This window comes from Microbispora sp. H11081 (assembly GCF_012999535.1).
Taxonomy (GTDB): Bacteria; Actinomycetota; Actinomycetes; order Streptosporangiales; family Streptosporangiaceae; genus Microbispora.
Genome location: NZ_JABBWV010000005.1, coordinates 57672 through 115342, shown reverse-complemented (window position 1 = coordinate 115342; position 57671 = coordinate 57672). Strand labels below are relative to the sequence as shown.

Sequence of the window (57671 nt, the reverse complement as noted above, 5' to 3'; positions counted from 1 at the left end):
TGACTCGTGCCCGTACGGGTAGAGGGCCCGTTCCCGGTAGTCGGGCGAACGGGAGGATCGGCATGGCGGACGATATGACCGCGGCCAGGAACGCCGCGCGGGCGCTGTCGGGCAGGGTGCCCGGCTGGATGGTCTGGTACGGCGAGCGCACCGGACGCTTCTGGGCCGTTCCCCGGGTGTCGGAGGCCATCGTGCCGCGTCTGATCGAGGCGCCGTCCGCGGAGGACCTGGAGAAGGAGATCCGGCAGGTCGAGGGCCGGCCCGCGCGGGAGCAGCGGGACGAGCGGGAGCAGGCGCCCGGCGTGCCGCGCCCCGGGCAGCCGGGGGACACACGGCAGGAGACGCGACAGGACACACGGCAGGGGACGGCGGAGGCCGGCCGGGTTCCGGTGACCCGCTGAGGGCCCGTTCCAGCGCGCGCTCCGCACCACGACGCACCGGCCTGCCGGCAGGGCGCCGGTGACAGGCCCGCCGGGGGGTGGCTCATACGTGCGCTCCTTCCGAATCCAGCTCGTCAGTCGGCCGAACAGATCAACCGGTTAACGGGGCGGCGACCAGGTTCCGCCAGACGTTCAGTCGTGCCCTCTCCCCGGCGGCCGCAGGGATCGCCCGCGCCGCCGGTCACGACTCCCGGGCTGGTGGTAACCCCGCTTTCCGGACGGACCGAAAAGCGGGCGCCTATATTGACGTGAGTCCGCAAACAATATTGACGGTGACCGCAACATGGGGAAAATAGTCCAATATTAAGCTACTTGCGAGTACAATTTCGCCACCACGCACTGCCTCTGACCAGCGAATATGTCCCGAATGGTGATATTTATCGCGCAATATTTGCCATTGCGGAAGCAATTCCGGATCTAGTGCCATAATGTCGTGGGAGCGCTCCCGCGCGTTGGCTGCTATCTCCGCAGCGCCATCCGGCACGCCTGCCCATGGGGCACGTCAGAAGGAAGGTGCCGCGTCTTCATGACGGCATTCGGCAAGAGTCCTCCGTCCGGCCCGCATATCGACGGACACGTTCCCGTGGACGTGGTCCGCGCCGGCTCCCGCTCCTGGGCGACCCACCTGTGGTGGATCGCTCTGGTGGTGGGGGCCGCGGGCTTCGCCTTCGTGTGGCTGGCCACGCCACACACCAGGGAGATCGGATCCCCCTGGGAACTGGTGGCCAAGCTGTTCGCGTTCGCCTGCCTGTGCGTGGCGATCTCGGTGTTCCCGTGGGTGTCGCCCCGGCTGAACTGGCTGCTCTACATCCCGTTCGTCTTCTTCACCGGCTATCTCGTCCCGCGCATCAGCTGGTTCTACTACGGAGACGGCGCGCGGGCCCAGGGCGACAGCTTCTACACGCACCTCTACCTGCTGCTCTACCCGGGCATCGTGCTCACGGTGGCCGCCGCCTACCGCATCGGCGGGGGCTCCCCCGGCCGATGCCTGAAGATCATGGCGAGCGGGATCATCATCGTCTTCTCGGGCTTCCTCGACCTGATGTGGTTCGTCGTCAACCCCGTCGGCATCCCCGAGGTCATCGACGCGCCGCACATCAACCTGTTCACGGGAGGACCGATCTCGTTCGGCGCGACGATCGTGTTCGCGCTCGTCCACGTCCCGCTCGTTGTGGGGGTCAACCTGCTCCCCCTGGACCGCTGGATCGGCCGCCTGCTGGGCGCCGGCGACGGCTCCGGTGACCGCTGATGAGCCCGGTCGTGAACGTCTCCGTCGCCGCGCCCGCGTACAACGAGGCGGAAACCATCGCGGCGGTGGTGCGCGAGTGGCAGGACTACCTGGACGGCAACCCGGCCGTGGGCGAGTGGGAGATCGTCGTCTGCGACGACGGGAGCAGTGACGGGACCGGCGAGATCCTGGCGGCGCTGCGGGCCCGGTGCCCGAGGCTCGTCGTGGTGACGTTCGAACGCAACCGCGGCGCGGGCGCGGCCATCGCCGCCGCGATCGCCCACACCCGGCTCGACTGGGTGGTGCTGCTGGACTCCGACGGCCAGTTCCCGATCGCCAACCTCGACCGCGTCCTGCCGGGTCTGCGGGCGGGGGAGGGGCTGGCGTTCTCCGGAGCCCGGATCAGGAAGGCCGACGGCCTGGCGTACCGGTGGGGATCGGCGGCCAGCGGCGCCGTCGGCAACCTGCTCCTCGGGACGCGCTACCGCGACTTCAACTCGATCTTCAAGGTGGTGTGGGGCCCGCTCTTCCGCGCGCTGCCGCTGGAGTCGGGCGGGATGAACTGCTCGACCGAGATCACCGCGCGGGTCGCCGAACTCGGGCACGAGTGGGTGGAGGTGCCCATCGAGCACCGGGAGCGCGGCGGCGGCAGCCGGGGCTGGCGCTTCTGGCGCGGCGCCCGCGACCGGGCCCTGTTCGTCGCCTATCTCGGCCTGCGCCACTGGCTGCTGCGCCGGGGCGTCCTGCGCAGGACCACGCCGGAGCCGTACGAGACCGCCGCGACCGCCGAGGCGGTCGCCGAGGAGGTCCGATGAACGTCGCGGTGACGATGTTCTGCGGCGGACGGGGGGCGGCCAGCATCACCAGGGGCATGCTGGTCACCCCCGGCGTCGGTCTGTCGCTGGTCATCAACGGGTACGACAACGGCCTGTCCACCGGCGCGCTGCGCCGTTATCTGCCGGAGATGCTCGGGCCGTCGGACTTCCGCAAGAACCTCCTGCTGCACCTCGACCCCGCCGACCCGGCGCAGGCCGCGCTGGCGGGCCTCATCGAACACCGCCTGCCCGGCGGGACCACGCCCGCGGGGCTCACCGCCGTCGTCGAGGAGATCGCCCTGCGGCGCGGGCCGTTCGCCGCGCTGCCGGAGGCGGCCCGCGAGGCCGTCACGGCGGACCTTCGGGTGTTCGCCCGGCATCTCGCCAACCACCCGCACGGGCTCGACCTCGCCGAATGCGCGCTCGGCAACCTCGTGTTCGCCGGGGCCTACCTGCGGCTCGGGCGGGACTTCAACGCGGCCGTCGACGCCTGCGTCCGCACGTTCGGCTCGCCCGTACGGCTGCTCAACGTGACCAACGGGGAGAACGCCTACCTGACCGCGCTTCGGGGAGACGGCCGCCTGCTGGCCGACGAGGCCGACATCGTCGCCCCACAGGACCCGGGCGTGATCACCGACCTGTTCCTGCTGCGCGAGCCGCTCGGCGCGCGGCGGCGGGCCGAGCTCGAATCGCTGCCGCCCGGGTGGACCAGGCGCGTCCTGGGCCGCGAGCGCGCCGAGGTGACGCCGAACCCGCGGGCGCTCCAGGCGATCCGCGACGCCGACCTCGTCGTCTACGGCCCGGGCACCCCGCACTCCTCGCTGCTGCCGAGCTATCTCACGCCGGGCGTCGCGGACGCCGTCGCGGGGAGCAGGGCGGCGGCCAAGGTGTTCGTCGTCAACACCCGTGAGGACCACGACATCCGGGGGCTGAGCGCGCCGGAACTCGTGGACCGCACGCTGGCCTACCTCGACGACCCCCGCAACGAGCGGCGGACGGTGACCCACGTGCTCAGCCATCGCACGCCGGGCCCGGACGCCCCCGCGGTGCCGGAGGAGATCCTCGCCAGAGGGGAGTGGGCGGGAGCCCGCTGGGTCACCGCCGACCTGGCACACCACGACCGCGTGCACGACGCGGAGCGTACGGCCGGGGCCCTGCTCGCCATCCGCGACGAGGCGGCCCTGGCGCGGGTCCGATGACGGCTGCCCTCGCGGACGCGTGTGCCAGGCGCGTCTGGCTGTTCGACCTCGACGGCACCCTCGTGGACTCCTGTCCCGCCCACGAGACCGCCTTCCGGCAGGCCATCGCCGAGGTCGCGCCCGGCCTGCTGGCCTCCTTCCGGTACGCCGACCACGCGGGCGCGAGCACCCGCGAGGTGGCGGTGCGCCTGCTGGGCGACACCGGGGAGGCGGCCCGGCTGGCCCGGCTGAAGCAGCGGCTCTACCGCGAGCGGGCCGGCGCGGTGGCCGTGTTCCCCGGGGCGCGGCGGCTGCTCGGCCGGCTGGCGGAGGGCGGCCGCGACGCCTACCTCGTCACCAGCGGCAGCCGGGCGTCGGTCGAGCGGGTGCTCGCGGGGAGCGCGCTGGACGCCTACTTCCGTGGCGTCCTCACCAGCGACGACGTCCCGGCGAGCAAGCCCGATCCGGCGTTCTACGCGTACGCGTGCGACCACTGGGGCCTCGACCCCGGCGCGGTGGTGGTGCTGGAGGACTCCGCGCACGGAGTGGCGTCGGCGGTCGGCGCGGGCCTGCGGACCCTGCACGTCCACGTCGCGGAGCCCGCGCCCGGGGCGGTCGCGGTCCGCGACCTGGAAAAGCTCGTTTCTCTCCTCGACCCGGAGGTGTGCGGTGCCGGCTGAACGCGTGTGCGCGGTGATCCCGGCGGCCGGGCGGGGAACCCGCCTCGGCCTCGGCATCCCCAAGATCATGGTGGAGATCGCGGAAAACGTCACCGTGTGGGACGTGCTCTACCAGCGGCTGCGGCCGCTCGCCGAGCACATCCACGTCGTCATGTCGCCCGAGGGCGAGGGGCCGTTCCGCGCGCTCGCGGCCGGGCGGATCGCGAGCGGCGAGGTCTCGGTGAGCGTCCAGGACAGGCCCACCGGCATGGGCGGCGCGATCTTCGGAGCCGCCCCGCACTGGGACGCCTACGACGCGATCCTCGTCGTCTGGGGCGACCAGGCGGGCCTGTCCCCGGAGACGGCCGGCCGTGTCGTCGAGGCGCACGAAAAGGGGCTCACGATCCCGCTGGTGCCGATGCCCGATCCGTACGTGGAGTACGAACTGGACGACGACGGGACGCTGCTGCGCGTGCGCCAGTCGCGGGAGGGCGACGAGTGCCGCCCGGGCGGGCTCAGCGACGTGGGCGTGTTCTGCCTGAGCACCGATGGGCTCCACGAGGCGTGGACGCGCTACCTGGACGAGGCGGCCGTCGGCGCGCGTACGGGAGAGGTCAACTTCCTGCCGTTCCTGCCCTACCTGTCGCGGGAGCGCGCCTGGCCGCTGACGGTGGTGCCGGTGACCGACCCCGACGAGGCGCGTGGCGTCAACACGGCCGGCGACCTCGCGTTCGCGCGGCGGGCATACCTGCGGTGGGCGCGCTGACCGACCGGGCGGCCGGGCTCCTGGCCGCCCACCGCTGGGCGGCCGGGCCCACGCTGGTGAGCACCGTGGCCAGCGGCACGGCCGCCGCCACCACGCTCGTCATCGCGAGGGGCATCGGCGCCGCGGCGTTCGGCCACTTCACCGTCGTCCTCACGATCGCGCTGATCGTCACGGTCGTCATGCTGACCAGCCTCAACTCCGTCATGTTCCAGGAACTGCCGCGGGCCGAGTCGGCGCCGCGTCCGGACCGGCTGAGAACGGAACTGGTGACGACGGCGCTGCTGTGCACGCTCGCGCTGGGCGCGGCGGTGTTCGCCGCGGGGATGCTGGCCGCTCCGCTGCTGACCGGCGCGCTCGGCGTGGACACCCGCACGCTGGCCTTCGCGCTCGCGCTGGCGCTGTCGATGACGCTCAACCAGCTCACCGAGAGCTTCCTGCGCGGGCTGAAGAGGTTCCGCCTCGTCGCCGGGCTCAAGCTCGCCGTCGCCGTCGCCTATCTGGGCGGGGCCGCGTTCTTCCTGCTGGTCCTCGGCGTGCGGGACGCCGAGCCCTACCTGGTCGCGCTGATCGCCACCAACGTGGTCTTCGCCCTGGTCTCCTTCGCCGGGTTCGAGGTCGTGCCACGGGCCTGGTCGCGGGCGCTGGCCCGCTCGATCTACCGGCACGGCGCGTACGTCACCGTCATCGGCGCGCTCACGGCGGTGGTGTTCGGGATCGACGTCATCTTCCTCAACCACTGGGCGTCCAGGGCCGACGTCGGCGTCTACTCGCTCTACAACGGCTTCCCCAAACGGCTGCTCGGCGTGGTGTTCACCGACGGCGTCGGCCTGGTGCTGCTGCCCATGCTGGCGACGTCCGACAAGCCCGCCGTGATGCGGCGCATCGCCAGGCTCGCTCCGGCCGTGTTCGCGGCGACCGCCGTGTTCGCGTTCGCGGCGAGCACGGTGTTCTTCCTGGTCATGGGGGACGAGTATCCGTACTCGCTGGGCCTGATGGCGCTGTCGGCGCTCGGGATCGGCGCGCACACGGTCTTCAACCTCCAGCAGGTCGCGCTGACCATGGACGGCGTGCGGGGCGCCAGGGTGCTCATCGGCTGCCTGCTGGCCGGCACCCCGCTCGCGCTCGCCTGCCAGGCGGCGCTCATCGCCTGGCAGGGACTGGTCGGCGGCCTGGTGGCCTTCGCTCTCAGCAATCTCGTCCTCGTGGCCGTCGTGACGGCCGTCTCCACCCGGCTCTACCGGCCGGCCGGCGCATCGGAGGTATCCGGGTGAGGATCGCCCACGTCATCAACCAGTTCCCGCCCAACATCACGGCGGGGCTCGGCCGGTACGCCGAGCTGATCGCCCCACACCTGGCCCGGCGCCAGGAGATGGCGGTATTCACGGTGAACGACGGCCGCCTGCCGGTGTGGGAGAGGACCGGCGGCATCACGGTGTGCCGCCCGCGCGGGCGGCTGCTCGGGTGGCTGCTCGGCGCGATCGCCCGCCGCAGGCGGCTCAACCGCACCCGGGGGGTGGAGTTCCTCCTGCTCGCGCTGACCGTCGTGGTGAGCAACTGGCGCTACTTCCTGCTCCTGCGGCGGCTGCGCCCCGACCGGCGGCCCGACCTCGTCGCCGTCCACGACTCGACGAACTTCCTGTGCGGCCTGCTGTGCCACTATTTGCTGCGCCTTCCTGTCGTGTTCCACGTCCACACCACCGAGTACGGCGTCGCACCGCAGCGCAGCATCGCCGACCCGCTCAACCTGTTCGCCGCGCTGGAGCGGTGGCTGGCGCGGATCTCCCGGCGGGTCGTGGTCGCCACCCCCGAGGTGCGTGAGCAACTGCTGACGGCGGGCTGGGACCGTTCGCCGATCGACGTCGTCCGCCTGGGCGGCACGTACGAGCAGGTGGTCGCCGACCCCGCGTTCGACCTCGGGAAGCTGCGCCTCGGCGCGGCGGACCTGCGGGCCAGGCTCGGCCTGGCCGAGAGCGACAGGGTGCTGCTGTTCGTCGGGCGGATCGAGCGGCAGAAGGGGATCTACCCGCTGCTCGAGGCCATGCCCCGCGTCAGCGCGGCGGTGCCCGGCGTACGCCTGGTGATCGTGGGGGAGGGCGACGAGGCCGGTGTGGCGCGGATCGCCGCCGAGTCGGGCCTCGGTGACCGGATCCTCACCTCCGGCGGTTTCGTGTCGGGGCAGGCGCTGCTGGAGTACTACGCGATGGCCGACGCCTGCGTCTTCCCCTCGCTCTTCGAGCCGTTCGGGCTGGTGGCGACCGAGGCGATGGCCCTGGCCAGGCCGGTGATCCTGGGCGACGGCTTCTCCCGGATCTTCCTCGGCGACCCGGAGGAGCCCGCCGTGCGGTTCGTGCGGGCGGCCGACCCCGGCGACATCGCCGACGGGGTGATCGAGGTCATGACGGACGCGGACCTGCGCGGGGCGCTCGCCGAGCGGGGCGAGCGGCTGGTGCGGGAGACGCTGAGCTGGAGCCGGGCCGCGGAGGAGACGCACGCCGTCTACGCGGAGGTGCTCGCGGCAAAGGCGACAGCGACAGCGACAGCTGCGGGGACGGAGACGACGTGATGATCTCGCTGGTGGTGCCGTGCTACAACGCCGCCAAGACGCTGCGGTTGTGCCTGGAGTCGGTGCTGGCGCAGACACGCCTGCCCGACGAGATCGTCGTGGTCGACGACGCGAGCACCGACGGCTCGGTGGAGATCGCCGAGGAGCTGGGATGCCGGGTCGTCCGCCTGCCGGAGAACCGGGGCGTGTCGGCCGCCAGGAACGCGGGGATCGACGCCACCAAGGGTGACCTGATCTTCTTCCTCGACTCCGACGTGGCACTGCGGCCCGACGCCGTCGCGAAGGCGGCGGAGATCCTGGAGCACGACCCCGAGGTCGGCTGCGTCCACGGCGTCTACGACACCGTGCCGCTCATCGACGACGGTCCTGTCGAGTGGTATCGCATCCTGCACGCCGTGCACTGGCGCCGCCGCCACCTCGGCGAGGTCAACAGCGTCGTGTTCGCCCTCGCGGCCATCCGCCGCGACGTGATGCTCGCCGCGGGCAGGTTCGACGAGCGGCTGCGCGACTGCGAGGACGTGGAATACAGCAGCAGGCTCGCCGTACGCAGCCGGATCGTGCTGACCGACACGGTCGTAGGCCGCCACGACGACGGCAGCCGCCTGCTGCCGATCCTGACCGAGCAGTGGCGGCGGGCCCTGCCGCTGATCCCGCTCGCGCTGACCACCACCCGGCGCGGCGCGGCCAAGCCCGAGCACGCCAACAGCCCGGCCGGCATCCTCTCCTGCGCCCTCGCCCTGGCGAGCCTGGGCCTGGTGCTGCTGAGCGTGCCGTTCGGGCTGTTCCACCCCCTCCTGCCGGCCGTTCCCGCCGTGTTCGTCGCCGGGTTCGTCCTCGCCGATCCGGAGTTGGTCGGCTTCGTCCGGCGGCAGCGGGGGCTGCTCTTCGCGGCGTACTTCATGACCGTCCACCTGGCCGTTCACGTGGTGCTCGTCACCGGCCTCGCGGCCGGTTCGCTACGCCTGCTGACCGGCCAGAGGGAGAGCCGCGCCGAGACCGCGTGAGACGCTCAGGCGCAGCCGACGCGGCCGGTGCTCAGGGCGATGTCGTCCAGCCACAGGTCGTACGCCGCGGGTGAGGGGTTCCCCTGGTAGAGCTGCCAGCCGATCTTGACGGTGTCGAACTTGGGGAAGACGAAGTCGACGTCGTTGCCGCCGTGGTCGCGGGTGGAGACGGTGAGGTCGGGCTGGGCCACGCCGTCGAACCAGACAGAGATCTTGTTGTCGGCGGGGTCCATCCGCCACTCGACGCACTGCCACACCCCGGCCCGGGAGGGGGCCGACTCGCGCCAGTTGGTCCAGTCGCCGGTGGGGCCGCCGTCCGCGCCGACTCCCCACAGGGCCTTGCCCAGCGTGGGGACGTACTGCCCGCCGAGCGGCCGGACGATCTCCGGGCCCGCGCCGGTGGCCTCGACCAGCGTGTAGTGGGCCCAGTCGGGCGCGGTGGGGAACGCCTTCACGCGCAGCCGCATGCGGCCGTAGAAGCCGTTGCCTGGCGGGGCGAAGTCGTCCACCTTGAGGAACGCCCGCCCGTTGCCCTCGGTGTGCACGCGCAGCACCTTCTGCCCGCGCTCCGCGTGCTCCACGGTGACCGTGCCGTGCTTGGTGTCGACGCCCCACCGGAGGCTGGCCGCGCCGCCGACCGGCAGCGACTGGAAGTCCTCGCAGAACAGCGTGCCGCCCTTCGCGCAGGTTCCCGGCCCGTGTCCTGGCCCCTGACCCGGCCCCTGACCCGGGCCGGGGTTCGCGGAGGCGGCCGGGGCCGCCGTCAGCGGCAGCAGCAGGGCCAGGCAGGCAGCGGATAACAGTCGTCGCACGACGTGCTCCTTTTCCCAGTGACAGGGCACTTGTAAGGTACGGCAGATGGGAGCGCTCCCATAGGGTTGTGCCGAAGATCGATGAAAGGGGCCGATCGCGCGGATAATCTACGCGTGAGGCGACCTTCCCGGCGATTATTTCTCCAGTTCAGCGGGCTCGCCGCGCTGACCGCCGCGTGCGCTCCCCGTGATGGGAAGGCCCACGGCGACGCCTTCGCCACGCTGCGCCGCCGGTGGGTGGAGATCACGCTCGGCCATCCGGGGACGTTCGACCCCGGGCGGGAGCCGTACCGGACCCGGCTGGCTCGGCTGGGCGCGCAGGCGCGCCGGCACCGCGACACCATGGTGCCCACCGCGACCTCTCTCTGGCCCGACCTGCCCTTCCCCTCCCTCGACGCCACCCCGGCGCGGCTGCGCGCCATGGCCCGCGCGTACGCGCTGCCGGGCACCGGGCTCACCGCCGAGCCAGGACTCGGCACGGCGGTCGCGACGGGGATCGGGCACTACACGCGGCACGTGTACGCGGAGGACGCCGAGCAGACCGGCAACTGGTGGGATTGGCAGATCGGGACGCCGAGGGCGCTGCTCGACGCCGCCGTGCTCGCCGCGCCGTACCTCACCGACGCGCAGGGCGAGGCGCTCCGCGCGGCCGTGGACACGTTCGTCCCGGAGAGCCGCCTGGACGACTACGAGGGCAACAGCACCGGGGCGAACCGGGTCGACCTCTGCACGGTGACGCTGCTGCGGGCGATCGCCGGCGCGGATCCCGGCCGTGCCGCGCTCGCCGCGTCCGCGCTCTCCCCGGTCTTCCGCTACGTCACCGAGGGCGACGGCTTCCATCGGGACGGCTCGTTCATCCAGCACGGCTCTGTCCCCTACCAGGGCGGGTACGGCGCGGTGCTGCTGACAGGCCTCGCCACGTTGCTCGCGGTGCTGCGCGGCACGCCGTGGGAGATCACCGACCCGGCCGCGCGGACCGTCCTCGACGCCGTGGACCTGTCGTTCGCCCCCTTCGTCCACGACGGCGCGTGCATGGACCTCGTACGCGGACGCGGCATAGACAGGCGGTCGTTCGGCGACCACAGGAGAGGCAGGGAGATCGCCGCCGCTGTCCTGCTGCTGGCCGAGACCGCCCCATCGGCGGAACGGGCCCGATGGCGGGCCATGGTCAAGGGCTGGGCCGTGCGCGGCACCGCCATGCCCATGCTCGGGGCGGCGGCACAGGGCGGTGACCTCGCGTTCCACGCGCGCCTGTCGGCCGTGCTCGACGACGCGACCGTCCCGGCCGCCGCCGAGCCCGCCGGGCACCGCCTGTTCCCCGCGAGCGCGCGCGCCGTTCACCGCGGGCGCGGCTGGTGCGCGGCGCTCAGCATGGCCTCCGCACGGGTCGCGCACTACGAGCACGGCAACGGCGAGAACCGGCGCGGCTGGCACACCGGCTCGGGAATGCTCTACTGGTGGGCGGGCGGACACGGCGACCACTACTCCGACGCCTTCTGGCCCACCGTGGACCCGTACCGCCTGCCGGGCACGACGGTCTCCACGCTGCGCCTCCGCGACGGCGCGGGCGGCGAGTGGGGAGACACCCGCCCGCCGGCGGAGTGGGTGGGCGGCGCGACCGACGGCGCGTACGCCGCCGTGGGCCAGCATCTGTACGGCCTGGGGAGCACGCTTGAGGCGTTCAAGTCGTGGTTCTTCCTCGACGACGCCGTGGTCTGCCTGGGCGCGGGCATCACGTGCCGCGACGGCGTGCCGGTCGAGACAGTCGTGGACAACCGCAGGACCGGCGCCGGGCTCACCTCCGGCGACGGATGGGCGCACCTGGACGGCCACGGCGGTTATGTCGTGCCCGCCGGGCAGTCTCCGCGCACGCTGCGCGAGGAGCGCACCGGCGCGGGGGTCACCCGGGCCTACGTGACGCTGTGGCTGGACCACGGCATCGACCCGGAGGAGGCCGGTTACGTCTACCACCTCCTGCCGGGGGCGGGCCCGGCCGAGACCGCCGCGCGCGCCGCCGATCCCGGCCGGGTCAGGGTGATCGCCAACACCTCGGCCGTGCAGGGGGTCGAGGTCGCGTCGACGGGCCTCACCGCGGCCAACTTCTGGACGGGCGGACGGGCCGGGGGCCTGACGGCCTCCGAGCCGTGCTCGGTCCTCGTACGCGACCTCGGCGACGGCACGGCCACGGTGACGGTGGCCGATCCCCGGTGGGCGCTCGACGGGCTGACCGTGACGTGGGACCGCCCGGTGGCCGGGGTCACGCGCGGCCACCCGCTCCTGGAGCGCGCGGAGACCGGCGCGGGGCTCGCGCTCACCTTCGGAGGGCTGGCCGATCACGAGGGCGCCTCCTGCACGGTGACCGTGCGGCTGGGCGCTTCGACAGCGTGAGCGGCGCCGTGCATGATGAACGCCGTGTCCATCCTTCCCGACGACCTGGAAGACGCGCTGGAGGAGTCGCTCGCACGCTTCCCCGCGGCCGAGCTGACGCGGAGCGTCAGGACGCTCATCCGGCAGTACCGGGAGGGCTTCGACCGAAGCGTGCCCGCGTTGGGCTCGGAGGCCGCGGTCGCCGCGTACGCCGGGTATCGCATGCCCGCGACCTACAGCGCCATGAGCGCCGCGCTGCGTCAGGTGGCCCTGCTCGCGCCCGGGTTCGCGCCGGAGACCCAGGTGGACGTGGGCGGCGGCACGGGCAGCGCGCTGTGGGCCGCGAGCGCGGTATGGCCCGCGCTGCGCGGGGCCACCGTCATCGAGCAGTCCTCCTCCGCCATCGCCTTCGGGCGGCGCCTGGCCGCCCGCGCGCCCGCCGCCGCCGTGCGCGAGGCGCGCTGGCAGCAGGCGGTCGTCGACCGGAGCGTGCCCGCGCCCACGGCCGACCTGGTCACGATGTCCTACGTGCTCGGCGAGCTGTCGCCCGCCGTCCAGGAGGACGTGGTCGAGTCGCTGGCATCGGCGACGGAGCGGAACGCCGGCATGCTCGTGATCGTCGAGCCTGGCACGCCCGCGGGGTACGCCAGGATCGCGGCGGCACGGCGGCTGCTGACCGGGCTGGGCCTGCACCTGGTGGCGCCCTGCCCGCACGTCGGCGAGTGCCCGATCAGCGCGGAGCAGCGGGACTGGTGCCACTTCGCGGTCCGCCTCAACCGCACCGCGCTGCACCGGCGGATCAAGGACGGCACGCTGAGCTTCGAGGACGAGAAGTTCTCCTTCGTGGCGGCCTCGGCCCGGCCGTGGCCGCGGGCGGAGAGCCGCGTCCTGCGTCATCCGCTCAAGCGCAAGGGGCTCGTCACGCTGCGCCTGTGCACGGCGGAGGACGGGCTGGCCGACCGCGCGGTCTCCAAGCGGCAGGGTGAGACGTACCGCGAGGCGCGCGACGCCGTCTGGGGCGACGCGTGGCCGCCGGTCGCCCGTTAGCCGGGCGGGCGAGCAACGGCTCGGCGGTTTCGTAGGATAGGGCGAATCACCGAACGGCCACGGTCTCCGGGCGGCGACCGTGAGACGGAAGGAGCCAGAGGTCAGCACCGTCGACGAAGCGCCCGGCAGGCCGATGCCCCTCGCCTCCGCCGTGGAGGCCGTGGAGGCGGGCCGCCTCGCGGCCGTGCGCCGCTACGCGGCCCTCGACACCACATCGGGCGCAGCGTTCGACCGGGTGGCCACCCTGGCCGCGCGGATCTTCCACGCCCCCTTCGCCAGCGTGACGATCGCCGGCGACGACACGGTCCGGGTCGTCGCCGCGCACGGGCCGCCGCCGCGGAGCGCGCTGCTCGACGGCCTGTGCGCCGCGGCCGTGCGGCACGGCGGGCCGCACGTCGTCGACGACCTGCTGCGGGACCCCCGGGCGGCCGGCGACCCCGTGGTGCGCGGCGAGCCCGGCATCCGCTTCTACGCCGCCGCGGTGATCACGACGGCCGACGGCGAGGCGCTGGGCAGCGTCAACGTCATGGACGTCCGCCCCCGTGAGGCCGGAGACGAGGAACTCGCCTGCCTGCGGGACCTGGCCGCGCTGGTCATGGACGAACTGGAGATACGGCTGGCGGCCCATCGCACGGTCGAGGTCGAAAGGGAGTTACGCGCGGGCGCGGAACGGCTGGCTCGCACCCTGCAGCGCACCCTGCTGCCGCCGGCGCTGCCCCGGGTGCCCGGACTGCGCGCGGCCGCCGCCTATCACCCCGTGTCCGCCGACGAGGTCGGCGGCGACTTCTACGACCTGTTCCCGCTCGACGGCGACCGGTGGGGATTCTTCCTCGGCGACGTCTGCGGCAAGGGCGCCGGCGCCGCCGCGCTGACGTCACTGGTCCGTTACACCCTGCGGGCCGCGGCCGTCTACGACGCCGACCCGCACGCGGTGCTGGCCAACCTCGACGCGGTCCTGCAACAGGAGCACGCGGGCGGCGACGCCCCCGCGCCGTACTGCACGGCCGTCTTCGGCGTCCTGCAGCCGGACGGCGACGGGTTCGGCGTGACGCTCGCCACCGGAGGGCATCCCCCGGCGCTTGCGGTGCGGGCCGACGGCACCGTTGAGCCCATCCACCCGGCCGGGGGACAGCTGATCGGCATCCTGCGCGATCCGCACTTCGCCCAGGTGAGCGCGCGGCTGAACGCCGGTGACGCGCTGCTGCTGTACACCGACGGACTCACCGAGGCCCGGACGCCGACCGGTTCGATGCTCGACGAGGACGGGCTGACCGCGCACCTCGCCGCCGCGGGGCCCACGAGCGCCGACGCCCTCCTGACCACCGTGCACGACCTGATCACGGCTCTGGGCAGGGGGGTGTCGGACGACACCGCGGTCCTCGCCCTTTCCGTCCCGCCAATCACCAGAACACCGTCCTCAGGGAGTCTCGGTGCCGCATGAAAACAACCTGACCGTCGCCCTTCAGCCGCACGTCTCCGGTCCGCGCCTGCTGGTCGTGGCCGGTGACCTGGACCATCACACCACTCCACACCTGCGGAGGGCACTGGAGGAGATCGAGTTCGGCCCCGGCGCCGACCTGGTGATCGACCTGTCCGGGCTGACCTTCTGCGACTCCACCGGCATCGCCACGCTGGTCGCCGCCCACCAGCGCGCCAACGACGCGAGGGGCGCCCTGCTGCTGGCCGGCCTCGACCAGGACATCGCCAGGGTCTTCCAGATCATGGGCCTGGACCGGCTGCTCGCCTTCTACGACAGTCCGGAAGAGGCCGTACGCGCTCTGAGCGGGTGAGCGGGACCGGCGGGCGCGGCTACAGCGGCGCGACGGCGACCATGATGTTCTGCCTGATGTCGCAGTCCTTGACCCGGCGGCAGAAACCGTCCGCCACGCTGGTCGCGCCGCCGGCGGTGCTGACCGCGGTGTGCTGCTGACCCCGGTTCCGCAGGGGACTGCCCAGGTGGAGGATGTTGCGGTTGCGGGTGCCGTTCCCGAGCGAGATCGGGCCGTCCCCGGGGTCACGCCCGGTCCGCGCGCTCACGGGGGCGGCGAGGAGGGCCTGCGCGGCGGCCGCCGCGGCGAGCGCGGCGGCGGACATCGAGACAAGCCGGGACGCGCCGCGTGGAATGAGCACCGCCATCGCCTTTCGCCATGCGCCGCCCGCTCGGCGCGCGTGGTCACACCGTAACCTCCGCGGCGGCGCCCGGGTGGTCACCGGCGCGCGTGTCCCGTCACGTTCTCCCTCGTCACCCGCCTGTCAGCGTCCGGTGATCACGGTGCCGCGCGTCCTCGGGGAGCTCTGGTTGCGGCCGGAGAGGTTCTGGGAGCCCCTGCAGCCGGGCCGGTTCATGCAGTTGGACGCCTGGGTGTTCACCGACGCGTCCACCCCGGTGATGACCTGCTGGGTGCCCGACAGGTTCCGCTGGCTGCCCAGGAACAGCGAGTTCAGGTTGTTGAGGCCGTTGTTGATCAGATAGCGCGAGTTGGCGCCGTTGCCGTCGCCGCCACCGCCGCCGTGCCTGCGGCCGGTCGCCGCGTCCGCGCCCGTCGGGGAGAGCGCCGGGGAGAGCGCGAGGCAGACGCCCGCGCAGGTCAGCGCGGTCAGCGCCAGCAGTCGCGCCGCCGGTCCGATGGACGCGCGCCGCCCCGTGTGACGAGCCATGGTCTTCTACGCCTTCCCCGCCGTCCCCGATGGAGGTCCGCCCGTACGGACCTGCCGGGCATCTACCCCGGAAGGGCGCGTTCGTCACGCTACGTTATCGAGGGTTAACCCCTGTATGGGGATATGGCGGCCCTTCTGGCGGCACGCCTGGTTCGCTCCTCGGCGGGGCCGGTCATCTCGATCTCCCGGTCCGACGCCCGTATGCGCTGCCTCATGTGGCAGGAGCGGGACTCGCGCCCGCAGATCGTGCTCTGCGCGTTCGCGACCCCGCTGACGCCGACCGTCCTCTGCTGGATGCCGGAGCGGCTGCGGGAGCTGCCCACCGTCATCTCGCTGACGTTGCGCATTCCGTTGCCCAGGCGGACGGTGGTGCTGTTGCCGTTGCGGTCGCCCGCCGTGCCGGTGACCGCCGCGAGCCCGGCGGCGGCAGGATGCGACGCGACGAGGGCCACTGCGGCCATTGTGACCGCGACCAGGGTGAGACCCGCGCGCATCAGCGGTCCGCCGCCCGGCGGCCCTCCGGGCCGGTGCCGCGGGCACGGATGTGCTGCGACAGTGAGCAGGCTCGGCCGCCCGGCCTGCACAGGCCGCCCTGCACGCTGCTCACCCCGCCCACTCCGTTGGAGAGCTGGTGGAGGACGCCGCGCAGCCGGGTGCTGCCGATCGTCACCATCGTCCGGTTGGCCGAACCGTTGCCCACGCGTACGGCCGAGCCGTTCCCGTTGCCGTCTCCGGCCCCCGCCGCGTACGCGGTCGCCGGCACGAGGGCCAGCACGGCGGCCGGCGCGAGGGCCAGCACGGCGGCGAGCGTGACCACGACAGGCATGGGCCGGCGCGGCGGGAGTCCAGGGGATCGCGGCAGGGCGCGGATGATGGGCATCGACGGTGCCACTACCCCGCTCGCGGGCCCGCGTCCCGGCCCCGGCGGAAAGCGGGCCGGATCATTACGCGGCCCTTGACCGGCCGGCCTGGTCGTACGAACGGCCCGGCGCCGGACTCGCCGGCCCGGGCCGTTCGTACGGCGGAGCGTGGGACCTGCGGCTACTTGCTGAAACCGGCGGTCAGGCCGCTGAGCAGCTGACGGCGGCCGACGGTGTAGAGGATCAGAATCGGCAGGATGGTCAGCACGACGGAGGCGAGCACGGCGGGCACGTTGACGCCGTACGGTCCTCCCTGGAACGCCGCGAGAGCCAGCGGGAGCGTGCGCTTGTCGGGGCTCTGGGTGAGGATCAGCGGCAGCAGGAACCCGTTCCAGACCTGCAACGCGTTGTAGATCGACACCGTCACCACGGCGGGCCGCGTGAGCGGGAAGGCCAGGCCCCACAGGGTCTTCCACTCGGACGCGCCGTCCAGCCGCATCGACTCGAACAGCTCCTTCGGCACGTCCCTGATGAAGTTGGACAGCACCAGCACCGACAGGGGGATCGCGAAGGCGATCGACGGCAGGATCAGCGCCGTCAGCGAGTCGTAGAGCTGCATCTTGATGATCAGCAGGTAGACGGGGATGACCGTCGCCTGCAGAGGGATGGCCAGGCCCATGAGGAACAGCGAGTTGATCCCGCGCAGGAAGCGGTTGGCGCCGCTGCTCCGGACGATCGCGTACGCCGCCATGAACGAGAACAGCACCGAAGGGATCACCGTGCCGATGGCGACGATGAGGCTGTTCAAGAAGTACAGCGGGAAGTCCATCTCGATCACGAGCCGGTAGTTGTCCAGCGTCGGATCAGCGGGCGGCGCGAACGGGTTGGTCAAGTAGTAGTTGGACTGCGTCTTCAGACTGGTGATCACGATCCAGTAGATCGGGATGAGCACCACGGCCAGCCAGAGCCAGCTCACCAGCCCACCCAGCCAGTTCGGACGCTGTCGGCTCTTCGCCGGATGGCGTCCGTGCGCCCCGGACGTGGCGGGGCGCTTGGCCGCCCTCGATGTGTGGGTCGCGGTCACGGTCAGACCCCTTCCAACTGACTGGCGTAGGGGTCGCGGCCGCCGATACGGCGTAGCAGCAGCGCCAGAGCGAGGCCCACGAGGACGAGGATGACGCCGATCACGCAGGCCGCACCCATGAGGTTGGCCTGGAAGCCGCGCTTGTACATGTCCAGGGCGAGCGCGCGGGTGGCGTCGCCGGGACCGCCCTCGGTCAGCACGAAGATCAGGTCGAAGAAGGTCAGGGAGCCGACGAGCATCAGTGTCGAGGACGTGATGATCGTGTACTTCAGCTGCGGCAGCGTGATGCTGAAGAACATGCGCACCCGTCCCGCGCCGTCCAGTTCCGCGGCCTCGTAGAGCGAACGCGGGATCTGCCGTACGCCGCCCTGGTAGAGGAGCGAGTGGAACGGGATGAACTGCCACGACACCACGAAGATCACGACGCCGAAGGCGAGGCCCGGCTCGCCGAGCCAGTCCTGGGTGAGGAAGTCGATGCCCAGCCCGGCGCCGAGCCCGAAGTTCGGGTCGAGCAGCGCCTTGAAGGTGATCGCGATGGCCGCGGAGCTGAGTAGCAGCGGGATGAAGTACAGCACCGCGAGCAGTTCGCGGTAGCGCTGGTGGCCCGCCAGGAACACCCCGATCAGGATGCTGGCCGGGGTCTGGAAGCCCCAGGAGAGCAGCATGATCAGGAACGTCACCCACAGCGCGTGGGGCAGGCCGGGGTCGGTGAGCACCTGCCGCCAGCTCTCGAGCCCGGTCAGCTGGATCTCGCCCAGGGTGTCCCAGGACGTGAAGCTGAGCAGCAGGACCCCGATCAGCGGAATCAGCGCGAAGACGGCGAAGGCCACCAGGGCCGGCAGCGCCAGCCAGGGCAGGACGCCGCCGCCGCGCGACGCGGCGGCGGACGACGTCCTTCGAGCGGTGATGGCGGACATGCTTACTTACCGATAACCGCGTTCATGTTCGTGGCGAACTGCTGGGGCGAGATCGACAGCTGGAACAGCTTGGCGATGTTGTCCAGCAGCACCTCGGCCGCGGTCGGGCTGAGCGCCTGGTCCCACGACTGGGCGAACACCTTGGCGTTGCTGGAGACGCCGTAGATGAAGTTCAGGAACTCGGCGTCCTTGGAGCCGGCGAACAGGCTGTCGGAGCCCTTGACGATCGGCACGCCACCCGTGCTGACCCATTCCTTCTGCTCTTCGTCGTCGAGCACGCCGGTCGCGAAGAACTTCTTGGCGATCTCCTTCTCCTCGGGCGTCGCCTTGGAGGAGATCGACAGGTACTGGCCGGGGTTGCCGACGGTGTTGGACGGGTCGCCCTTGCCGCCGTCGACCCCGGGGAAGTTCATCCAGCCGAGGCCGCCGCTGGAGACGATGTCGCCGCCCTGCTCCTGCTGGATGCCGTACGACCAGCTGCCGTGCAGCATCATCGCGGCCTTGCCGGTGTACAGCAGCGCCTGGTCGGCGTTGGAGTCGGCGGTGACGGAGGAGAAGCCCTTGATGAAGCCGTTGGCCTTGATGAGCTCCTGCATCTTGGTCAGGGCCTCGATGGACGCGGGGTTGCTCCAGGCGTCCTTCTCGCCGTCGAAGACGGCCTGGAACACCTCGGGGCCGCCGATGCGGTCGAAGAGGAACTCCAGCCACATCATGTTCGTCCAGCGCGACTGGCCGGCCAGCGAGAAGGGCGCGACGCCGGCGTCGTTGAACTTCTTCACCAGGTCCAGGATGTCGCCGTACGACTGCGGCGGCTGCACGCCGACCTTCTCGAAGACCTTCTTGTTGTAGAACAGGACGATCGGCTGGACGGTCTCGCACGGCATCGCGTAGATCTTGCCGTCGATCGTTGCGGCGCCGAAGGCGCCGGGGAACAGCCGGTCCTTCACGGCGGCGTTCTCGCCGAACCACGACGTGAGGTCCTCGACCTGGCCGGCCTGCACGTAGCTGCGCAGACCGCCGCCGCCCCAGCCCCAGATGATGGTGGGCGCCTGGTTCGCGCCGATCGCCGTCTTGATCTTGGTCTTGTAGGCGTCGTTCTGGATCGTGGTGATCGCGATCTGGCCGTTGGGGTTGGCCTTGTTGAACCGCTCGACGGCCGCGGTGCGGGGGGCCTCGCCGGGCGGGCCCTGGAGGAACCAGTAGGTGGCCTTGCCTCCGCCGCCGCCGTCGCCGCCCGCGGCTCCGCCGGAGGCGCCCCCGCCGGAGGGGGCCGGGCCGGACGTGCCGCAGGCCGCCAACGCGGCACCGAGGGGGAGGCCCATGGAAAGGCTGAGGAAACTGCGGCGGGATGGTGTCCTGGACTCCACGCTGATCTCCGTACGTCGAACGCCGAGGCTGGCCGCGGCTCAGTGAAAACGACTCGGACGCGGCAAGGGGGCGACGTGGATCGGCACCCCGGTGCCACTGTCCACTCCTTCTTGAATTCAGCTCGTTCGAAACATTTCGACACAAGCCGCGTGGCACGCCAATCTAGATATGCCGTACCTCACTGTCAAGAGCGCTCTCACGACCCCTCCAGCTCGGCGTGAGGCGTGTGTAAAGTACCGGCGAACAGGCGTATACCGGCTGATCTTGGTCGGCCGAAACCTGCGGAAGATATCGGCCCCGAGGCCGAAATGTTTCGAAACTTCTTTGAGGAGAGCAGATGACGGCCCCTGATCGCACGCACACGGCGGACGGGACGCTCCAGGCGTGGCAGGACCCGGAGCTCCCCGTGGCCGACCGGGTCGAGGCGCTCCTCGCCGAGATGACTCTTGAGGAGAAGATAGGCCAGCTCGGCAGCCGGTGGATCGGTAACGACATGGAACCCGACGAAGAGGTCGAACCCGACGGAGCGCACAACGTCGCCCCGATGCAGGACGTGTTCGCCGCCTCGGGGAGAGTGCCGATCGAGGAGGCGGCCAGGCACGGGCTCGGCCATCTGACGCGGGTCTTCGGCAGCGGCCCCCTGACCGCGGCGGAGGGCGCCGCGGAGGTGGTGCGGTTGCAGGAGGAGGTGGTGAAGCACTCCCGCCTCGGCATCCCGGCGCTGGTCCACGAGGAGTGCCTGACCGGTTTCACCACCTACGGAGCGACCGTCTACCCGGCCGCCATCGCCTGGGGCGCGACGTTCGACCCCGAACTGGTGGAGCGGATGGCCGCCGCGATCGGGCGGGACATGCGCGCCGTGGGCGTCCACCAGGGCCTGTCGCCCGTGCTCGACGTGGTCCGCGACTACCGCTGGGGCCGGGTCGAGGAGACGATAGGCGAGGACCCGTATCTCGTCGCGATGCTCGGCGCCGCCTACGTGCGCGGCCTGGAAAGCGCCGGCGTCATCGCCACGCTCAAGCACTTCGCCGGTTACTCCGCCTCCCGCGCGGCCCGCAACCACGGCCCGGTGCCCATGGGCAGGCGCGAGCTGATGGACATGATCCTGCCGACGTTCGAGACCGCCATCGCCGAGGGCGGCGCCCGTTCCGTCATGAACTCCTACTCCGACGTGGACGGTGTCCCGGCCGCCGCCGACCCGTGGCTGCTGACCGAGGTGCTGCGCGACGAGTGGGGGTTCACCGGGACGGTCGTGTCCGACTACTGGGCGATCGCGTTCCTCGCGAAGATGCACCAGGTCGCCGCGGACCACGAGGAGGCCGGGGTGCTCGCGCTGACCGCGGGCCTCGACGTCGAGCTGCCCGACACGCTCGGCTTCGGCCAGCACCTGGCCGAGCGGGTGAGGCGGGGTGAGCTGCCGGAGTCGCTGATCGACCGGGCCGCGCGCCGCCTGCTCACCCAGAAGGCGGAGCTCGGGCTGCTCGACCCGGACTGGACGCCGGAGAAGTCGGTGGCCGGGGCGGAGGCCGTGGACCTCGACTCGCCGGACAACCGGGCGCTCGCCCGCGAGCTGGCCGAACGGTCGATCGTGCTGCTCGACGCCGGAACCGCGCTGCCGCTGCTGGACGGTGAGAGGACAGGACCGCGACGGCTGGCGGTGGTCGGGCCCTGCGCCGACGACCCCCGCTCGTTCATGGGCTGCTACGCGTTCCCCAACCACGTGCTGCCCCGCCACCCGGGGCTCGGGCTGGGCCTGGAGGCGCCCAGCCTGCTCGACGCGCTGCGGGCCGAGCTGCCGGACACCGAGATCGTCCACGAGCGTGGCTGCGACTGGCGTGACGAGGACCGCTCCGGCTTCGACGCCGCGCTCCGGGCGGCCAGGGAGTCCGACCTGTGCGTGGCCGTCGTCGGCGACCTGGCCGGGCTGTTCGGCAACGGCACGTCAGGCGAGGGCTGCGACGTGGAGGACCTGCGGCTGCCGGGCGTGCAGGAGGACCTGCTGACCGAGCTGGCCGCCACCGGCACGCCGGTCGTGGTGGTCGTCGTTTCGGGCCGGCCGTACGCGCTGGGGCGGGTGCGCGAGCGGGCCGCCGCGCTCGTCCAGGCGTTCATGCCGGGCGAGGAGGGCGGCGCGGCCATCGCCGGCGTCCTGTCCGGCCGGGTGCAGCCCAGCGGGAAGCTGCCGGTGCAGATCCCGCGGACCCCGGGCGGGCAGCCGGGCACCTACCTGCAGCCGCCGCTCGGCTCCCACAGCCACGGCATCAGCAACCTCGACCCGACGCCGCTGTTCCCGTTCGGTCACGGCACGTCCTACACGACGTTCGAGGTCGACGACCTGGAGATCAGCCACGACGAGGTGCCCACCGACGGGGAGTTCACCGTGTCGGTGCGCGTGCGCAACACGGGCGGCCGGGCGGGGGAGGAGGTCGTCCAGCTCTACCTGCACGACGTGCTCGCCCAGGTGACAAGGCCGATGCGGCAGCTCGCCGGGTTCGCCCGGGTGCGGCTGGAGCCCGGCGAGAGCGCGCGGGCGACCTTCGCCGTGCACGCGGACAGGACCGCCTTCACCGGACGTGACCTGCGCAGGATCGTCGAGCCCGGTGACGTCGAGGTGTTCGTGGGCACCTCCGCGTCGGACCTGCCGTGCCAGGGCCGCGTACGGCTGACCGGCGAGGTGCGGCACGTCGGCCGCGGCAGGCGGCTGGTCACCCCCGTGGAGGTGCGATCGGCGGCGGGTTCCGAGCAGGGACGAACAGATGCCGAGTCGTAGGCGGGCCACTCTCGCCATGGTCGCCGCCTCGGCCGGGGTGTCGGTCGCGACCGTCTCGAAGGTGCTCAACGGCCGCAGCGACGTCGCGCCGGAGACCCGGTCCCTGGTGCTGTCGCTGCTGGAGCAGCACGACTACGTCGCGCCGCCGCAGCGCAGGGCCGAGCCCGCGCCCGGCACGATCGAGGTGGAGTTCGACGCGGACCTCAACGCGTACTCCACCGAGATCGTCCAGGGCGCGGTGCGGGCCGGGGCCGATCTCGACGTGGCGGTCGTGGTGAGCATCCGGCGCACCGCCGACCGCACCGCCGGGTGGGCGCGCGATCTGGTGGCCGCCGGACGGCGGGCGCTGGTCGCCGTCACGGGTGAGCTGACCACGGGGCAGCTCGCCGCCCTCGCCAAGGCGCGGCTGCCCCTGGTCGTGATCGACCCGCTGAACCTGCCGCGGGCCCGGGTGACCAGCGTCGGCTCAACGAACTTCGCCGGCGGCCTGGCAGCGACGCAGCACCTGCTCGCGCTCGGGCACCGGCGTGTCGCCTATCTGGGCGGACCGGCCACCGCGGCCTGCAACCAGGCCAGGCTGCACGGCTACCGTGCGGCCATGGAGGCCGCGGAGGCGCCGCTCCTGCCGGGGTACGTGCAGACGGGCAACTTCCACTACCACGACGGCCTGGCGGGCGGTTCGACGCTGCTCGCCCTGTCGGAGGCGCCCACCGCGATCTTCGCGGGCTGTGACGACATCGCGCTCGGCGTGCTGGAGGCGGCCAGGGCGCGGGGGCTGCGGGTGCCGGACGACCTGAGCATCGTCGGTTTCGACGACACCCAGATCGCCCGGATGGCCTCGCCGCCCCTGACGACCGTGCGGCAGCCGCTGCGCGAGATGGGCGCCGTCGCGGTGCGTACGGCGCTGCGCCTGGCGGCGGGGGAACGCATCGAGTCGCACCACGTCGAGCTCGCCACGGAGCTCGTCGTGCGGGGCTCCACCGCCCCTGCCGCGCCCGCGGTCCGGTAGGGGCCTCAGGGGGCGGACCGGTGGCCGGTCACCTGTCGTCCAGGAGCCCGAGCCGCCGCGCCTCCCGCACGGCGTCGTGCCGCGTCCGGGCGTGGAGCTTGCCGAGGACGGCGGCGACGTGAGCGTCCACGGTGCGAACCGACAGCACGAGCCGGGCGGCGATCTCGGCGTTCGTCAGGCCCTCGGCCAGAAGACCGACCACCTCCAGCTGACGGCCGGTGAGCTGGGCGGCGTTCTGTCTCGTCGACGACATGGGACCGCGCGGGACGCGGCTGACGCCCAGCGCCCTGAGCCGCTCGCGCACGCGTCGTCCGAGCGGTTCCGCACCGAGGCCGTCGAGTGTTCTCAGCGCGATGAGCAGGTCGGCGGGGTCGTCGCTCTCGGTGAGCGCGAGCGCGTGCTCGTACGGGTAGCCCGCGCGCTGCCACACTTCGGCCGCCTCGCGCCACTGTCCGTGCGCGAGCAGCGCGTAGGGGTGTCCGGAGAACTCGGCCCCGACGGGGGTGCCCACGCGGCGCAACCAGTGTCCGAGCTCGGCCCGGTCGCCCTTGAGGCCGTGGCGCCGGACTTCCTCGTACCACGGAAGCACGGCGGTGACCGCGGCCGCCGCGTCACCGTCGAGCCAGGCCGCTTCGAGGAGAGCCGAGGCGGCGGGGGCGAGGCGCTGTGCCTCGCCGAGTCGCCGGGCGATCTGCCATGCCTCGTCGAGTATCTCGCGCCCGCCGGGCAGGCCGCGGCGTACGCGTGCGCGTCCCTGCACGACCAGCGCCTCTCCGCGTGTGATCGTCTGGGCGTCGAGCGCCAGCTCCGCCTGACGCTCGGCCTGGTGCAAGTGGCCCCTGGCAAGACTGATCACACTTTCGCAGACGCGGAAATGGCGCAGATAACCGAGGAACTCCCCTTCGTCGGCGAACTCCAGAGCGTCGCGGAGAACGGTCTCGGCCTCTGCGATCTGGCCGCTGTCGATGAGCAACCACACCAGGGCCGTCCACACCCGGCAGGCATGCTCGCCCTCGCCTGCCGCAAGCGCGACCTCCAGCGCTTCGGCCAGCACCGTCCGGGCATCGGACTGGTAGACGTACCACAGCGACCCGCCGATGTTCGTCAGCGCGTGCGACAGGATGGCGGCGTCGTCCAGCTCCCGCGCCATCCGGGCCGCACGACGGCCGATCGTGATGCTCTCCTCCAGCCGCCCGGACAGCATGTGCAGATGCGACTCGTTGCTGAGCGCAAGGGCCAGCGCACGCGCGTCGCCCGCGTCGGTGAGGATCACCGTGGCCTCGGCCGCGGCCGCCTCGGCCGCCGGCCGGTCGACCGCCCACCAGTGCATGCGGGACAGCCAGCGCAGGGCGAGTCCCAGCGCCACCGGATCCCTCAGCTCGCGGCGTAGCCGCACCGCGTCCTGCTGCGCGGCCACGGCGAGATCGGCCAGTCCGACCGTGTAGCACTCCACGGCGTAGCCTTCGAGCAGTTCGGCCTGATCCGCCGGGGTGAACGCCGCCCGGCGTTCGACGAGGCGCCGGTAGTGCGCGACGGCCTCGGTGTGGGAGCCCGCCGAGGCCGCCTCGTGTGCGGCCGCCCAGCCGTACTTCACGATGATGTCGTCGTCGCCCGCCTCCGCCGCGTGATGCACGACGCGCGAGACGTCGACGGAACGGCCCGCGTCGAGCATCGCCCGCAACACGGTCCGGTGGCAGGCCACACGACGTGTCACAGGCATGGAATCGACAATGGACCGGCGCGTGAGCTCGTGCCGGAAGGCCACGCGGTCCGCTTCGAGCACCAGCACACCGGACCGCTCCGCCGAGGCCAGCGCCGGCAGGCCGCCGGGAACGATCGTCTCCGCCAGCCACCGTTCCACGCTGGACGGGATGACGGACAGCAGCTCCAGCGCGTCGCGCGCCGACACGTCGAGGCTGTGCAGCCTGGCCTGTACGGCCTCGCTGACCGTCGCGGGGACTTTCTCGTGGTCGTGCGCGGCCAGCACCTCCACGACGAAGAACGGGTTGCCCGCCGTCAGCGCGTACAACCGGTCCACGTCGATGTCGTGACCGTCGCCGAGCCGGCGCACCGCGTCGGGCGACAGCGGGGGCAGCGCCAGCCGGCGGACGCGCTCCGTCCTCGCGACCACTCCGAGCAGGTGCCGCAGCGGGTGATCCCGGGTCAGCTCGTCGTCGCGATACGTCAGCACCAGCACGGCCGGCATCGTGGACACCCGGCGGGCCAGGAAGCGCAGCACGTCGAGTGTCGCCTCGTCCACCCAGTGCAGGTCCTCGACCACGAGGACGGTCGGGCCCGCGCCGGCCAGTTCCGCCTGGAGCAGCTCGATCACCCGGGTGCGGTCAGCGGATTCCAGAGCCTCGGCGAGGGCGGCCCCCACCTCGCCGGCGAGATCGCGTAGCGGGCCGAACACCCGCCGGGTGGCGAGGTCGTCGCAGTAGCCGACCAGCAGACGGCCGTCCGGCGGAAGCATGGAGGACAGCGAGCCCGCCAGGTTCGTCTTCCCTATCCCCGCCTCGCCGTTGATCAACACGATCGAGCCCATGCCGCCCGCCGCTTCGCGTACGGCCGCGCTCAGCTCCGCCAACTCCTGCTCGCGCTCGAGCATCGGCCCGCCCATGCCCGGATTGTGGCACGGAGCGGATCTTCCAGATATAGGTAGCGCGCGACCCCGGAATAGGTAGGCGTTCCGGATTCCGAGCGAATCGCGCCCTGCCTAGCGTGTTGTCACATCGAACCCGCCGGGTACCGCCGCAGGATCACGGGTCTGGACCATGACAGGAAATCAGGGCAGCCGCACCGACCGCTGGACCATCGACGTTCTGGGGCCGCTCGACGTCCGTAGCGCGGGGCGTGCCGTCGCACTGCCGCCGCGGCGCAGGAGCCTGCTGGCGGTGCTGGCGCTCAGAGCGGGCGGCGTGGTGACGGCCGACCAGCTGACGGACGGGCTGTGGGGCGAGCTGCCCCCGCCCACGGCGATCCGTACCCTGCATGCCCACATCGCCAAGCTGAACGCCGTTCTCGCGGACTGCGGGGACGAGCGGGTGATCCGGCGGCGGGACCCCGGATACGTGCTGAACACGGACACGGTGCGGATCGACCGGGACCGGTTCGAGGAGCTGACGAGGAACGGGCAGCGGCTCTCCGCCGATGGGCGCTTCGCCGAAGCCGCGCGCAGCTTCGAGAGCGGGCTCGCGCTGTGGCGAGGGGACGCCCTGTCGGACTGCCGCCTGTACGGCTGGGCGGTCACGGAGCAGGTGTACCTGGAAGAGCTCAGGATCCAGGCCTACGAGGGCCTGTTCGCCGCCGGACTGGCCGCGGGCCTGACCCCGGAGCCCGAGAGGACCGAGCGCCTGATCGCCGCCAACCCCCTGCGTGAGCGGCTGTGGGAGCTGCTGATCGTCGCGCTCCAGGTGAGCGGGCGGTCAGGTGACGCGCTCGCCGCCTACCGGCGCGCGCGCCGCACCCTCGTCGATGAACTGGGCATGGAGCCCGGTGAGGGCCTCCGGCAGGTCGAGGCCGGTGTGCTCCGCGGCGTCACAGAGCCGAGGGCGCTGCTCGGTCTGGCGCCGTCCCCGGAGACGAGGACGGGAGCCGCCGGGCCCGCGGCTCCGCACACCCTGCCCCAGGAGGTGAGCAGCCTCGTCGGGCGTACGGCGGACATCGCGGAGACACGGGCCGCGCTGCGGCGAGCGCGGCTGGTGACACTGACCGGGGCGGGCGGGAGCGGGAAGACCAGGCTGGCTGTCGCGGTGGCCCGGGCCGCGGCGGACGACTTCACCGAGGCCGCTTTCGTGGACCTCGCCGCGACGCACGACGGGGACGGTGTCGCGGACGCGATCGCCGCCGCCATGGAGGTGCGGCCGTCGGCCGGCTCCCGCATGCCGGACGAGCTGGCCGGGCGCATCCGCCACGACCGCGTCCTCGTCGTCCTGGACAACTGCGAACAGGTCGCGGCCGAGTGCGCGGAGCTCGCCGGGCGTCTGCTCTCGCGCTGCCCGGGGCTGCGGATCCTCGCCACCAGCCAGACGACGTTGCGCCTCCCGGGGGAGGAGGTCCGCGTCGTGCCCGCGCTCGGCCTGCCGGATCCGGCCCGCGTCCACACCGCCGCGGATCTCGCCGGGTACGACGCCGTCACCCTGTTCGCGGAACGCGCGGGAATCCGGCGGATCGAGGTGCTGTCCGCGGCGGACGCCCGCGCTCTCGCCGCCATCTGCGCCCGATGCGACGGCTTGCCGCTCGCCATCGAACTGGCGGCGGCGCGGGCACGGCTGCTGACCCTCCCCGAGATCGCCCACCGGATGCGGGAGCCGTACGAGGTGCTGGTGGACGGCCCGCGCGGGACCCGGCCGCAGCACCGCGCGCTGCGCGCGACGGTCGAATGGAGCTACGGCCTGCTGAACGAGGAGGAACGCGGCGCGCTCAGACGGCTCAGCGTCCTCAGCGGCGGCTTCACCCTGGAGGCCGCGGCCGCCGTGCTCCCGGGGATCCCGGTGCTCGGGACGATGAGCAGGCTCGTGGACAAGTCGCTGCTCAAGGCCGTTCCCACGCCGTCCGGGATGCGCTACCGGCTGCTGGAGACGATCCGAGGCCACGCTCACGAGCGGCTGGAGGCCCATCCGCTCGAGCACACCCGAGCGCGCCGCGATCACGCCGCTTACTGCCTGAGCAGAGCCGAAGCGGCGGAACGAGGACTTCAAGGGCCGGACCTCGGCGCCCTGAAGGCGGAGATCGCCGAACACCACGAGGACATGCGGGCGGCGACGGCCTGGCTGACCGCGCACGACCCCGAGTCGGCGCTCCGCCTGGCCGCGTCCCTGTGGCGGTACCACTACCTGCGAGGACGGTACGGCGAGGGCCGCGCGTGGCTCGGATCCGCGCTCGCGGCGGCGACGCCCGCCGTGCCTCGCCGGGTGCTCGCCAAGGCGTACTGGGCGGCGGCGCGGCTCGCGGCGCTGGAGTGCGACTACCAGGAGGCCGCCGGGCTGGCGGAAAGCGCGATCGAGGCGTACGGCGGCGAGCGCGACGCCGAGGGCGTGGCGCGGTCGGAGGAACTGCTCGGCTCGATCTTCAGGGAGCTGGGCGACTACGGCAGGGCGATCGAGCTCGGCCGGCGGTCGCTCGCCGCGGCGGAGCGGGGCGGCGACCCGTGGGCCACCGGTCACGCCTCGCAGCTTCTCGGCTTCGCGTCCTGGCTGTCCGGCGACTTCGACTCGGCCGCGCGGCTGTCCGGCGCGGCCATCCGGGTGCTGACCCGCGTCGGCGACCGGGAGCGGCTGGCCTGGTGCAGGCTCGACCTGGGCGCGGTGGCGCTCTACACCGGAGACCTCGGCGCCGCCGCGCACCACCTCGGCCAGGCGCTTCCTGCGTTCTCCGAGCTGTGCTTCAAGGAAGGCATCGCCTGGGCGGAGAACCTGTTCGCGCTCGTGGACCTGAAGCTCGGGCGGGTGGACCACGCGCTCCGCCGCCTCGCCCTCAGCCTGAGCCTGCACCACGAACTCGGCGACCGCTGGCGACAGGCGAGCGTCGTCGACGCGCTCGCGCGGGCGGTCGCGCTGTCCGGCGACGGCGCGTTCGCGGCCGAGTTGCTCGGCGCCGCCGAGCACATCAGGAAGGAGATCGGCACCCCGGTGCCCTTCTGCGAGCGGGCCGCGCACGAGAAGACCCACGCCCTGGTCCGCGCCATGGTGACGCCCTCCGCGTACGAGAACGCCCGTCTGCACGGCACCGGCCTCGACGTCGGACGGCTGCGGCGGCAGATCGCCCGCCTGCTCGGACGGGCCACGGCGCCGGGGGCCGCCGAGCCGTCGCTCGCGGTCGCCCGTTAGGCGCGCATCACCGCCTTATTCATTCGACCGGGTCGCGCTCATAGGAGCGAAAAGGCTCGGCCTTTCCCGCATGCGCGGAAAAGGAAAGAGAAACCGAATCCCTGCGCGGTAGCGTTTCCGCACTTCAGCGCCGTGGCAACCGTCCGGCAACAACGCCCGGTTATCAATGAATCGCACGGGAACGGCGAGCGCCAGTTTCCCGCGGAATGGTCCTGATGAATGAGTGGAACACGTCGCCGGATCTCCTCTGTCCCGGCCGGCGTGAGACGGACGACGGGTGAACCCATGAGTGTGGAGAACGCGCACGGCGCGCGGGAAGCGGCGGCGGTGGACGATTCACGCCTGCTGCAGGACATCGCCCTCGCTGTCCTGGCGCGGGAGAGCAGTGGCGGCTGGAAGTTCGAGCCGGGCAGATTCTGGTGCCTGCTGACGCCCCCGGAGGGCCGGACACCCGGCCAGGGGTGGAAGCTGCACCTGTCGGCCACGCAGTTGTCCGCGCCGGTCGTGCTGGCCCGCGCCGCCGAGGTTCTCGTCCGGGCCGGATGCGCGTTCAAGTTCGCGCGAGGGCTGAACGAGCTGGCCGACCTGCTGTCCAACACCGTCGACCGTGGCAGCGGAGGGAAGTTCGTCACCGCGTATCCCAGCGACGACGAGCAGTTCCGCCACCTCGCCGCCGAGCTGGACCGGGCGACCGACGGACTCCCCGGCCCGGCGATCCTGTCCGACCGGCGGCTGCGTCCCGGCAGCCTGGTGCACTACCGCTTCGGCGTTTTCGGCGCCAAGCCGGTGCTGACCAACGACGGAAGCTTCGAGTCGAGGCTGACCGGTCCTGACGGGAAGACGTACAAGGACCAGCGCCTGGCCTGGTTCAGCCCGCCGCCGTGGGCGGAGCCGCCGCTGCCCGCGCCGGAGCCGGTGGCCGCGAGCCCCGCCGCCGCGCCCGGCCCGGTGCTGATCGGCGAACGCTTCGTGGTGGCGGAGGCCGTCAGGCACTCCTACCGTGGCGGTGTCTACCGCGGCACGGACCAGCGGACCGGCGATGAGGTCATCCTCAAGCAGGCGCGGCCACACGTGATGGGTCAGCTGAGCGGCACCGACGCGCGTGACACGTTGCGGCACGAGGCGGAGATCCTCGATCTGCTCGCCCCCGAGGGGCTGGCGCCCCGCAAGGTGGCCCTGCTGACCCAGCAGGAGAACCTGTTTCTGGTGCAGGAACTGGTGCCGGGCCTCACGCTGCGCGCCTGGGCGGCCGAGCGCGCCGGGCGGACGCCGGGCGCGGGGCTGCCGCCGGCCGAGGTCCTGGACAAGGCCGGCCAGCTGGTCGAGACCGTGGCGGCGGTCCATGAGCGAGGCCTGGTGCTTCGGGACCTCAACCCCAACAACCTCATGGTCACTCCGGACGGCCGGCTGCGCCTGATCGACCTGGAGTTGGCGGTCGCCGCGGGCTCACCCGTACACAAAGCCTTCACTCCCGCCTACGGCGCGCCGGAGCAGACATCGGCGGCCAAGTACGGCAGGGCGCCCTCCCAACGGGCGGATCTGTACAGCCTCGGTGCGACGATCTTCTATCTGACGTCCGCGGTGGATCCGCTTCTCGTCGCGGACAGACCGGCCACCCGCCGCACCGAGGAGCGGACAGCCGAGTTCGTACGGCTTCTCGGGGCAGGCACGCCGGCGTTGCGGCGCCTGTCTCCGCTGGTGCTGGGCCTGATGAGGGACGACCCCGAGCAGCGCTGGACGTTGACCAGGGCGCGGGAGTTCCTGGCCGCGGCGACGTCCGGCGACCCAGTCGAGCCCGGCGATCCCACGGAGCCCGGCGGCGACGGCCGCCTGCCGGAGACGCTGGCGGATCGGCTGGTCCGCGACGGGCTGAGCCACATCCTCGCCACGATGGACCCGCAGGCCCCACGGCTGTGGACGGCGGGCGAGTTCGGCGAGACCACCGACCCGTGCAACGTGCAGCACGGGGCGGGTGGGGTCCTGGGCGTGCTCACCCGTGGCGCCCGGCTGCTCGGCGAGGACCGGCTGCGCGACGCGACCGCGACGGTGGCCGGCTGGGTTCTGCGGCGCCTGCACGACATCCCCCGCGTCCTTCCCGGACTGTACTTCGGCCGGTCGGGCACGGCCTGGGCGCTGTACGACGCCGCCCGCCTGCTGGACGACGACGAGATGGCCGCGCAGGCGATCGAGCTGGCCAAGAAGGTCCCGGTGGACTGGCCCAGCCACGACGTCTGCCACGGTGCGGCCGGCGCCGGAATGACCCAGATGCACCTGTGGCTGTCGACCGGCGACCCCGAACTGCACGACCGCATCGTGATCGCCGCGGACAGCGTGCTCAAGGCGGCCCGCGAACGCGAGGACGGGCTGACGGTCTGGCCGATCCCCGAGACGTTCGAGTCGGAACTGGCCGGGCTGGTCCACTACGGCTTCGCGCACGGCGTGGCCGGAGCAGGCGCCTTCCTGCTGTACTCCTGGCTCGCCACGGGCCGCGCCGAATACCTGGACGCCGCCCAGCGCGCGGCGGACACCCTGGCGGCGGTCGCCGACGTGGAGGGCGACGCGGCCTGGTGGCCCAGCGGGGAGAAGGAGGACGCCGCCCGCTCCCGGATGCGGCACTGGTGCAGCGGCTCCTCGGGCGTCGGCACGTTCCTGATCCGGCTGTGGGCCGCCACCGGGCAGCGGCGCCACCGGGATCTGGCGGAGAAGGCGGGGGCCGCGATCCGCCAGGGCATGTGGCACTCGGGCATCAGCTCCTGCCACGGGCTGTCCGGCGACGCCGACTTCCTGCTCGACCTGGCCGAATTCACCGGTGAGGAGCGCTATCGCGGCTGGGCCGCCGAGTTGGCCACCGCGATGTACGCCAGGAACACCCTCCGCGACAACCTCATGGTCCTGCCCGACGAATCCGGCACCGAGATCCACCCCGCCTACAACACCGGTTTCGGGGGTGCGGTGGCCTTCCTCCTGCGGCTGCGCCACGGCGGCCCCCGGCTGTGGATGCCCGACGAGCTGCTCACCCGCCCGCACCCCGGCATCCGGCCCCACCACAGCCGGCAGCAGCAGGGGCGGTGCGACTCGTGACCACGACCACAGCGGCCGTACCGGCCGCCGCCCGGGCGCGGACCCGGATCAGCTTCTCCTTCGCCCACGACGGCAGCCACGCCGCCTGCCTGACCGGCGGGGGCGGCTCCCCGCTGGCCCTGGAGCTGTGGTCGTTCACGGCGTCGGCGGCGGACCGCCGGATCCTGGCCACCCGCCACGGGGAGACCACCTGGACCCAGCTGCTGTGCCGGGCCGACGGCCGGGTGCTGTTCACCCGGCCGGGCCGCGGCCACCACAACGTCGTACTGGCGGAACCCACCGCCACCGGCCTGGTCGAAAGGACCCTGGTCACCATCGACCGGCCGGCGGTACGACTGGTCGCCACCCCCGACCGGCGGGCGCTCGCGCTGGCCATCGGGCGGGGCGAGACCGGCTCCTCGGTCATCTGGCGGATCCTGGACAGGGAACCATGGCTGGAACAGGTGGCCGAGCTCGCGGGCACACTGAGCGGCCCCTGCCCGCTGGACCGCTCCGGCGCGCTGCTGGGGCTCAACCAGCAGCGGGATGGGGCGCTCGTACGGCCGGTCGCGGTGGACCTGGAGGCGGGCCGGGTACGCCCCGTCCCCGGCACGACGCCCGGCCAGCACGTGCTCCTCGCCGCGCCGCGGTCGGGACTGCTGCTGCTTGCGGAGAAGGCGGGAGAGGGATTCCGGCTCGGCCACACGTTCGCGGGCGACCCCGCACAGCCGCGCTTTCCCGACGTCCTCGACGCCATCGAGGGCAGCGTCGCGCCGATGGCCGTCGACCCCACCGGAGAGCACGTCGCGCTACGGGTGAACCGCGGTGCGCGATCCCATCTGATGATCTACACCCCGCGGCTCGACCGGGTCCGCACCATCCCCACCCCGCCCGGGGTCGTCCAGAGCCTCGCCGCCTGGGGGATGGACGGCTTGAGATTCCCGTTCTCCTCGCCGACGAGGCCGAGCGGGGTCGCCACGGTGGACACGACGACGGGCGAGTGGAGCCTCGTCGCCGACGAAGGACACACGTGGGCGGATGCCGAGGTCCAGGAGTTCACCGGCCCGGACGGGCCGATCGAGGCGGTGGTCTACGGAGACTGGCGCACCTCGCGGCACGTCCTGGTGTTCCTGCACGGCGGGCCTGAAGCGGCCACCCAGTTGGAATTCGACCCGCTCATGCAGGAGATGGCCGCCGCCGGGATCGCCGTCGTCGCCCCCAACTACCGGGGCAGCACGGGATACGGCCTGCCGCACCAGCGGGCCCTGCACGGCGCCTGGGGCGGCCCCGACCTGGCCGACGTACGGCACCTCGCCCGGCAGTTGAGCCGTGAAGGCCGGAATCTCATGCTCTATGGCACCAGCTACGGCGCCTACCTCGCGCTGCTGGCCGCCGGCGCCGACCCAGGACTGTGGTCGCGCTGCGTGGCGGTGTCCCCCTTCCTGTCCGGCGAGAGCCTCCACGCGGAAGGCTCGCCGCCGGTACGCGCCCTCATCGATCGTCTCGGCGGCCGTGCCGTCGTCCGCGACGACCTGGGTCCACGGGACGTGGCGCGGCTCTGCGACCGGATCACCGCCCGCCTGCTCGTCGTCCACAGCGACAACGACGAGGTCATTCCGGTGAGCCAGTCCCGCCGGCTGCGCGAACGCCTTCTGGAGGCGGGCCGGCACGAGGGACGCGACTTCGTCTACCTGGAGCCGCCGACCGGCGGCCACGATCCCATCCAGGGCGGTCACGGCATCGAACTGACCAGGTTCCTGCTCCGGTTCCTGCTCGCCGGCTGAGCCCCGCGCATCGACGCCCTGACCCATGAACCCGGCCGGACGGTCCTGTCCGGTCTCCACCACGGCGACGAAAGGAGGTGAAAAGAATGGCGATCGACATCAGCGCGCTGGACATGCTCCCGGCCGAATCCGCGGGCCTGGGCCCCTGCCGCCCCGGTACGTGCTTGTTCACCTGCATCACCGTGTCGTGCACGTACACCTGTGAGCTGACCGAGGCCGGCTGAGCACCGCGACGGCCGCATCCGAACGGTCGGAAAGGAGGTGAAAGAAATGACGATCGACATCAGAAGCCTGGACATGCTCCCGGCCGAGCCGAACGGGCTCGCGCCGTGCGGCTGGTTGATCACCTGCGGGATCACCTGCGTCTACCCGACGTGTGACTACACCTGCAACGGCCCCACCAACGCGTGAACCACGGTTTCCGCCAAAGCCGAGGAGAAAGGACGGCAGAAGGCGCCGCTGCGGAACGCCGTCCTCCGATCGCGGAAATTTCCTGACATGACCTGAGCGGAGGTCAGGAAACGCGGGGGTGTGGGTGCGACACCACGCCCGCACCCCCCACCGGCGCTGCTCAGGGCCGGAAACGAGACAAAGAAGCGACAGGGAGTGGAAGAAATGTCGAGCGACATCGTCGTGCTGGAAACGCTGCCGGCCTCCGCGGCGGCCGGGCTCAGGCCGTGCCGGCCGGTCACCTGCGAGGACACCTGCTACATCACCTGCACGGGCATCACCAACCCCCCGTGAACACGCCTCGCTGTCTACGGCCGAATCAGGTGGAGGTGCTGAATGGGCCCGTCACGGGGCAGAGGACACGACGCTCATGACGGCGTCACCGCTCCCGAGGTGGACTCGCCGGTCGGCATGCTGCTCTTCTCGGTGCGGCAGGCGCCCGGCTGGACCGCGGCGCTGGTGATGTCGAGCGCGGCCGGCTCGGCGACGGCGCTGGCGTTGCCCGCGGCGCTGGCCAGGTCGGTCGACACGGTGCTGGCGGGAGAGCGGGCCGGGGCGGCGCTCGGCGGGCTCGCGGCTCTTCTCGCGGTGGCCATGGCCGCCGAGGTCCTGGGAGTGTGGGCGGGCTCCGCCCAGGGAACCGCGGTCGAACTGTCGCTGCGTCGGGGGCTGACCCGGCGGTTGCTCCGCGCCGGGCTCGCGGGCCGGCACCGGTTCGCCGCGGGCGACGTGAGCAGCCGGATGGTCGCGGGCGCGGCGGAGGCGTCCGGGCTGGTCTCGACGGCGCTCTCCGTGGCGGCGGCGGTGGTGCTCTCCGCCGGTGGACTGGTGGCGCTCGCGGTGATCGACTGGCGCCTCGCGGTCGTGTTCACCGTGTGCGTGCCGGTGGCGGCCGTTCTCGTCCGGCGGTTCGTCTCCGAGGCGTCGCAGTTGATGACGCGCTACCAGGAACTGCAGGGAGCGTTGTCGGCCCGCCTGGTGGAGGCGATCTCCGGCGCGCGGACCATCCGCGCCGCGGGGACCCTGGACCGGGAGGTGGAACGCGTCCTCGCGCCGCTGCCTGATCTGACCGCGGTGGGCCGGGCGACCTGGGACGCCCAGTGCCGCACGGTCTGGAAGGTGTCGCTGCTCGGCCCGCTCACCCAGGTCGCGGTCCTCGCCGCGGCGGGGGTGGGCGTGGCGGACGGGCGGATCAGCCCGGGATCCTGGATAGCGGTGGCCGGCTACGTCGGCATCGCGCTTGGCCTGCTCGGCGTGGTGGACACGCTGATGGGCTTCGCGCACGTGCGGGCGGGAACGGCCAGGATCGCGGAGGTGCTGTCCCTGCCGCCCGGCGCCGGGGGCGCGCGTACGCTCCCGGACGGCCCCGGCGCGATCACGTTCCGATCGGTGAGCGTGCGCGTGGACGGCGAGACCCTGCTGGACGGCGTGGACGTGGACATCCCTCCCGGCGTCGCGGTCGCCGTCGTCGGCCGCTCGGGCGCCGGGAAGTCCACGTTCGCGGCGCTCGCCGGCGGGCTGCTCGCCCCGGACCGCGGTGAGGTGCTCCTGGACGGCGTCCCTCCGTCAGAACTGGAGCCGGGCAGCCTGCGCCGCGCCGTGGCGTACGCGTTCGAGCGGCCGGCCCTGCTCGGCGGGACCGTTCACGGCACGATCGCCTACGCCTCGCCGGAGGCGACCCGGGAGCAGGTGGAGCTCGCCGCGCGGCGGGTGTCCGCGGATGATTTCGTCCGGAGACTGCCCGAAGGCTACGACACGCCGCTGGACCGTGCGCCGCTGTCCGGCGGAGAGGCGCAGCGGCTCGGGCTGGCCAGGGCCGTGGTGGGGGAACGCCGGGTGCTGATCCTCGACGACGCCACCTCCAGCCTGGACACCGCGACGGAAGCCCAGGTGACCGCGACCCTGACCCGCCTGCTCGCCGGCCGCACCCGGATCGTCGTCGCGCACCGTGCCTCCACCGCTGCCCGCGCCGACCTGGTCGTATGGCTGGAGAACGGGCGGGTGCGCGGCACCGGGCCGCATGAGCTGCTGTGGCGGGAACCGGCCTACCGCGCCATGTTCACCACCGCGGGCGAGTTCGTGAAGGAGCCGGCGTGACCGGACGTACGGTGAGCCGCGACGGCTGGCGGTTGCTGCTCAGAGAGCTGGCCCGGCGGCGACGGCCGTTGATGTTCCTGGCCGTCTGGTCGGCCGTCGAGTCCCTGCCGGCGCTGCTGTCCGGGGTGACCGTGGCCGCGGCGCTGGACCAGGGGTTCCTGGCCGGGCGGCCCTGGCTGGGGCTGGCCTGGTTGGGGGTCCTCGGGCTGGCGATGGTGATCCAGGCACTGGCGACCCGCAACACCTTCCCCTGGCTGGCCGCGATCGTGGAGCCGGTACGCGACGCGCTATTCCGTGTGGTGGTCGACGGGGCGCTGCGGCGCGCGGTGGAGGGGACCGCGCCACAGGACGGCGCCGTGGTGGCCAGGCTCAGCGGGCAGGCCGAGACCGTGCGGAACCTGGTCGCCGCACTGCTGCGGATGCTGCGCCCCGCCGTCGCGTCGTCGTTCATGGCCCTGGCCGGGCTCGTCGCCCTCGCCCCGTTCGTCGCCGCGATCACCGCTCCACTGGTCCTGCTGAGCCTCGCGCTGTTCGCGTGGTTGACTCGGGCCCTGGCCGTACGCCAGCGCGAGATGGTCCTCGCGGAGGAGACGATGGCACGGGTGGCCACCGGCACCTTCGAGGGGCTTCGTGACGTGGTGGCGGCGGGAGCCGTCGAGACCGCCCGCGAGGCCGTCGAGCGGGCCGCGGAAGCTGATGCGCGGGCGACCCTCGCGATGGCCAGGGCCTCGTCCGCCCGGACCGCGATCATGGCGCTGGGCGGCACGGTGCCGGTGCTCCTGGTCCTTCTGCTGGCACCATGGCTCCTCCGGTCGGGCCGGATGACCTCCGGTGAGCTCGTGGGCGCGGCCACCTATCTGGTCGGCACCCTGGACCCTGCGCTGCGCTCGCTGACCGGGACCGTGGCGTCCTGGGGCCGGCAACTGGGTGTGCTCCTGCACCGGCTCGCCGAGACAAGCGAGGGCCCACCGGTGGCCGAGCGCCGGGGACACGCCAGGCCCGAGTCCGGCGAGGTCCGCGTCACCGGCCTGACGTTCGCGTACGGGCCGCACGCCGCGCCGGTCATCGACGACCTCACGCTGCACGTCCCCCAGGGCGAGCACCTGGCGATCGTCGGACCCAGTGGGATCGGCAAGTCCACGCTGGCCTCGCTCCTCACCGGCGTGGCCGTCCCAGAGGCCGGCACCGTGCGGCTCGGAGGCGTCCCGCTCCCGGACGTAGACCCGGCCCGCCTGCGGAGCATGATGGCGCTGATCCCGCAGGAGGCGTACGTCTTCACCGGAAGCCTGCGAGAAAACCTCGGCTACCTGCGTCCGGAAGTGACCACGGCCGAGCTCGACCGGGCGGTGGCCGAGCTCGGCATGCGCGCGCTGGTGGACCGGCTGGGCGGGTACGACGCCCCGCTGGGCGTCGACGGGCCAGCGCTGTCCGCCGGGGAGCGCCAGCTCATCGCCCTCGCACGGGTCTACGTCTCGACAGCCCGGGTGGTCGTGCTCGACGAGGCCACCTGCCACCTCGATCCGGTCGCGGAGGCCAGGGCGGAGCACGCCTTCGCCGCCACGGGCCGCACCCTCATCGTGATCGCGCACCGCATCAGCTCCGCCCGCCGCGCCCGCAGGATCCTGCTCCTCGACGGCACGTCGGCCGTGCTGGGGACGCACGAGGAGCTGGTCGCCGCCGCCCCGCTGTACGCCGATCTGGTGGGCAACTGGGATGTGCCGGCAGGCGACCTCGCGTGACGCCGTCAGTGCCCTGCACCGAGTCCGGCCGTTCGTCACCGTTGCCCCTGGTCGCACTGACCAACCCCGTCTACGACGGCGTGCCCGGGCTCGAGATCTGGCTCGGCGGCATCGACCTCGCGGACTTCGGCGGCGACCCGCTGAAGGCGATCAAGTCGTTCGGCGCGTCGGCGTTCTCGCCGCTGCCGGGCACCCGCGAGGGCGGCGAGGTGGGCGACGCCGACTACAGCCCTACGTGACCAAGGCGCTGGTCGGCGAGGCGCACGAGCTGGGCCTCAAGGTCATCCCGTGTACCGTCGAGGAGAAGTCGACGATGAACGCGATGATCGACGCCGGCGTGGACGGCATCATCACCGACTACCCGGACCGGCTGCGCGAGGTCATGGCCGACCGCGTCCGCTCGTCGACCAGTGCATCCCAGCGAGGCGATCGCCGGCTGTACGGCGAGACCGGCGCCGAGTCACTGATCCGATAGTGCTTGCCCCGTGATGACAGCTCGCTTCGTTGCCGCCAGCGCCAGGCCGAGTTGCATGCCCGCGAATGGAAAGTGCAGTGCCACGTTGGCACCGGTGAACGCATGCTCGACTACGGCACGATACTCCACTCCACCAAGGCCGATGACCTGGTCGAACCTGTCGAGCCCTTGATCTCGAACCTGCCGCCGGGTCGAGGCCTTCGCGATGGGCATCGACACGCGACGTTTGAAAGTGACGTTGTATGGACCTTCTACCGGATCGTCGGGATTCAGAAAGCCATACTTGGCGCTGAGAATCACCCACCTGTCGCCGAATCGCTCGGCGTATCGGCGGTTCACTATGAATGGTGCACCGATGTAAGCGTCCCGGGCTGCCGTCGGCCCCGCGTGCGGGTTCTTGTCCCAGATCTTGGCTTTGCCGCAGGGGACGATGACCAGGACGCGAGGGCTAAGCACTGGCGACCTGCGCTGCTCGCTCGATGTCTTTGGGGCACGCATGCGTAAGCGGGCACGAGACGCAGTTGGGAACGCCGGGGCGGCACCAGCCCCGCCCGATGAGCCAGCTGGGTAAGTCAAGTTCACCTGGGCGCGTCGGGTGCAGTTCGCGGGCCACCGCGATCATGTGGTCGCGGTCGTCCCTGTCGGCAAGGCGGGTACGGAGGAAGACGCGGCGCAGATGTACGTCATAGGCGACGTCGCTTCGTTCCAGATTCTTGATCTGAACACCGAGATCGCGCTCCAGAATCTCCACAGCCATCGCGGCCTTCTTCTGGCCGATACCTACGAACGCATCCAAACGAGCCTGTAACTCGTCCGCACTGGGCTGATCGGACCAGATCGCCCCGGCGTCGCCGTCGTAGTCGGTCAGCACCCGACGGGCGGCGAGTACCAACCAGCGGGGCATCGTCTCGGTGTATCTGTGCAGCTTCGGAGGAGAGTTGATGGCCGCCAGAACGGCGGACTCGTCGGCTGCGATCCGTTCGGGATCGAGGTGACCGAGGCGCTGGCGCAGATGCCAGGGCGCCTGCCATGCTCGCTCTGCCGACACACCCTGATCGAACAGAACCCCGACCAGGAACGCGAAGCTATTCGTGCGGATGAACTCGTTCGCCTCCTTGTCGGGTGTGAAGTCCACCGCCGGCGTCTGCGGAGTGGCACGGTGCTGTCCTGCGTACTTCAAGAGCGCGGCGACCACGGCGGCGCGCACTTCAGTGTCATCGTGGGGTCGCACGGAAGCAGGGGCCGGTCCGGTGCCGGTGACGGGCGGAAGGGACAACCGATTACGGCGGCCTTTAGGCAGACGGTCCCAAGCCACCGCACGTAACAATGCGTGGCGTGCCCATCCGTCGATGTCTTCTTGCCTCAGCTTCACCGCCAAACTGCGCGGGCTGTATGGGCCGCGGACCTCCTCAGCCATGACCACGACCGGAAAGGAGGCATAGTCGGGTGGAATCGTGTCACCTGGCCTCAGATGGCGTTTGGTCGTCTTGATCAGGCTCAGCAGGCTGGCGGAGCGATCGAAGTCATCAGACTCGACGCCCTCGACCGTCGGGTTCCCTTCGACCCACGTCACCGAATGCACGCGCGAGCGGCCATAGACATTTCTGCGGCCGATTCCATGCCGGATATGGAACTCCTGGCCGTCCATGGTGACCACGGCTGCCCAGCCCCGCTCGAACGATTCAAACGCGTCTGGCCAGCGCCACGAAAACGGTCCCAACGCAGTCATTGTGATCAGCCGGATGTCGGGAATCGCCAGCCTCCCCATGTTCACGAGTCCAGGTGCCCATATCGCTTCCCGCTCTGCCAGGAGTGAAACCGCAAGCATTTAGCGAACAGTGGACTTCATCAGTGCCAGGTTGCGGAGAATGGACAAAAAGGACTTTATGCAAGGCGGGAGGCGCCATGTCGTCCACCGAAGAGAACCGGTTGTCGGACCCATAGGTGATGTGGGAGTCTCGGCGCAGCCCGATGGCACGGACCGTCCGACGGCCGGTGGCGCGGCGTCCGGTCAGGCGGCGATCGCAGGGAACACCACGAGCGATCCGTCGCGGCTTCGTTCGATCTCGATGGCAACGTCAGCCTGGTGGGTTCCCACGTTGAGGTCATCGCCCAAGGCGCGAAGGCGATATACGGCTTGGAGTAGGTCGTCCACCTCGCGCTGCGTGAACATGATGTTCAGGAAACCGCCATCACGCTTCAATTCAAGGGTCGACAGTCGAAGAAGGACGGAGTTGATGCCTGATTCCAGCTCGTCGACGCGACGCTCGTCGTCGTGCAGCGATGCGACAAAGCTCTTGAACGGATTGTCCGTGCCGGACAGTTGAGCGTGTTCGACCGCCTGAAGCACGAGCACCCGGCGCTTGAGAGCGATGGCGAGCCGTGCCAGCTCCAGGTGCGCGCGGAATGCTCCGCCTTCCTCGTTGACGCCGGGGAACGTTTTCGTCAACACATCAAGATCGACAGGGCCGTCGGGCAGCTTGGTCAGCGCGTCTTGCCATTTCATGAGCCGGCGCTTGGCTCGTTGGATCGCCGTGCTGATCGCGTACGACGAGGTGTCCAGCCCTAACGACAGGCCGATCCTGCCCTGGTCGAGGAGGATCGACGTCGCCTTGTCGATCGCGTCACGGCAACCGTCCAATTCGCTGCGTTCGTCCTCGAGGTTGTCTTCGTGTAACTGCTCCAGGAGGTCGGTGATCCGCTCGATCGCTTTCTGGCGCTGCTGATCAGCGTAGGCGCTGACGCCGACCGCGACGGCCATCAGCACAAGGGGCGCCGCCACGGTCAACGCTCCGCCGGCAGCGGCAGCGACGCCGGCTGTGCCGGCCGAGCCGGTCGCGGCACCTGCGACAGCGGGACCGGCAACGGGCACAAAACTTGCGTGGTTTGTGATGCGGCCGGCGGAGTTGATCAGAGCGCTGTGAACACCTCCGGCAGATGCCTTCATGGGCCGGACGAGTCCCTGACCGATCTGTGCGGCGACCCTTGCCGGTACGACCATTCGGTAGAGCACGTCACCGGTGGCGGCGACCTTCATTGTCGGAGGCGCTGACTTCGCTGTCTGGGCCACGAGGTGCGACAACTGCTGCGCGAGAGGACTGGCCGCATGGAGCGGAATCCCACCGTTCCGATCGCGCCTGGTCGAAATCGGATGCGCTTCCAGCGTGGCGATCGGGGGAATCCGCAAGTGTTGCCAGGGCTGTTCGCAGTTCGGCGAGCCGGGCCGGTGTCATGCCCTCATCACCCAGCACGTTCGGCACGCTCAAGGCCTCTGTAGCGAGTGTCCATACTGGCAGGGGTGCCTCATCACCAGTGGTCACGCTGTGTCCCCTCTCCAAACTGAGACACACCATAGCCCTTCAGCCATGAATCTGGATGGCTCAGCAATTTGCCGAACGACGTGCAGCTGTCCGGCCCGCTGAGTATTTCTAACGATGCGCCCTATTTATCCATTGATGCGGCGTGTCGAGTCGCGCGGCGTATCGCATTGAGGCGAGGCGACCGGCGACCCCGTCGACGCCGACCAGCGGGGGCTCGCGCATCCTGTCGGCGCGTTCGGCCACCCGCCATCTAGAACAGCCACAACCGGGCGAGCGGGCCGGCGCCATCGTCGCCGCGGGCCAGCCGGTCTTCATCCGCTTGATCAGCGCCAGGCGCCGCATGTCCTCCTCGCCGTAGAGGCGGAAGCACCCCTGCGTGCGGGCGCTTCCGGCGTGCCACGTGGGCGGTCACCGGCCGTCCAGGGCGCGAGTCATCCGCTCCAGATGGCCCAGCAGGAGCTCGGCCTGCTCCGCGTCGAGGTGGGCGGTCAACCGCCGTTCGATCTCGAGCACGTCGCCGCGCGCGGCGACGAGCCGGGCTCTGCCTTCCGCCGTGAGCGTGGCGGGCAGGGCTCTGCCCTGCGGCGCGGACGCCGGCCGTTCGACCAGCCCGGCGTCCTCCAGGTTGCGGAGCAGCACGTTCATCGACTGCCGGGTGACGAAGGCGCCCCTGGCCAGCTCGGCGTTGGACAGCCCCGGCCGCTGGTCGAGCAGCTCCAGGCATGCGTACTGCGGAGTGGTCAGGTCGTGGCGGCGCAGCGTGGCGTCCATGGCCGAGCGCAGCGTCGCCTGAACCCTCTTCAGCTGGTAGCCCACCAGGCGGCCGAGGTCCGTGCCGTCGCCTTCTTGCCTCATGTCAGCATTCTGACATATGGTCTCCTATGTCAAAGCTCTGACATAGGAGGAATCATGACCGTCACCGGAGTGGACTTCGTGGCGTTGCAGGTGCGCGATCTGGAAGCCGCGGCCGCGTTCTACGAGAAGCGCCTCGGGCTGCGGCGTGACTCCGCCGGACCGCCGCACGCCGTGGTGTTCGCCACCACGCCCATTCCGTTCGCGGTGCGCGAGCCGCTGCCCGGCGTCGACCTGGAGGCGGCCCCGCGTCCTGGCCTCGGAGTGGCGCTGTGGTTCAAAGCCGACGACGCCCAGCGGCTCCACGACGAGCTCACCGCGGCCGGGGTGCCGATCGTGTCCGCGCCGGTCGACGGGCCGTTCGGCCGGACGTTCTCCTTCAGCGACCCGGACGGGTACGTGGTCACCGTCCACGACAGGTGAACGGGGGCCACGCGGGACGTGACGGTGGTTGCCCGCCGCGCCCCGCGTGGACCCCGTAGCGCACTCTCCCGCTCACGCGTACCCCGGGAATTCGATCCGATGCACAGCCGGACATGCCGGTGCCCACCCCCAGGGGGCTGGGGGTGGGCACCGGAGCTTGCCGGGGTCTACTTCAGGATCGGGAGGCGGCGGACCAGCGGGGTGGCGGCCCATGCCTTGCCGAGTCCGAGGGTGGCGCCGGCGTTGGCGAGGGCGAGGCCGATGAGGACGATGGCGTAGACGATGTGGTCGTCCATGAAGGGGTTGGTGGTGAGGGGCAGTGCGGCGGCCCACATCATCAGCAGGAGCAGGGTGCCGGTGGTGGCGGCGATGCGCATTCCGATGCCGAGGATGAGTGCGGTGCCGATGCCGGCCAGGCCGGTCATGAACAGCCAGTCGACCCAGGGCTGTCCGGCGAGGGCGTTGAACAGGCCGCCGAGGGTGTTGTCGGCGGTGCCCTTGAGGAAGCCGGTGGTGGGGCTGCCGCCGTTGATCCAGGCCTTGGCGGCGGGGGTGGCGAAGCCGAAGCCGAACATCTTGTCCAGGAAGGCCCACAGGAACACCCAGCCGAGGGCGATGCGGGCGGCGGCCCAGGCGAACCGGGCGGGGCCGGTGCCTGCGGCGGGGAGCGTCTCGGTGTGCGCACGGGGGGCGGGGACCGTGACCGTGGCGGCGGGAGCGGCGTCGTAGAGGCGGTGCTTCCTCTGGTTGCGCCCTTCGGTGATGGCCATGACCGGCCCCTTTCAGCGTGTTCGCGTCTTTGCTCTCTCTTTGACACCTCAAGCAAACCGCGATCACCCGTCCCGCCGCTGGTGCCGTACGGCACGCCGCGTGCGCCCCGAAGTCCCCGTGATCGTGGGACCTTCGGCCCGGCCCGTGCCCGCTCAGCTCGTCAGCAGGCCGATGCCGAGGGCCAGCACGCCCGCCGCCAGGCAGAGCGCGCCGATCCAGAGCAGGACGATCAGCCGGTTCGGCCGGGTCGCGCCCCGCTCCAGGGACGACAGGAAGAAACCGGCGGACATGAGCACGGCGGCGGCCGGCACACCGAGCCGGGCCGTCCACAGGGCGACGCCGTCGAGATCGGTGGCGTCGACGAAGAGGAGGCAGACCAGCCCGAGAGTGACCAGCACCCCCGCGTGGGCGTGCCCGGCGCGGGCGAACGTCTGCTGGAAGGGCGTCATCGGCACCTGACCGCGGACGATCCTGGTGAGGAACCACCCGCCGAACTCGATGGTCACGACGGTCAGCAGGACGACGCCGGCGATCGCCTGGGTCGGCTGGCTGAGCTGCAGGGGGGTCATGGGCTCTCCTGAAAGGACATGATCGAGAGGGGTCGGCCGCGCGGGACGTCAGCGGCCGGGGTCCAGGGCGGCATCGGGAATGCCGAGCGCCCGCGCGAGGTCGGCCAGCTCCGCCTCGAACAGGTCGCCCGCCTCGTCGCCGATCGCCCGGGTGAGGCCGAGCGACTCCACGCAGACCAGTGCGTAGAGCCGCAGCCACCCGCGGGTGAAGGCAACCGTGGCGGAGGTGGTGGGCAGCGAGATCTCCAGCCCTTGGACGAAGCGTTCGGCCAGCGGCTCGATCCGCGGCCTGCGGGACCGGCCGGCGGGGGAGTCGACGCCATGGTCCCGCCACACGCCGGCGAAGACGTCGGCGAACAGCCTGCCCACCTGGCGCCGCGCCCGGGCGACCGCCGGGTTCTCCTGCTCCTGCGACGCCACGACGAGGGAGAAGTGGAACTCCCTGGCGTGCTCGATAGCCCAGCACCGCAGTGCCCTGCTCGCGACGACGAGCCGGCGCGCGGTGTCCGCCTCGTCCACCTCGCCGATCCTGGCGGCGACGAACTCGGTGAGCTCGTCCAGGATCGCCACTATGACGGCGTCGACGAGGGCGCGGTGGCTGTCGAAGTAGCGATAGATGCCGGGCGGGGTCATGCCCATCTCCCGGGCGACCGCTCGGATCGTCAGCGCCTCGGCCCCCTGGCTCGTCAGGATCTCCCGGCTCACCGAGATCAGCTCACGCAGCGTCGCGTCGCGGACCCTCTGGCGCCGTGAAGGACCGGGGGTCACGGGCTCCTCCATCGGCTCTCCTTCCATGGGCTGGTGTTTACAGTGTTAACTATAGCTATCCCAATTAGTAAGGATTACCCTTGTTCGCGGAAAGCCGGTGACAGGCGGGCGGCCGTGCCGCCCGCACGCGTCGCACGTCTCTCCCCGTCCGGTCATCGTCCGTCCGACCCTGGAGGCCCTCGTGAACATCGACTCCGGTGCCGTGCTGAGCGCCGAACCCGCCGGTATCCCGGCCGCCGCGCGCCGGGTCGGCGCCGCCGAACGCGACCGTGCCGTCGACCTGCTCGGTGACGCCTACAGCACCGGCTACCTCACCAAGGAGGAGTTCGACGAGCGTCTCGACGCCGCCGCGCGGGCGCGTCACCGCACCGAGATCGACGCACTCCTCGCCGACCTGCCGCCGAAGCTCCGTACGTCGAGGGACAGGGCGCGGCGCCGGGCCCGTACGGTCACGGCGGCCAGGCTCGGCATGCGCATCCACGCCGGCGTCTACGCCGGGACCTCACTTCTCCTGGTGGCCGTCTGGCTCCTCGTCGGACGGGCGACGGACTTCTGGTATCCGTGGCCGATCTGGCCCGTCTTCGGCTGGGGAGTGGGAGTGCTGGGCCACGTCGTACCCGTGACCCTGGCGATCCGCGCCCGCGAACGCCGGGATAGGTCCGCATCGATCGCTTGACCACCTCACCAGGGTGGCCCGCCGGGTCGCGGAACCGGCGCTCCGCTGACCCCGCCGAGCTTCGGTCCCCGCAGACCGGACATGGTGGAACGTTCAGGGCTCTCACGGAGCGAAGGAGTCGCGGTCGTAATATGGCGAATTAAGAGATATCCCTGCTGGTCACGAGGCATGCCATACGGGTGGGAGAGGCGCGGCGTACGCGATGGGGTGAGGGAAAAGGCGGACTTATCCGGCGCATGATCGTGGTGAGCGCGCTGATCCTGGGCCTCATCAGCAGCGCCTTCGGGTTCCTCCTTCCGGCGATCGCGGGTTTTCGTGACGCGGTGGACCTCGCGAACCACTCCAGGCATGTGCTGACGACGGCGAACCACCTCCAGAGGCTCGTGATCGATCTCGAGACCGGTCAGCGGGGGTTCATCATCGCCGGGGACGAGAGCTTGCTGGAGCCGTGGAGACAGGCCCGTGCCTCCATCCCCGGGCAGGCGGCCGCCCTGGAGCGGCTCGCGAGCGCGTACAGCCCCGCGCAGGGCGACCGGGCGCGCCAGATCAAGCAATCCATCGAAACCTACATTCGCGACTATTCGGTTCCGGTCGTGGAGGCCGCGCGGCGAGACCCGGCAGCCGCCCGCACGGTGGCGGTGACGCAGGACGGGAAGCGCCGAGTCGACGCGATCAGGAGCCAGTTCCAGCGCTTCGTGGCTTTCGAGGACCAGACCCTCGCCTCGCGACAGGCACGTGCCGCCGATGCCGCTGTCCTGGCCACCGTGGCGGCGTCGGTCAGTGTGGCGGGCTCTATTGTGCTCATCCTTCTCTTCGACACCTACCTGATCCGGTCGATCGTCCGGCCGATCCGCAAGGCGGCCGCCGTCGCCTCCCGGCTCGCCGACGGAGACCTCACGGCGCGCATGCCGGAAACCGGTGCGGGTGAGATCGGCGAACTCGAGGCCGCGTTCAACACCATGGGGCGCTCGCTGGAGGAGAGCCGCGAGCTGACGGAGAAGGCGCACAGACGCCTCAAGCTGCTGTACGACGCCAGCACGGCGGTGGGCACCACCCTCGATGTGCGGCGGACCGCCGAAGAACTGGTGAAGGTGGTGGTCCCCGAGTTCGCCGACTTCGTCACGGTCGACCTGACAGCGGCCGTCTTGCGAGGCGATGACCACAAGCCGGACGAGGGCGAGACCCTGTGCCGGGTGGCCGTCGGATGCGTTGAGGACACCGCGTCGTTCCGCCCGCCCGGCGTGCCGATCACGTGGGCCCCGTCCACGCCTCAGGCCCGCAGTTTCGACGGCGGCCTCGCCGTGATCGAGCCCGATCTGCGGGCTTCCACCGCGTGGCGTTCCCCTGACGCGGAAGAGACCGATCGGATCCTGGCCCGCGGCGTCCATTCCCTGATCACGACCCCGCTGCGGGCCCGGGGGATGCGGATGGGCGTCATCAGCTTCTGGCGTTCGCGCCTCCCCGGGCGATTCGACGAGGAGGACCTGTCCTACGCGGTGGAACTGACCGCCAAAGCGGGTGTCGTCATCGACAACGCCCGCCGCTACACCCGTGAACGCACCACCGCGCTGACCCTGCAGCGCAGTCTGCTGCCCCAGCGGCTGCCCGAGCAGCCGGCGGTCGAGGTCGCCTTCCGTTATCTGCCGGCGAGCCCTCAGTCAGGGGTGGGCGGCGACTGGTTCGACGTGATCCCGCTGTCCGGCTGCCGGGTCGCCCTCGTCGTCGGGGACGTCGTCGGTCACGGCATCCACGCCGCCGCCACGATGGGTCGGCTGCGCACCGCCGTACGGACCCTGGCCGACGTCGACCTGCCACCTGACGAGCTCCTCACCCACCTGGACGACCTGGTCATCCACCTCACCAGCGATGAACAGCCCGGCGTGGCGGAAGGCGACACGGCCGCGTTCGCCGAGCTGGGCGCCACGTGCCTGTACGCCGTCTACGACCCCGTCTCGCGCCTGTGCACCGCGGCCACCGCCGGTCACCCGCTGCCTGTTCTGATCGCTCCCGACGGCACCACGGAACAGGTGACCGGGCCGGTGGGCCCCCCTCTCGGAATCGGCGGCCTACCCTTCGAAAGCATCGAGCTGTGCTTGACCGCGGGCACCGTCATCGCCCTGTTCACCGATGGCCTGGTCGAATCCCGCGCCCGTGACATGGACCAGGGCCTCGCCGAGATGCGCCGCGCACTGGCGCTGCCGGCGGCATCACTCGAAGACGCCTGCGACACCGTGACCGGCGCCCTGCTCGACGGCCGCGCGGCCGACGACGCGGCCCTTCTCCTCGCGCGCACAAGAGCCCTCTCCCCGGACCGGATCGCCACGTGGGACATCCCCGCCGACCCGGCCCTGGTCGCGCCCACCCGGAAGCTCGCCATCGAGCAGCTCCTCGCGTGGGGACTGGACGAAATGGAGTTCGTCACCGGCCTCGTGGTGAGCGAGCTGGTCACCAACGCCATGCGCCACGGGACCGGCCCGATCCAGCTGCGAATGATCCGCGACCGCACACTGATCTGCGAGGTCTCCGACGGCAGCAGCACCGCACCGCATCTGCGCCGGGCGCGCGTCTTCGACGAGGGGGGCCGAGGACTGCTGCTGGTCGCACGGCTCACGCAGGGCTGGGGCGCGAGGCAGACGGCCAATGGCAAGACAATCTGGTGCGAACAGGCATTGCCTTCCCCCATGCCGGACTCGGACGGGACATCCGGCGAAGTCCCTGAGGCGGCTTAAGACGCGTCAAGAGGGCGGGCCCTGCCGGCCGGAACAGGGCCGGTCGGGCCGTAGATGGCATGGGGTGAAAAGCATGAAGCCCGGTCCTTGGGACCGGGCTTCAACCCACAGTTGATTGTGTGTCCGAGGGGGGACTTGAACCCCCATGCCCATCACTGGGCACTAGCACCTCAAGCTAGCGCGTCTGCCTATTCCGCCACCCGGACGTGGTGCCTCACGCTGGATCGTCATCCGGCGTCGGCGGATACAGGTTAGCACTCTCTTGGCCGTGCTTCACACCGGGAATCGGCCCGCGCAAGCCCGGGGTGAATGCCGCGCCTGTACGACGGCAGGATGGAGGCTTGAGCCGTACGACGTGAAAGGCGGGCCGGCTCCCGGTTGGGCCCGCCGGCAGGAGGAGGCGCAATGACCCCACGCTACGGGGAGGACGAGGTCGCCGAGCTGTGCCGCGACCTGATCCGCATCGACTCGGTCAACGCGGGGGACAACGCGGGGCCAGGGGAACGTGAGGCCGCGGAGTACGTGGCGGGCAAGCTGTCGGAGGTGGGCCTGGAGCCGCGGATCCTGGAGTCCGACCCCGGGCGGGCGAACGTGGTCGCCCGGGTTGAGGGCACCGACCCGGGCAGGGACGCCCTGGTCCTCCACGGCCATCTGGACGTCGTGCCGTTCGACGCGGCCGACTGGACCCACCACCCGCTGAGCGGCGAGATCGCCGACGGGTGCGTCTGGGGCCGCGGCGCGGTCGACATGAAGGACATGGACGCGATGATCCTCGCCGTCGTGCGGCGGCGGCTGAGCGAGGGCCGCAGGCCGCCCAGGGACGTCGTGCTCGTCTTCACGGCCGACGAGGAGGCCGGGGGCCACTACGGCGCCCAGTGGCTGGCCCAGCGCCACCCGGAGGTCTTCGAGGGCTGCACCGAGGCGGTCGGCGAGGTGGGCGGCTTCAGCGTGACCACCGACCAGGGCCGCATGTACCTGATCGAGGCGGCGGAGAAGGGCATCGCCTGGATGCGCCTGACCGCCAAGGGCAGGGCCGGGCACGGCTCCATGCTCAACGACGACAACGCCGTGACCGAGCTGGCGGAGGCGGTCGGCAGGATCGGCCGCCACAAGTGGCCGGTCAGGCTCACGCCCACCGTGCAGGCGTTCTTCGAGGAGGTCTTCGGCAGGGAGGTCAAGGCGGAGGACGCGGAGGCGGCGGTGGCCACGCTCGGACCGCTCGCCAGGATGATCGGCGCCACTCTCCGCAACACGACCAACCCGACCATGCTCCAGGCGGGGTACAAGGCGAACGTCATCCCCCAGGCCGCGACCGCGCACGTGGACGGCAGGTTCCTGCCGGGGTACGAGGACGAGTTCTTCCAGACCCTGGACGAGCTGCTCGGGCCCAACGTGACCAGGGAGTTCGTCTACCACGACGTGGCCGTCGAGACCCCCTTCAAGGGGCCGCTGGTCAAGGCGATGGCGGACGCGCTGCACGAGGAGGACCCGGGCGCGCGGGCCGTTCCGTACACGCTGAGCGGCGGCACCGACCTCAAGGCCTTCAGCCGTCTCGGCATCAGCGGGTACGGCTTCGCGCCGCTGCGGCTTCCCGAAGACTTGGACTTCTCCGGGATGTTCCATGGCGTCGACGAGCGGGTTCCGGTCGATTCGCTCCGGTTCGGCGTTCGGGTCCTTGACCGTTTCCTCGAATACTGCTGAGAAAGCTCTTGCGATCACGTGCCGTGGCGCTACAGTAACTCTCCGTTGGGGGTTGGATCCGCTGCGGGTTGACCCGGCGGACTGTTCGACTCATCGGTTTGGGGAGGTCGCGTGACGCGCATGTCGCAGGAGCAGTGGGGGGCCGACAGGCCCTCCGCCGCTTCCGGCGTGCGCGTCACGTCTCCCCTCCCGTCTCCCGGCTCCGTCAGGCGGGGCCGGATGGCGCGGTTCGTGGCCGGCTCCCGTCTGGGCCGCCTGCTGGTCATCGGCGGGCTGATCGCCGCCGGATGGCTGCTCGGCGTGATCTTCGGCGTCTTCGGCACGGCCACGTCCGTGGCCGGGGTCGCACCCTCACATGATGTCGCCGGGTCGGTTCTTCCCGACCATCTCTCAGGTCCGGATCTCGGCCTGCCGTCCTCACCGGGCGGGGCCGGATCCCATGGGAAGAGCACCGACGGTTTCCCCACGGCGACGGACGACGTCTCGGTGAACGCCGAGGCGATGGCGGGGCGCACGGTCGACGGGCTCACGAGCCAGTCGAAGCCGCTGCTCCCTCCGCCCTCCACCGTGGACCACGCGCCCGCAGACCAGGGCCTGGTCCCGCAGTCGAGCGGTGGAAACATCCTGTTCGGGGATGTCGCGCGGAACGTGATCGAACCGCGCTTCACCAAGCTGCCCGCCCCACTGGCGGCGGTTGTTCCCCCGGTGGTCCGCACAGCGGCGGACGACCCGTCTTTCTCTCCTGACTGATCCCGCCTTCGTGCCGGTCCCCGTCGTACGGCGACCGGTGCCATCGCCTGCCCTCGCTCGTGGTGCCCGGGCGGCAGGCTCCCGCGGGTGACGCGGAATCTCCCATCCTCGTGACCGTCCACGGCTCCGCTGTGCTCGAACAGCCTGGACATGTGTCGCGAGCTGTCAGGTAACCCCCTAAGAAAACCACTAGGAGCATTCATTATGCGAACGTGGGCGAAGGGCCCGGCCTCCGCGGCGTTTCTGGCCGCCGGCGTCATGGCCCTCGGCAGCGGTACGGCTTACGCGGACACCGACGGCAGCCATTCGATTCTCGGCGGCAACCAGGTCGACATCCCGGTGACCCTGCCGATCGACATCAGCGGCAACGCCGTCGCGGTCGTCGGCGAGTCCAGGGCCTCCTCCCTCGGCGGCGCCGCCGTGCAGGGCGCGGGCGTGGGCGCCGGCCAGAACAAGACCTCGGGAGCGGGCAGCATCCTCGGCGGCAACCAGGTGGTCGCGCCGATCAACGTCCCGGTCAACGCCTGCGGCAACGCGGTGTCGGTCATCGGCAGGTCCGACGCGAGCTGCCGCGGCGGCTCGGAGGTCAAGGGCTCGGGACAGCGCGCGAGCGCGGGCGGCAACCGCACCAGCGGGGTGCACAGCATCGGCGGCGGCAACCAGGTGGTCGCGCCGATCACGGCGCCGGTCAACCTGTGCGGCAACTCGATCGCCGTGTTCGGCGACGCCACCGCCGGGTGCCGTGGCGGCGCCTTCGTCGGCGGCGGACGTGACGTCGTCCGCGCCGGGGGCAACCGCACCAGCGGCCACGGCTCGATCCTGGGCGGCAACCAGGTCGTCGTCCCGATCACCGCCCCGATCAACATCTGCGGCAACTCCGTCGCGGTCATCGGCAAGGCGTTCTCGGGCTGCACCGGCGGCTCGTCCGTGGGCGGCCACGGCGGACACGGTGGCCACAAGGGGCACGGTGGACACAAGGGCCACGGCGGTCACAAGGGTCACGGCGGGTACGGCGGCGGTCACTCGCACCGCCCCGGCTCGAAGGGCCACGACACCGACGGCCGTTACTCGGTGGGCGGCGGCACCCAGGTGGTCTCACCGATCACCACACCGGTCGACGTGTGCGGCAACGGCTCGGGCAGCTGCAAGGGCGGTTCCAAGCCCGGTCACCACGGGCACGGTCACGGCCACGGCGGATGGTCCGGCGGCGGCGCGGGCGGCAACCGCACCAGCGGGGTGCACAGCATCGGCGGCGGCAACCAGGTGGTCGCGCCGATCACCGTGCCGGTCAACGTCTGCGGCAACGCCATCGCGATCGTCGGCGACGCCTTCGCGGGCTGCCGCGGCGGCGCGACCGTCGTCGGCGGCTGGAGCAAGCACGGCGGCCGTGGGGCCGGCGGCAACGTCACGTCCGGTCACGGCTCGATCCTCGGCGGCAACCAGATCGTCGCGCCGATCACCGCGCCGATCAACGTCTGCGGCAACGCGGTGTCGGTCATCGGCCGGTCCCAGGCGGGCTGCCGCGGCGGCGCCGCGGTGCTCGGCGGCGGGGCCGGCGCGGGCGGCAACGTCACCTCGGGCAGGCACGGGATCCTCGCGGGCAACCAGATCGTCGCCCCGATCACCGCGCCGATCAACGTCTGCGGCAACTCGGTCGCCGTGCTCGGCGACGCCGCCGCGGGCTGCCTCGGCGGCGCCAAGGTGGGCGGCGGCTGGAACCAGCACGGCTCCTGGGCCCACCCGCGGCACAAGGCCGCCCGCGGTGCGGTCATGCCGGCCATGCCGGGTGCGTCGGTGCTGTCCGGCAAGCACACGGTGCAGCAGATGAGCGCCGCCTCGAACCCCTCGGCTCCGGTCATCGGCGCCCTGCCGAACATGCTCGGCCTGCCCGAGACGCCGAGCCTGCCCGGCGCCCCCGCCAAGGCGAACAAGGGCGGCAGCGCCCCCGCGGCCGTCTCCAAGACCACCGGCGCGCTCGGCGGCGCGACCAGCGCGCTGCCCGCCAAGCAGACGCTGGAGGACGCCACGGCCTCGCTGCCCGTCGCCGACGCGACCCGCAGCCTTCCGGCCGGTGACCTGAGCAAGACCACCGACGTGCTGCCGCTGGGCAAGCTGAGCGGGCTCAAGCTGATGAGCGCCGAGCAGCCCGTCGGCCTGACCGGGATGAACCCGGCCTCGTTCCTCGCCCTGGCCCTCGGTGCCATGTTCGCCGCTTCGGCGAGCCTGTTCGCCGTCACCCGCCGCCTCCGCATCGGCCGCAAGTAGCCGTACGGCCGCGCGTGTCGGCCAGGGAACGCATCCGGCGGCGACGGCCGTACGGAAGTGGTCCCGCGGCGCGCGGCTGACGGAGGCGAGGGATATCACTCGCCCGCGCCTGGCGCGGCGGCGGCGAACCGGCCGTCGCGATGCCGCCCGGCGCGGGCGACAAGGACGCCTTCCCACAGCCAGTGGGTGGAGGCACGAACGCTTTGCCCGTTCCGGGGGCGCGGCCCGGGACGGGCAAAGCCCTTTTGCCGAGTAGTGTTTCTGAATACGGGGTCGGCGCACCTGTGATCCGCGCGCCGACGGACCGGGAACGGCAAAACCCTTTTGACCGTGCGTGTCCGCGTCCCGGCGGCTCACATGGTCCTGGCGGCCCGTATGATCTTCCGACGCAGCCGGACGCGTCTGCTGCCGTCGGGATAAAGGCGTAGTCGCTCAAGTTCCCAGTCCCCGTGCTCGGCATGCTCCGTGAGCATCTGCCTCGCCACCTCACGAGGGGTGTCCCGAGGGAGATACAGGTCCAGGTAGGAGTAGTCGAGCACAGCCATTGGTCTCCGGGGCGTGCTAGGGAACTGGATGAGCTCTATTCTGCGTCTCCGTGGATAACAGCGCCAGGCGGGTTACATTCCCGGACATAACCGGGTAGCCCGAGGGGGAGGAAGGTGCGACGGCAGGTACCGTCGAAGCGGCGCCTCGTCGGCGCCCCTGGGGGGTGAACGCCCCCCGGCCCGGACGACGAGGGTGTCTTGAGCCGGGACCACGAAGCCCGGCAGCACGGGGAATGACAGCGGACAGCGAGGTAGGAAGCAGCGTGCCAGCCAACAACGGCAACGCCGGCGGAACCCGCCTGGTGATCGTGGAATCGCCCGCGAAGGCGAAGACGATCGCCGGGTACCTCGGGCGCGGCTACATCGTCGAATCGAGCATCGGCCATATCCGCGATCTTCCGGAGAAAGCCGACGACATCCCGGAGAAGTACAAGAGCGAGGCGTGGGCCCGCCTCGGGGTGAACGTCGACCACGAGTTCGAGCCGCTCTATGTCGTGAACCCGGACAAGAAGTCGCAGGTGTCCAAGCTCAAGCAGCTTCTCAAGGAAGCCGACGAGCTCTACCTCGCCACCGACGAGGACCGGGAGGGCGAGGCCATCGCCTGGCACCTGCGCGAGGTGCTCAAGCCCAAGATCCCGGTGCACCGCATGGTGTTCCACGAGATCACCCCGCACGCGATCAGGGACGCCGTCTCCAATCCCCGCGACCTGAACCTCCGCCTGGTGGACGCCCAGGAGACCCGGCGCATCCTCGACCGCCTGTACGGCTACGAGGTCAGCCCGGTCCTGTGGAAGAAGGTCAAGCCGCGGCTCTCCGCCGGCCGTGTCCAGTCGGTCGCCACCCGCCTGGTCGTGGAGCGCGAGCGGGAGCGGATGGCGTTCACCTCGGCCAACTACTGGGACCTGCAGGCGCTGTTCGACACCGGCCGCGCGGGCGACGACCCCCGGACGTTCTCCGCCACCCTCACCGGAGTGGACGGCAAGCGCGTGGCCCAGGGCCGCGACTTCGCCTCCACCGGCCGACTGAAGGGCGCCGACGTCCTCCACCTCGACGAGGCCGCCGCGAGGGCGCTGGCCGCCCGTCTCGACGGCGTGCCCTACGCCGTGCGCTCGGTCGAGCGCAAGCCGTACACGCGCAAGCCGTACGCGCCGTTCCGGACGACCACGCTGCAGCAGGAGGCGAGCCGCAAGCTGGGCTTCTCCGCCAAGTACACGATGCAGGTGGCCCAGCGGCTGTACGAGAACGGCTACATCACCTACATGCGTACCGACAGCATCACGCTGTCGGAGACCGCCGTCGCCGCCGCCCGCAGCCAGGCGATCAAGCTCTACGGCGCGGCGTACGTGCCGGACAAGCCGCGCGTCTACACCAGCAAGGTGAAGAACGCGCAGGAGGCGCACGAGGCGATCCGGCCGTCCGGCGAGGAGTTCCGCACGCCGGGCGAGACCGGCCTGTCCGGCGACATGTTCCGGCTGTACGAGCTGATCTGGCAGCGTACGGTCGCCTCGCAGATGAAGGACGCGGTCGGCGAGTCCGTGTCGGTCAAGGTCGCGGGCACGTCCAGCGCCGCCGAGAAGGTGGAGTTCAGCGCCACCGGCCGGACGATCACCTTCCACGGCTTCCTCAAGGCGTACGTGGAGGGGGCGGACGACCCCTCGACCGACAGGGACGACTCCGAGAAGCGCCTGCCGACGCTGACCGAGGGCGACGGGCTCACCGCGGCCGAGCTGACCGCGCTCGGGCACTCGACCAAGCCGCCGGCGCGCTACACCGAGGCGTCGCTGGTCAAGGAGCTGGAAGACCGGGAGATCGGTCGCCCGTCGACGTACGCGTCGATCATCGGGACCATCCTCGACCGGGGCTACGTGTTCAAGAAGGGCACGGCCCTGGTGCCGTCGTTCCTCGCGTTCGCCGTGGTCAACCTGCTCGAACAGCACTTCGGCAACCTGGTCGACTACGACTTCACCGCCGACATGGAGAAGGTCCTCGACGACATCGCCAACGACCGCGCCGAGCGGGTGCCCGAGTTGCGCAGGTTCTACTTCGGCGGCGGGGACGGCGACGAGGGCCTGAAGGAGATGGTCACCGACCTCGGGGAGATCGACGCCAAGGAGATCAGCTCGTTCCCGATCAAGGGGACGGACATCGTGATCAGGGTCGGCCGCTACGGGCCGTACCTCGACCGCGACGGCGCCCGGGTGAACATCCCCGAGGACATGGCGCCCGACGAGCTGACCGCCGAGAAGGCCGAGGAGCTGTTCTCCCGCCCGAGCGGCGACCGCGAGCTGGGCGTCGACCCGGTGACCGGCCGGACGATCGTGGCCAAGGACGGCCGTTTCGGCCCGTACGTCACGGAGATCCTGCCCGAGGAGCCCGCGCCCGCCGAGGGCAAGAAGCGGACGAAGAAGGCGGACGTCCCCAAGCCGCGGACGAGCTCGCTGTTCAAGACGATGTCGCTGGACACGATCACGCTGGACCAGGCGCTCAAGCTGCTCCAGCTGCCCAGGGTCGTCGGCGAGCTCGACGGCGAGGAGGTCACGGCGCAGAACGGCAGGTTCGGGCCCTACATCAAGAAGGGGACGGACTCGCGCTCGCTCGCCTCCGAGGAGGACCTGCTCACCGTCACGATCGAGCAGGCGAAGGAGCTGTTCGCGCAGCCGAAGGCGCGCGGACGCGGCCGTGCCGCCGCCGCTCCGCCGCTGCGCGAGCTGGGCGACGACCCGGGCTCCAAGAAGCCGATCGTGGTGAAGGAGGGCCGGTTCGGCCCGTACGTCACCGACGGCGAGACCAACGCGTCCCTGCGCAAGGGTGACACGGTCGAGGACATCACGCTGGAGCGGGCGGCGGAACTGCTGGCCGAGCGGCGGGAGCGGGCGCCCGCGCCCAAGCGCACGACCCGCGCCAGGACGACCACCGCGAAGAAACCCGCCGCCAAGTCCTGAGCCACGGTTCTAGAGCCCCGGCGTTTGCGGCCGGGGCTCTGGCACGGCCTCGCGCCTGTGGACAACCGGTCGAGGCTGTGGACAGTGGACTCGGACCCCAGGGCGAACTCGTACCATCGTCGTGAACCGGCCCTTGATCGCCAGCCGGTCGAGGGGAGTTCCGGTGGGGTTCGTGAGCATGATCCTGACGGCCGTGGTCGTCGTGCACCTTTACTTATGGCGACGGCTGGTCAGAGCGTCGACGAGGCCGGGATCACGCTCGCGCCGGGTGCTGACGTGGGTGCTGCTGGCACTGGCGGTCCTGATGGTGGTGACCTTCGCCGGCAGTCGCTCCTTCGGGATGGACGTGGAGCGCGTAGTGGCCTGGCCCGGCTACCTGTGG

Annotated in this window: 51 protein-coding genes and 1 tRNA gene (1 of these 52 only partly in view); 33 read left to right on the top strand and 19 right to left on the bottom strand. The window is 71.5% G+C overall.

Going from position 1 to position 57671, the window contains the following annotated elements; translation table 11 throughout:
* The first annotated feature begins 62 nt into the window (after nt 1-62).
* From HHX31_RS15375 to HHX31_RS15335, 9 genes are all read left to right on the top strand, one after another.
* Complete coding sequence (locus tag HHX31_RS15375) at nt 63-401, top strand: hypothetical protein (protein ID WP_169948960.1); 339 nt, start codon at nt 63-65, stop codon at nt 399-401.
* Between the two features lie 565 nt (nt 402-966).
* Nucleotides 967-1689 (top strand): hypothetical protein, encoded by a 723-nt coding sequence (locus tag HHX31_RS15370; protein ID WP_249346029.1) that lies wholly within the window; start codon nt 967-969, stop codon nt 1687-1689.
* A complete protein-coding gene (locus tag HHX31_RS15365; RefSeq protein ID WP_169948959.1) occupies nt 1689-2483 on the top strand; it encodes a glycosyltransferase family 2 protein in 795 nt (264 codons plus the stop codon). Before HHX31_RS15370 ends, HHX31_RS15365 begins: the two co-directional genes overlap by 1 nt.
* Complete coding sequence (locus tag HHX31_RS15360; RefSeq protein ID WP_169948958.1) at nt 2480-3682, top strand: 2-phospho-L-lactate transferase CofD family protein; 1203 nt, start codon at nt 2480-2482, stop codon at nt 3680-3682. The genes HHX31_RS15365 and HHX31_RS15360 overlap by 4 nt, the downstream gene beginning before the upstream one ends.
* Nucleotides 3679-4341: an HAD family phosphatase gene (locus HHX31_RS15355; protein ID WP_169948957.1), complete on the top strand. Its 663-nt coding sequence runs from the start codon at nt 3679-3681 to the stop codon at nt 4339-4341. The genes HHX31_RS15360 and HHX31_RS15355 overlap by 4 nt, the downstream gene beginning before the upstream one ends.
* Complete coding sequence (locus HHX31_RS15350; protein WP_311931809.1) at nt 4331-5086, top strand: NTP transferase domain-containing protein; 756 nt, start codon at nt 4331-4333, stop codon at nt 5084-5086. The genes HHX31_RS15355 and HHX31_RS15350 overlap by 11 nt, the downstream gene beginning before the upstream one ends.
* A complete protein-coding gene (locus HHX31_RS15345; RefSeq protein WP_311931808.1) occupies nt 5074-6357 on the top strand; it encodes an oligosaccharide flippase family protein in 1284 nt (427 codons plus the stop codon). The genes HHX31_RS15350 and HHX31_RS15345 overlap by 13 nt, the downstream gene beginning before the upstream one ends.
* The gene (locus tag HHX31_RS35680; protein ID WP_169948956.1) at nt 6354-7649 is read left to right on the top strand and encodes a glycosyltransferase family 4 protein; all 1296 of its coding nucleotides are present in this window, start codon (nt 6354-6356) and stop codon (nt 7647-7649) included. The genes HHX31_RS15345 and HHX31_RS35680 overlap by 4 nt, the downstream gene beginning before the upstream one ends.
* The gene (locus HHX31_RS15335; protein WP_211589807.1) at nt 7649-8653 is read left to right on the top strand and encodes a glycosyltransferase family 2 protein; all 1005 of its coding nucleotides are present in this window, start codon (nt 7649-7651) and stop codon (nt 8651-8653) included. The genes HHX31_RS35680 and HHX31_RS15335 overlap by 1 nt, the downstream gene beginning before the upstream one ends.
* Before the next feature lie 5 nt (nt 8654-8658).
* Here HHX31_RS15335 and HHX31_RS15330 read toward each other — a convergent pair whose 3' ends face one another.
* Nucleotides 8659-9465 (bottom strand): hypothetical protein, encoded by an 807-nt coding sequence (locus tag HHX31_RS15330; protein ID WP_169948955.1) that lies wholly within the window; start codon nt 9463-9465, stop codon nt 8659-8661.
* A gap of 114 nt (nt 9466-9579) precedes the next feature.
* Here HHX31_RS15330 and HHX31_RS15325 point away from each other — a divergent pair, with 114 nt between their 5' ends.
* The 4 genes from HHX31_RS15325 to HHX31_RS15310 all read left to right on the top strand — a co-directional run bounded on the left by HHX31_RS15325 (nt 9580) and on the right by HHX31_RS15310 (nt 14669).
* Nucleotides 9580-11853, top strand: a complete 2274-nt coding sequence (locus HHX31_RS15325) for a polysaccharide lyase 8 family protein (protein ID WP_311931807.1) — start codon at nt 9580-9582, stop codon at nt 11851-11853.
* 24 nt (nt 11854-11877) lie between these two features.
* Nucleotides 11878-12879: a small ribosomal subunit Rsm22 family protein gene (locus tag HHX31_RS15320; protein WP_211589766.1), complete on the top strand. Its 1002-nt coding sequence runs from the start codon at nt 11878-11880 to the stop codon at nt 12877-12879.
* A 79-nt stretch (nt 12880-12958) separates the two neighbouring features.
* Nucleotides 12959-14320, top strand: coding sequence for a PP2C family protein-serine/threonine phosphatase (locus tag HHX31_RS15315; RefSeq protein ID WP_211589765.1), 1362 nt, complete (start codon nt 12959-12961; stop codon nt 14318-14320).
* Nucleotides 14310-14669, top strand: a complete 360-nt coding sequence (locus tag HHX31_RS15310; protein WP_311931806.1) for an STAS domain-containing protein — start codon at nt 14310-14312, stop codon at nt 14667-14669. Before HHX31_RS15315 ends, HHX31_RS15310 begins: the two co-directional genes overlap by 11 nt.
* A 19-nt stretch (nt 14670-14688) precedes the next feature.
* Here the strand turns inward: HHX31_RS15310 and HHX31_RS15305 are convergent, their stop codons facing one another.
* From HHX31_RS15305 to HHX31_RS15275, 7 genes are all read right to left on the bottom strand, one after another.
* Entirely contained in the window at nt 14689-15009 is a 321-nt protein-coding gene (locus HHX31_RS15305) for a hypothetical protein (protein WP_169948953.1), read from the bottom strand.
* 123 nt (nt 15010-15132) lie between these two features.
* A complete protein-coding gene (locus HHX31_RS15300; protein ID WP_169948952.1) occupies nt 15133-15537 on the bottom strand; it encodes a hypothetical protein in 405 nt (134 codons plus the stop codon).
* 104 nt (nt 15538-15641) lie between these two features.
* Nucleotides 15642-16031 (bottom strand): hypothetical protein, encoded by a 390-nt coding sequence (locus tag HHX31_RS15295; RefSeq protein WP_169948951.1) that lies wholly within the window; start codon nt 16029-16031, stop codon nt 15642-15644.
* On the bottom strand, nt 16031-16363 hold the full coding sequence (locus tag HHX31_RS15290; protein WP_169948950.1) for a hypothetical protein: 333 nt from the start codon (nt 16361-16363) through the stop codon (nt 16031-16033). Before HHX31_RS15290 ends, HHX31_RS15295 begins: the two co-directional genes overlap by 1 nt.
* Before the next feature lie 215 nt (nt 16364-16578).
* A complete protein-coding gene (locus HHX31_RS15285; protein WP_311931805.1) occupies nt 16579-17373 on the bottom strand; it encodes a carbohydrate ABC transporter permease in 795 nt (264 codons plus the stop codon).
* A gap of 110 nt (nt 17374-17483) precedes the next feature.
* A complete protein-coding gene (locus HHX31_RS15280; RefSeq protein ID WP_169948948.1) occupies nt 17484-18398 on the bottom strand; it encodes a carbohydrate ABC transporter permease in 915 nt (304 codons plus the stop codon).
* Nucleotides 18399-18400: 2 nt separating this feature from the next.
* Nucleotides 18401-19720, bottom strand: coding sequence for an extracellular solute-binding protein (locus HHX31_RS15275; RefSeq protein ID WP_169948947.1), 1320 nt, complete (start codon nt 19718-19720; stop codon nt 18401-18403).
* 383 nt (nt 19721-20103) lie between these two features.
* Here HHX31_RS15275 and HHX31_RS15270 point away from each other — a divergent pair, with 383 nt between their 5' ends.
* Together HHX31_RS15270 and HHX31_RS15265 are read left to right on the top strand one after the other, a co-directional pair.
* Nucleotides 20104-22536, top strand: coding sequence for a glycoside hydrolase family 3 N-terminal domain-containing protein (locus tag HHX31_RS15270; protein WP_169948946.1), 2433 nt, complete (start codon nt 20104-20106; stop codon nt 22534-22536).
* Nucleotides 22523-23545: a LacI family DNA-binding transcriptional regulator gene (locus tag HHX31_RS15265; RefSeq protein ID WP_169948945.1), complete on the top strand. Its 1023-nt coding sequence runs from the start codon at nt 22523-22525 to the stop codon at nt 23543-23545. The genes HHX31_RS15270 and HHX31_RS15265 overlap by 14 nt, the downstream gene beginning before the upstream one ends.
* Before the next feature lie 28 nt (nt 23546-23573).
* Here the strand turns inward: HHX31_RS15265 and HHX31_RS15260 are convergent, their stop codons facing one another.
* On the bottom strand, nt 23574-26165 hold the full coding sequence (locus tag HHX31_RS15260) for an AAA family ATPase (protein WP_169948944.1): 2592 nt from the start codon (nt 26163-26165) through the stop codon (nt 23574-23576).
* A 154-nt stretch (nt 26166-26319) separates the two neighbouring features.
* Between HHX31_RS15260 and HHX31_RS15255 the strand changes: the two genes are divergently transcribed.
* The 10 genes from HHX31_RS15255 to HHX31_RS35665 all read left to right on the top strand — a co-directional run bounded on the left by HHX31_RS15255 (nt 26320) and on the right by HHX31_RS35665 (nt 38978).
* The gene (locus tag HHX31_RS15255; protein WP_169948943.1) at nt 26320-29373 is read left to right on the top strand and encodes a BTAD domain-containing putative transcriptional regulator; all 3054 of its coding nucleotides are present in this window, start codon (nt 26320-26322) and stop codon (nt 29371-29373) included.
* A 285-nt stretch (nt 29374-29658) separates the two neighbouring features.
* Entirely contained in the window at nt 29659-32454 is a 2796-nt protein-coding gene (lanL, locus tag HHX31_RS15250) for a class IV lanthionine synthetase LanL (protein ID WP_169948942.1), read from the top strand.
* Nucleotides 32451-34217 (top strand): S9 family peptidase, encoded by a 1767-nt coding sequence (locus HHX31_RS35675; RefSeq protein WP_169948941.1) that lies wholly within the window; start codon nt 32451-32453, stop codon nt 34215-34217. The genes lanL and HHX31_RS35675 overlap by 4 nt, the downstream gene beginning before the upstream one ends.
* Before the next feature lie 86 nt (nt 34218-34303).
* Entirely contained in the window at nt 34304-34441 is a 138-nt protein-coding gene (locus HHX31_RS15240) for a hypothetical protein (RefSeq protein ID WP_169948940.1), read from the top strand.
* Between the two features lie 46 nt (nt 34442-34487).
* Nucleotides 34488-34628, top strand: a complete 141-nt coding sequence (locus HHX31_RS15235; protein ID WP_169948939.1) for a hypothetical protein — start codon at nt 34488-34490, stop codon at nt 34626-34628.
* A 204-nt stretch (nt 34629-34832) separates the two neighbouring features.
* Nucleotides 34833-34961, top strand: a complete 129-nt coding sequence (locus HHX31_RS35105; RefSeq protein WP_283244498.1) for a hypothetical protein — start codon at nt 34833-34835, stop codon at nt 34959-34961.
* 42 nt (nt 34962-35003) lie between these two features.
* The gene (locus HHX31_RS15230; RefSeq protein WP_249346028.1) at nt 35004-36764 is read left to right on the top strand and encodes an ABC transporter ATP-binding protein; all 1761 of its coding nucleotides are present in this window, start codon (nt 35004-35006) and stop codon (nt 36762-36764) included.
* Nucleotides 36761-38503: an ABC transporter ATP-binding protein gene (locus HHX31_RS15225; protein ID WP_311931804.1), complete on the top strand. Its 1743-nt coding sequence runs from the start codon at nt 36761-36763 to the stop codon at nt 38501-38503. Before HHX31_RS15230 ends, HHX31_RS15225 begins: the two co-directional genes overlap by 4 nt.
* Nucleotides 38500-38742, top strand: coding sequence for a hypothetical protein (locus HHX31_RS35670; RefSeq protein WP_311931803.1), 243 nt, complete (start codon nt 38500-38502; stop codon nt 38740-38742). Before HHX31_RS15225 ends, HHX31_RS35670 begins: the two co-directional genes overlap by 4 nt.
* Complete coding sequence (locus tag HHX31_RS35665; protein ID WP_311931802.1) at nt 38739-38978, top strand: glycerophosphodiester phosphodiesterase family protein; 240 nt, start codon at nt 38739-38741, stop codon at nt 38976-38978. Before HHX31_RS35670 ends, HHX31_RS35665 begins: the two co-directional genes overlap by 4 nt.
* On the opposite strand, the gene HHX31_RS15215 is transcribed toward HHX31_RS35665, so the two are convergent.
* The 5 genes from HHX31_RS15215 to HHX31_RS15195 form a co-directional block, all read right to left on the bottom strand.
* Complete coding sequence (locus HHX31_RS15215) at nt 38964-39434, bottom strand: DUF6884 domain-containing protein (protein WP_211589764.1); 471 nt, start codon at nt 39432-39434, stop codon at nt 38964-38966. The genes HHX31_RS35665 and HHX31_RS15215 overlap by 15 nt on opposite strands.
* Complete coding sequence (locus HHX31_RS15210) at nt 39427-40746, bottom strand: hypothetical protein (protein ID WP_169948938.1); 1320 nt, start codon at nt 40744-40746, stop codon at nt 39427-39429. The genes HHX31_RS15215 and HHX31_RS15210 overlap by 8 nt, the downstream gene beginning before the upstream one ends.
* Before the next feature lie 243 nt (nt 40747-40989).
* Entirely contained in the window at nt 40990-42015 is a 1026-nt protein-coding gene (locus tag HHX31_RS15205) for a hypothetical protein (protein WP_211589763.1), read from the bottom strand.
* Nucleotides 42016-42406: 391 nt separating this feature from the next.
* Complete coding sequence (locus HHX31_RS15200; RefSeq protein WP_169948937.1) at nt 42407-42640, bottom strand: hypothetical protein; 234 nt, start codon at nt 42638-42640, stop codon at nt 42407-42409.
* 66 nt (nt 42641-42706) lie between these two features.
* Nucleotides 42707-43153: a MarR family winged helix-turn-helix transcriptional regulator gene (locus HHX31_RS15195; RefSeq protein WP_169948936.1), complete on the bottom strand. Its 447-nt coding sequence runs from the start codon at nt 43151-43153 to the stop codon at nt 42707-42709.
* A 54-nt stretch (nt 43154-43207) separates the two neighbouring features.
* Here HHX31_RS15195 and HHX31_RS15190 point away from each other — a divergent pair, with 54 nt between their 5' ends.
* Nucleotides 43208-43573, top strand: a complete 366-nt coding sequence (locus HHX31_RS15190) for a VOC family protein (RefSeq protein ID WP_169948935.1) — start codon at nt 43208-43210, stop codon at nt 43571-43573.
* 167 nt (nt 43574-43740) lie between these two features.
* Here the strand turns inward: HHX31_RS15190 and HHX31_RS15185 are convergent, their stop codons facing one another.
* From HHX31_RS15185 to HHX31_RS15175, 3 genes are all read right to left on the bottom strand, one after another.
* Nucleotides 43741-44343 carry a hypothetical protein gene (locus tag HHX31_RS15185; protein ID WP_169948934.1) on the bottom strand — a complete coding sequence of 201 codons (603 nt, stop codon included), beginning with the start codon at nt 44341-44343 and terminating at the stop codon, nt 43741-43743.
* Between the two features lie 153 nt (nt 44344-44496).
* Nucleotides 44497-44913 (bottom strand): hypothetical protein, encoded by a 417-nt coding sequence (locus HHX31_RS15180; RefSeq protein WP_169948933.1) that lies wholly within the window; start codon nt 44911-44913, stop codon nt 44497-44499.
* Nucleotides 44914-44961: 48 nt separating this feature from the next.
* Entirely contained in the window at nt 44962-45693 is a 732-nt protein-coding gene (locus HHX31_RS15175) for a TetR/AcrR family transcriptional regulator (protein WP_169948932.1), read from the bottom strand.
* 169 nt (nt 45694-45862) lie between these two features.
* Between HHX31_RS15175 and HHX31_RS15170 the strand changes: the two genes are divergently transcribed.
* Nucleotides 45863-46357: a DUF1707 domain-containing protein gene (locus HHX31_RS15170; RefSeq protein WP_169948931.1), complete on the top strand. Its 495-nt coding sequence runs from the start codon at nt 45863-45865 to the stop codon at nt 46355-46357.
* Between the two features lie 236 nt (nt 46358-46593).
* Complete coding sequence (locus HHX31_RS15165) at nt 46594-49086, top strand: SpoIIE family protein phosphatase (RefSeq protein WP_169948930.1); 2493 nt, start codon at nt 46594-46596, stop codon at nt 49084-49086.
* Nucleotides 49087-49206: 120 nt separating this feature from the next.
* Here the strand turns inward: HHX31_RS15165 and HHX31_RS15160 are convergent.
* Nucleotides 49207-49292, bottom strand: a tRNA-Leu gene (locus tag HHX31_RS15160).
* A gap of 199 nt (nt 49293-49491) precedes the next feature.
* Here HHX31_RS15160 and HHX31_RS15155 point away from each other — a divergent pair.
* From HHX31_RS15155 to HHX31_RS34340, 3 genes are all read left to right on the top strand, one after another.
* Nucleotides 49492-50787, top strand: coding sequence for a M20/M25/M40 family metallo-hydrolase (locus tag HHX31_RS15155; protein WP_169948929.1), 1296 nt, complete (start codon nt 49492-49494; stop codon nt 50785-50787).
* A gap of 120 nt (nt 50788-50907) precedes the next feature.
* Nucleotides 50908-51537, top strand: coding sequence for a hypothetical protein (locus HHX31_RS15150; RefSeq protein WP_211589803.1), 630 nt, complete (start codon nt 50908-50910; stop codon nt 51535-51537).
* A 204-nt stretch (nt 51538-51741) separates the two neighbouring features.
* Nucleotides 51742-53802, top strand: coding sequence for a chaplin family protein (locus tag HHX31_RS34340; RefSeq protein WP_169948927.1), 2061 nt, complete (start codon nt 51742-51744; stop codon nt 53800-53802).
* 353 nt (nt 53803-54155) lie between these two features.
* On the opposite strand, the gene HHX31_RS34335 is transcribed toward HHX31_RS34340, so the two are convergent.
* Nucleotides 54156-54341 (bottom strand): DUF5703 family protein, encoded by a 186-nt coding sequence (locus HHX31_RS34335; protein ID WP_142624889.1) that lies wholly within the window; start codon nt 54339-54341, stop codon nt 54156-54158.
* A gap of 269 nt (nt 54342-54610) precedes the next feature.
* On the opposite strand from HHX31_RS34335, the gene topA reads away from it, so the two are divergent.
* Together topA and HHX31_RS15135 are read left to right on the top strand one after the other, a co-directional pair.
* On the top strand, nt 54611-57289 hold the full coding sequence (topA, locus tag HHX31_RS15140; protein WP_396711041.1) for a type I DNA topoisomerase: 2679 nt from the start codon (nt 54611-54613) through the stop codon (nt 57287-57289).
* 163 nt (nt 57290-57452) lie between these two features.
* Nucleotides 57453-57671, top strand: the 5' portion of a protein-coding gene (locus HHX31_RS15135) for a metallophosphoesterase (RefSeq protein WP_311931801.1). 1089 nt of this gene lie beyond the right edge of the window; 219 of the gene's 1308 nt are visible here — the first part of the coding sequence; the start codon lies at nt 57453-57455; its stop codon lies off the right edge, out of view.

Bases quoted from the DNA above. Each gene is read 5' to 3' on its own strand.
- HHX31_RS15195 (WP_169948936.1), bottom strand. From the start codon at position 43,153: ATGAGGCAAGAAGGCGACGGCACGGACCTCGGCCGCCTGGTGGGCTAC.
- HHX31_RS34340 (WP_169948927.1), top strand. From the start codon at position 51,742: ATGCGAACGTGGGCGAAGGGCCCGGCCTCCGCGGCGTTTCTGGCCGCC.
- HHX31_RS15360 (WP_169948958.1), top strand. From the start codon at position 2,480: ATGAACGTCGCGGTGACGATGTTCTGCGGCGGACGGGGGGCGGCCAGC.
- HHX31_RS15260 (WP_169948944.1), bottom strand. From the start codon at position 26,165: ATGGGCGGGCCGATGCTCGAGCGCGAGCAGGAGTTGGCGGAGCTGAGC.
- HHX31_RS15185 (WP_169948934.1), bottom strand. From the start codon at position 44,343: ATGGCCATCACCGAAGGGCGCAACCAGAGGAAGCACCGCCTCTACGAC.
- HHX31_RS15290 (WP_169948950.1), bottom strand. From the start codon at position 16,363: ATGCCTGTCGTGGTCACGCTCGCCGCCGTGCTGGCCCTCGCGCCGGCC.
- HHX31_RS15150 (WP_211589803.1), top strand. From the start codon at position 50,908: ATGTCGCAGGAGCAGTGGGGGGCCGACAGGCCCTCCGCCGCTTCCGGC.
- HHX31_RS15270 (WP_169948946.1), top strand. From the start codon at position 20,104: ATGACGGCCCCTGATCGCACGCACACGGCGGACGGGACGCTCCAGGCG.
- HHX31_RS15235 (WP_169948939.1), top strand. From the start codon at position 34,488: ATGACGATCGACATCAGAAGCCTGGACATGCTCCCGGCCGAGCCGAAC.
- HHX31_RS15375 (WP_169948960.1), top strand. From the start codon at position 63: ATGGCGGACGATATGACCGCGGCCAGGAACGCCGCGCGGGCGCTGTCG.
- HHX31_RS15335 (WP_211589807.1), top strand. From the start codon at position 7,649: ATGATCTCGCTGGTGGTGCCGTGCTACAACGCCGCCAAGACGCTGCGG.
- HHX31_RS15190 (WP_169948935.1), top strand. From the start codon at position 43,208: ATGACCGTCACCGGAGTGGACTTCGTGGCGTTGCAGGTGCGCGATCTG.
- HHX31_RS15265 (WP_169948945.1), top strand. From the start codon at position 22,523: ATGCCGAGTCGTAGGCGGGCCACTCTCGCCATGGTCGCCGCCTCGGCC.
- HHX31_RS15280 (WP_169948948.1), bottom strand. From the start codon at position 18,398: ATGTCCGCCATCACCGCTCGAAGGACGTCGTCCGCCGCCGCGTCGCGC.
- HHX31_RS15300 (WP_169948952.1), bottom strand. From the start codon at position 15,537: ATGGCTCGTCACACGGGGCGGCGCGCGTCCATCGGACCGGCGGCGCGA.
- lanL (WP_169948942.1), top strand. From the start codon at position 29,659: ATGAGTGTGGAGAACGCGCACGGCGCGCGGGAAGCGGCGGCGGTGGAC.
- HHX31_RS15205 (WP_211589763.1), bottom strand. From the start codon at position 42,015: ATGAAGGTCGCCGCCACCGGTGACGTGCTCTACCGAATGGTCGTACCG.
- HHX31_RS15275 (WP_169948947.1), bottom strand. From the start codon at position 19,720: ATGGGCCTCCCCCTCGGTGCCGCGTTGGCGGCCTGCGGCACGTCCGGC.
- HHX31_RS15370 (WP_249346029.1), top strand. From the start codon at position 967: ATGACGGCATTCGGCAAGAGTCCTCCGTCCGGCCCGCATATCGACGGA.
- HHX31_RS15255 (WP_169948943.1), top strand. From the start codon at position 26,320: ATGACAGGAAATCAGGGCAGCCGCACCGACCGCTGGACCATCGACGTT.
- HHX31_RS15200 (WP_169948937.1), bottom strand. From the start codon at position 42,640: ATGCGGCGCCTGGCGCTGATCAAGCGGATGAAGACCGGCTGGCCCGCG.
- HHX31_RS15180 (WP_169948933.1), bottom strand. From the start codon at position 44,913: ATGACCCCCCTGCAGCTCAGCCAGCCGACCCAGGCGATCGCCGGCGTC.
- HHX31_RS15175 (WP_169948932.1), bottom strand. From the start codon at position 45,693: ATGGAGGAGCCCGTGACCCCCGGTCCTTCACGGCGCCAGAGGGTCCGC.
- HHX31_RS35105 (WP_283244498.1), top strand. From the start codon at position 34,833: ATGTCGAGCGACATCGTCGTGCTGGAAACGCTGCCGGCCTCCGCGGCG.
- HHX31_RS15230 (WP_249346028.1), top strand. From the start codon at position 35,004: ATGGGCCCGTCACGGGGCAGAGGACACGACGCTCATGACGGCGTCACC.
- HHX31_RS15165 (WP_169948930.1), top strand. From the start codon at position 46,594: ATGATCGTGGTGAGCGCGCTGATCCTGGGCCTCATCAGCAGCGCCTTC.
- HHX31_RS15365 (WP_169948959.1), top strand. From the start codon at position 1,689: ATGAGCCCGGTCGTGAACGTCTCCGTCGCCGCGCCCGCGTACAACGAG.
- HHX31_RS15295 (WP_169948951.1), bottom strand. From the start codon at position 16,031: ATGCGCGCGGGTCTCACCCTGGTCGCGGTCACAATGGCCGCAGTGGCC.
- HHX31_RS15210 (WP_169948938.1), bottom strand. From the start codon at position 40,746: ATGGGGAGGCTGGCGATTCCCGACATCCGGCTGATCACAATGACTGCG.
- HHX31_RS15240 (WP_169948940.1), top strand. From the start codon at position 34,304: ATGGCGATCGACATCAGCGCGCTGGACATGCTCCCGGCCGAATCCGCG.
- HHX31_RS15155 (WP_169948929.1), top strand. From the start codon at position 49,492: ATGACCCCACGCTACGGGGAGGACGAGGTCGCCGAGCTGTGCCGCGAC.
- HHX31_RS15355 (WP_169948957.1), top strand. From the start codon at position 3,679: ATGACGGCTGCCCTCGCGGACGCGTGTGCCAGGCGCGTCTGGCTGTTC.